We start from the raw sequence: 56079 nt of genomic DNA, 5'->3' as shown, positions 1-56079 counted from the left end.
TTAAAAATTATGCTGAAAACCGCTACGCGGGCCGGATTAAGATACGTTGCAAATGTAATAGCGATTTTTTGTCTGACCATTTTAATTGATTGGCAGTCAGTGAAAATAGACATTTGTAATGAATTTATCGTTGCTCCTCCTAATAAGCGGCTTTAACTGCCAAGTTTCTGTTTCTCTTCATACCATTTGCGAAGCTGATGAATATGAGCTTGATGATATCTATTATGGTCTGCCATATGCCATATTCCCCATTGAATGGTTGATGATTTGGTCCTTTATAATCAATCTCCTGCTGTGACATGTCTGACACAATGGATATTAAGCGGCTGTCATTTTCATTAACGGCAGAATACAGCGTTCCCACAAGATGATCCATGTGCGTTTCACCTTTTAAATCTAAAATCATTAACCCCACCTCATTAGCACAATTTTCATATCAGTTTGCCTTATTACTCATATTTGTCAAGCCATCCGGGGAATGGGCCGCTGTAAGACGAAGCTATGAAGCAGGCTCTCTTTGCCTGCTTTTTTTGTGTGTCGGCTTTACATCTGACATGTTGCGTTATCTGAAACTGTACCTTTTTAAATGTCAGACAGTGTTATATGATACTCTGCAGATATTCAAGAATATGTACTTGGAGGACATTCTCATGCGAAATTTTAATGTTGCTATCCCTACGCCTTTTCATGAAGATGAAAGTTTATATTTAGAAGGATTTGATGCTATTGTCGAACATTTGAAAAACAGCGGTATCCATTCGTTACTCATATGCGGCACGACTGGTGAACAGCATTCACTCAGCATAGATGAGCGTCTTCAGATCATTGAGTATGTTAATCAGCGAAAATTTGAAGATGTTGAACTGATGTTCGGTGTTTCAGCCGTAAGAACCAGTGATGCCGTCAAACTGATGAAACACATCGAGAAAACCAATATTGATTCTGTACTGATTGGTTTTCCTCCTTATATAAGACCGACACAGCAGCAAGCCGTTTATTACGTTGACGAACTTCTCAGTCATACCTCTAAAGAGGCTGTGCTTTATAATAACCCCGGCCGGACCGGTTTTAATCTGAGTGAGAAAGCGCTTAAAGACTTAATAAGCCGGCATCCCGGGATAAGGGGGCTGAAAGAAGGAGGAGACGTTCTGCGTCATAAACAAACAGAGTTCCCTGATCACTTTATTTTGTTTGCGGCAGGAGACGTTGAATTTCCGAAGATGCTGAGTAACGGGTGTAACGGCCTGTCAAGCATGGCCGGAAATGTCTATCCTGAAGAAATCAGAGAAAGCTTCAGCAGCTTATCAGAAAATAAACCGATTAATCTGGATCGAATAAACGATCTGATTGCTGAAGTGACAAATCATCATACTGTCATGAATATAAAAAATCACTATAAGAAGATTGGGATTCAAGCAGGCAGCTGCCGGTCACCCATTATATAAGAAATGTTCCGTCGCGGATAAGTGAAACATGTGATCAGCGCGCTTTCTGTACTTGGATTAGGCTTAATAAGCAAGTTTTATAATACTGTCATTAGCGGGGGCGTAAGCATTTGTTTAACTTTACATAAGGGAACCCTTATGATATGGTGATTATTGTTAATATTGACAAGAAAGAGGTGAAAGCGATGATAACGATTTATGGAATTTTGTATGGTGAAAATGCAAAAATTGGAAACATCTTGGCGGATAAAGGGAGCAGTCTGTCCTTTTTTAAGCCAAATCATCATACAAAAACAGTTATCGGTGCTTTTTCTCTATGTCAAATAAACGATAATCCAATGACATAATGTCCTTGTTTATTTGTGCATGATGTTATTTAAGCGTAACACCGATAATTGTGTCGGTGTTTTTTTGTGCCTGATTTTAAAAAAAGGTTAGATGATCACTCCCTTCTATTTACTCAAACAAACCAGAGTTTTATGGAAGGATGAGAAAACATGCAACAAAAAAACAAGTATATAAGAATTCAAGAGTTCCTTAAACAAAATAAGTTTCCTGATTTTAGAATGAATCAAATCAAAAATGCTGTGTTCAAAGGGAGAATAAATCATTTTAATGAAATAACGGTTCTTCCTAAATCCTTGAGAAAATTGTTAATGAATGAGTTTGGAGAGTCAATTTTAAATATTGCTGCTTTAAAAGTGCAGCATTCTGAGCAAGTAACAAAAGTCTTATTTGAAATTTCAGGAGACGAAAAAATAGAAACGGTCAATATGAAATATAAAGCTGGCTGGGAGTCATTTTGTATATCCTCGCAGTGCGGCTGTCATTTTGGCTGTGCATTTTGTGCAACAGGAGATATTGGTTTAAAACGCAGCTTAACATCAGATGAAATGACTGACCAAATTTTGTACTTTCACTTAAAAGGACATTCAATTGATAGTATTTCTTTTATGGGAATGGGAGAAGCATTAGCGAATGTACAAGTTTTTGATGCTTTACATGTGCTTACAAATCCGGAGTTGTTTGCTTTAAGCCCTCGTCGGTTATCTATTTCGACCATAGGTATTATTCCGGGCATTAAAAAAATCACTCAGGATTATCCGCAGGTCAACCTGACGTTTTCATTACATTCTCCTTTTAATGAACAGCGAAGCAAGTTAATGCCGATAAATGAACGCTTCCCGTTATTGGAGGTAATGGACACATTAGATGAGCATATACGTGTGACCTCAAGAAAAGTTTATATTGCTTATATTATGCTGCCGGGAGTTAATGATTCTATTGATCATGCGAATGAAGTAGTACGTCTTTTAAGAAGCAGATATAAGAGAGGGAACTTGTTCCATGTAAACATCATTAGATATAACCCGACTGTTAGTTCACCTATGAGATTTGAAGAAGTAAATGAGAAACAAGTTGTAAACTTCTATAAAAAATTAAAGTCAGCAGGAATTAACGTGACCGTCAGAAGTCAATTTGGCATTGATATAGATGCTGCTTGCGGACAATTATATGGAAATTATCAAAAAAATAAGAACCGATAAATCAGGTGCAGAACTCGGTTTGACTTCATATTATTTCATTTGATAACATAAAATGGTTATCGTGATAAAAAAAAAGATACCCGTTTTTATAAAAAAAGGAGTCATAACGTTGCTGAAAAGGTTTTTTCTTGTTTTTCTTACGCTGATAATGTCTATATTTGCTGTATTCGCGGCGGCTGAAGAGTCTCCCGGCGATCGTGTCATTTCTTTTGACGAGCCTATGATTTTATTGATCTCACTCGGGATCATCTTATGTTTGTTCATTCCGCCATTCGTCATGTCCTTTTTTGGCAGCTTGGTTGTGAGAATCATATCCGGAGTCTATCAATGTTTTATCGTCCTCACGTTTGCGGGGCTCATTCCGATTGGATTTCTGATTCCCAATGGCTTTTTGACAATTCTTGCTGCCGTCCTGGGGACTTTGGTCAGTTCAGCCAGTGTTGCGGTCACCTTATTCGTTGGCAGGATAGAGAACACAAGTAAACTTTCATAAGCGGTTTTGAAAACAATAACACGCGTTCCAAAAACACCAAGTGTCACAGACCCTTGGTGTTTTTTAATTCCGGCAGAAAAGAAGGTATAATGGGCGGGGAAGAGGTGTCAGCCAATGAAAATAACCAGAGAGACATTAGAAAAACAGCAAATTTGGATATATGGTGTGACTCTTGTGATCGGAGGAATAGCGGGGATCGCCGGGAAAGATTCAGGACTTCGCTGGGGATGGACGATATCACCGTTTATCGCTGTTCTCATGTATGCCATGTTTGCCCAAATCCCATTCTTGAAGCTGAGGGAAGCCATGTCAAACCTCAAGTTTATGGCGGCTTTACTGATCGGTAATTTCTTAGCTGTACCTGTCGTTGTATGGGTGTTAACCGCCATTTTTCCTCAATCTCCTCCTATATTATCAGGGGTTTGTTTGGTATTGCTTACACCTTGTATTGATTACGTCATCGTCTTTACTCAGCTCGGCAAAGGAAATGAGAGATTAATATTGGCTTCCACGCCGGTTTTGTTCGCCGTTCAGATGGTATTGCTTCCGTTATACCTGTGGCTGTTTATCGGGAAAGAAGTGATAGGGGCTGTTCATGCGGGACCGTTTCTGGAAGCATTCTCATTGTTAATAGCGGTGCCGCTGCTGGCGGCGGTGATGACTCAATTATGGGCTGATAAGAAACCGGCGGGAGAAAAGGTGTTGGAATGGACGGCGTGGCTGCCTGTTCCTTTTATGGCTCTGGTTTTATTGGCGGTCGTCGCCACACAAATCGGCAAAGTCATCAATGATGCTGACATCATTATACGTGTGATTCCGATCTATCTGCTATTCCTGCTCATTATGCCGTTTGTCTCCCGTTTTATCGCATATGCGTTCCGTCTGAATACAGGTGAAGGAAGAGCATTGATCTTCAGCACGGGCACAAGGAATTCTCTCGCAGTCCTTTCGTTAGCGCTGGCTCTGCCGGATGCTTGGGCCTCATTAGCCGCTGCTGTTATCGTCACACAGACGATTGTTGAGCTGATCGGTGAATTGGTTTATATCAAAGCGGTGCCCGGATGGCTGCTGAAATAAAAAATAATCTGCGCTGAAAAAAACATACCAATAGATATTGGTATGTTTTTTATGAGAATTATAAAGTTGCAATATCAATAACGAAACGGTAGCGGACATCGCTTTGGAGAACCCGTTCGTACGCTTCGTCGACTTGATCGGCCGGTATCACTTCAATTTTAGGAGCAATGCCGTGCTCGGCGGCGAAATCAAGCATCTCCTGAGTCTGCGGAATACCGCCGACGAGTGAACCCGCAATGCTGCGGCGGCCCGTGATTAAGGAGAACACACTGTATGAGTCCGGCTTAGCGGGCGCTCCCACATTTACCAATGTACCGTCAATGCGAAGCAGGGATAAGTAGGCATCTACGTCAAGGTTCGCGGATACTGTATTTAAAATAAGATCAAATCGTCCGGCCAGCTCAGTAAATGTATCCGGATCGCTTGTCGCAAAGTAATGATCGGCTCCAAATTCAAGCGCTTCGTCTTTTTTGTTCATTGAGCGGCTGAGGACGGTGACCTCTGCGCCTAAAGCGTGCGCGAATTGAACGGCTAAATGTCCGAGCCCGCCCATTCCGACAATCGCCACTTTTTTGCCGGGACCGGCATTCCAGTGTTTCAGCGGAGAATAGGTGGTAATGCCCGCGCACAATAGCGGACTGGCAGCATCCAAATCCAGCTGATCGGGAATACGGACAACGAATCTGTCAGTGACAACTATTTTCTGGCTGTAGCCTCCGTACGTAGGGTTTCCGTCGTAGTCCAGGTTATTATAGGTCTGAACAACGCCTTTTGTGCAATATTGTTCGTCTCCGTTCAGGCAGTATTCACATTCCCCGCAGGAGTCTACAAAACAGCCGACACCCACACGGTCGCCGGCGGCAAATGTGGTGACTTCTTCACCCACAGCTTCCACAACTCCGGCAATTTCGTGCCCGGGAACCATCGGAAAGATTCCGCCGCCCCATTCATCGAATGCACTGTGGATGTCTGAGTGACAAATCCCGCTGTACTTAATATCAATCAGGATATCGTGCGGCCGTAATGCTCTTCTCTCAATCGTCGTCCGCTCAAATTTAGCTTTGGCATGCGGAGCGCTTAATACACGAGTCGGATGATTATTGCACATGGTTATCTTCCTTTCCAAGATAAAGTGATGAATCCTCTGTCGGTTTTACTTTAAATGTTAAAGCGGACTTTAAGTCAAGGGGTTTGGTTTATTTTTTTATGAAATGATATTCTATAATGGCACGCTTATGAAAGGTATGAAGGACGGGTGGTAAGAATATGAAGATTGCGCAGGCTGCAAAGCAGGTTGAGTTATCAGCCGCGACGCTTAGGTATTATGAAAGTATAGGACTGATTCCTCCGGTAAAACGCGATGAAAGCGGCATCCGCGATTATGACGAAGGTGATGTGAATTGGATTCAATTTATAAAATGCATGAGAAGTGCCGGGCTGTCGATTGAGGCTCTGATTGAATATACCGCTTTATTTATTGAAGGAGCCGATCATACGATCGAACCCCGAAAAAACATCCTTATAAATGAAAGGAAAAGGCTGACGGAGAAACAGAGGGAAATTGATGAAACCATAAAACGATTAAACAGGAAGATTGAGGATTACGAAGATATCCTGGAAAATGAAGCGAAACTTAAAAACAGATTGAAAGCTGAATGTATTTCTGAATGAAGAGAAGGTGTCCCGGGCGCCGGGCCGCATGAAATGTACCAAGGGAAACGAGCCTTGGTTTTTTTATTTTCTAAAGAGAGGAAACAAAACAGCTTTTTCTATCTTATCAATCATTACTTATCCTTTTTTCAGCTTGACTTTTTTACTGCAGACTTTTAAAGTGTGAAATGTTGCTTAGACTGTGATTAGCGACTTTAATGCTGAAAAGAGGTGGTTTACCCAGATGAACAATCATAAGAATCCTTGGGCGTTATTGCCTTTAGTCTTATTCGTAGGGCTTTTTGTCGGCTCTGGTCTGGTGACCGGAGATTTTTATAAATTGCCGATCTTGATTGCCGCGATCATTGCGTCAGCTTTTGCGCTGTTATTTAACCGGAAGAAATCGCTCAATCAAAAAATAGAATGGTTCGCTTCCGGTGCGGGACATCCTGATATTATCATTATGGTTATGATTTTTATATTGGCAGGTGCCTTTGCTTCAGCGGCTGAGGCGATGGGAGCGGTGCATTCAACTGTCAATCTTGCTTTGAGCATTATTCCGCAGCAGTTTTTGCTGCCGGGGCTGTTTATCATTGCTTGTTTCATTTCTATATCGATGGGAACATCAATGGGCACGATTGCGGCGGTTGCGCCGATCAGCGCCGGTTTGAGCGGAGAGCTTGGCGTCTCCAGCGCGATACCGATTGCGGCTGTGGTCGGCGGAGCTATGTTCGGAGATAATCTTTCTTTTATTTCAGATACGACCATTGCGGCAGTCCGGACGCAAAAAACACAAATGAGGGATAAATTCAAAACGAACTTTCTGATTGTTTTGCCCGCTGCCATTGTGACTGTTATTATCTTATTTTTTATTCCGACAGGCCACGCCCTCCATACGGATGCTGCATCTTACAGCTGGATTAAGGTGCTTCCTTATGTCGCCGTGTTAGTTTTTGCGTTAATCGGTATTAATGTGATGGCTGTCATATTCGGCGGATTGGTTTTGACGGGAATCATCGGATTGGCGGGCGGGAGCCTGACGTTTGATTCTTATTTTAAAGCGATTACGGATGGAGTTGCCGGAATGAGCGACCTTATCATCCTGTCCATGCTGATCGGCGGAATGGTCGGTGTGATGAAACAAAACGGCGGGATCGACTTTTTACTGGAGTTCATCACGAAACGAATCCGTTCCAAAAAAGGCGCCGAAGCCGGCATTGCCGGATTGGTCAGCGTGACGAATCTGGCTGCGGCCAATAATACGATCTCGATTATCGCAGCCGGGCCGATTGCAAAGAATATTGCTGATAAATTCAACATCGACAACAGAAAATCGGCAAGTATTCTGGATATCTTTTCGTGTATGATACAAGGATTGATTCCTTACGGCGCGCAGCTGTTATCAGCCGGGAAATTCGGGAATATTTCACCCGTCAGCATCCTGCCATACTCTTTCTATCCCGTTTTAATCGGAATCTGCGGCATCGCCGCCATTATATTTGGACTGCCGAAATTCACAAGAAATACGAAATAAAAGATAAAAAAAGGCGCCGTTCGGCGCCTTTTTTCTTTCATGACAGCCAAGCATTTCTCAAAAGCTGTACGCCCTGTGTGATCTGATCCGTATCGAGATGGGCGAAACCTAACTTTATGATCGGCGGTTCGGGTTTTCCGGCAACGAAATAAACAGCGGTAGGATATACCTTCACTCCGTACTGAAAAGCGCGTTCGATTAATGTTTCTTCTGTATAGTTCAGGTGAACTCTCACCAATATATACAATCCCGACTGCTCGCCGATGATCGTCACTTGCTCGCCGAACTGCTGCTTAATATGTGAAGTCAAGTGCTGCATCTTACGCTTGTAGACAGTGCGCATGCGCTTAATATGGCGGGTCCATTCACCGGCCTTCATCAATTCAGCCATGGTCAGCTGGTTAAGCGAAGAAGCGGTGCTTTCGAAATGAATAAACCGTTTTTTATACCGGTGCAAAAGGCGCTGCGGCAAAACCATATAGCTTATGCGGATGCCCGGTAGAAAGGATTTTGAGAAATTCCCTAAATAAATCACCCGGTCTGATTGAATGGAAGCAAGAGCGGGAAACGGCTGCTGTGTATAACGGAATTCACTGTCATAATCATCTTCAAGAATATAACCCTCTCTATGATTCACCCAATTGATCAGTGTTTGGCGCTGCTGAATGGACATGCTTACGCCGTAAGGGCTGTGATGGGATGGGGTCACATAGATTAATTTTTCTTTCATTGCATGCAATTGAGAAAAATCAGCTCCGTTTTCATAGACAGGCATCGTTTCCAGAGATAGCCCGTGAAATTGAAATGCCGCTCTGGCCCCGTCAAACCCAGGGTCTTCAACGATAATTCCGGAAAAATCCTCTTTCAGAATCCGACTGAGATATATCAGCATCTGCTGGGTGCTGCTGCCGATGATAACCGAATCCGCATCTGTTTTCACTCCGCGTGATTCCAAGAGATAAGCGGCAATTTGTTCACGCAGGTTTCTCTCGCCGAACGGTTCACCGTACAGAAAGCTTTTCTCTGATGCCAAAACTTGATTGTATAATTTTCTCCATGTTTTCAGAGGAAAATGCTTTTGATCGACGGCTCCGGCGCGAAAATCAATCAGGGCCGGCTGAGTTGATTCGGTTTTCTCAGCGTAAACAACATCGTTTTCTTTTTGAAATAAAGAAGGTTCTACTTCATTTGCAAAATAACCTTTGCGTGTTTCTCCGCGAATGTATCCCTCCGCTAAAAGCAGATCATAGGCCATCAGCGTTGTATTGCGGCTTACCCGCAGGGAATCTGCCAGCTCCCGAATTGAAGGCAGCCGCTCATCTGCCTGAATATTTCCCTGCTCAATCAATGTTTTAAATTGCTCGTAAATTTGTTTGTATTTCGGGGTGCCGCTTCTGAAAGCGAAAATCAAATTTTTCATCAGATGTTCTCCTCTGACATGTGTATTTATTTGAAACTGTATCTTTTTAAATGTCAGTTGATATTTTATTATAGCGGAAAGCGCTTTATCAATCCATGTTCAGAGAGGAGAGTTTTTATGTATATTCCCGCTCCATTTCAGCTGAGTGAAGCTGAAGCGTGCGATGTAATCAAAGAGTATGGTTTCGCAGCATTGTTTTCAACGGCGGGGGGCATGCCGTATGCAACCCACCTGCCATTGATGATGAGTAAGAATAACGAATGCTTATACGGTCATTTTGCATTGCCGAATCCCCAATGGAAAGAGATTGATGGCCAAAACGTATTAGCCGTTTTTCAGGGGCCTCATTGTTATATCTCGCCTAAATGGTATGAGACGAATCAGGCTGTTCCCACATGGAATTATGTGGCGGTTCATGTTTACGGAGAGGCGGAGCTTTTGGATGAGGAAGAAACCGTGCAGTCGATGAGTGATCTCGTATTGAAATACGAAAGCCCCGACAGCCCGTACAAATTAGAGGATGTCGATGCGAAATTGCTGGCAGGCATGAACAAAGGGGTAAAAGGTTTTAAAATCAAAATCAGCAAAATAGAGGGACAGGCAAAGCTGAGTCAAAATCATTCAGCCGCAAGACAAGGGCTGGTCGTACAACAGCTCAAACAGATTCCTCATACAAACGAACAGCTCATTTCCGGCTTGATGGAAGAAAACATCAAACGAATCACCGCAAAAAACTGACAAGCATGTTAAAAACATACCGGCAGCATGCGGTATGTTTTTTTCTGATTATGAAGCTTTTCTCAGGATGAATAACGACTCGAACAGCACATAAATCAACGGCGCCATTAAAATGAAGAAAGAATGAAAAATAGCATACGGTATGAGTAAGTAAACGATAAGTTTCAATAGAATGGAAGACGTTTTATTCAATGTCCAGCGGTTTTTCAAGATATCAGTCATACAGGCTGAAACAAGGCCGACCGTCAAATATCCGGCTGCTATGTAAAGATAAATAAAAAGGTAAAACGGGTAAGAAGACAACGGGGGTGTGTCTTCCTGTGTCATTTTTAAACCCACATAAAAGACCAATAAAAAGCAAACGGACGAAACGAGAGCTAAAAAAAGGTGTTTATATAAATACTTCTTCATGTGTTTCACCTGCCTATGGACAATTATTTCTAAACATATTATGACATGGTTTTACCGCTGCTGAAAGAATCGGCAGCGGGCATGCGCCCGTCTATATGAGCGGGGCGTAAAGAATCAATATCATCTTTTCATGAATCCGGATGTTTTGTTCGGATGGATGTAAAGAAGAATACACCCCAAAAAAAGCTGTCAGCTTGGTCCTGACGGCTTATTTTTGGTGAAAGGCTTATTTCTCCGTGGTGAAATAAAGCAATGCTATGACCGGAAAAGCGATTCCAATCCATAATGTGATACTCCACCCGCCTGAGGCGTATGCCCATCCTCCGATTGATGATCCTATAGCGCCGCCCAGAAAGAAGATTGCCATAAATAATCCGTTTAATCGGCTGCGGAATTCAGGTGCCAACGAAAAAATGGCACGCTGACTGAGTACGAGATTGGCAGATACCCCCATATCCAACAGGATAGCTGCGGCCACCAGAACTGCTATTCCGACGGGAGAGCTGCTCTGAATCATGAGCGGGAGTAATAAAGAAACGATGACAACACCGAGAGCGATTCCGGTGGCAAGCCGGGTTAAGCCGCGATCAGCCAGACGGCCGCCTATCGGTGCAGCCGCTGCACCCGCAATGCCCGCTAATGCGTACAGCGCGATTGCCTTTTGAGAAAAATGAAAAGCAGGACCGGACAATAGTAAAGGTACAGTCGTCCAGAATAAGCTGAAAGCTCCAAATACAAACGCATGATAAATGGCACGGCGGCGTAAGACCGGAGTCGTGCGCAGCAGCTTCCACATTGAACCGAGTAAGACGGTGTAGCTTGTGTTTGCTGTTGGTTTTCTGGCAGGAAGCACTTTTGATAAGACGATTGCCAGGACAACACTTAACGCGGCGGATAAAGCAAATATGGCATTCCACCCCCATATATCAGCGACCAGACTGGATATCGGACGGGAAAGCATAATACCGAGAAGCAGGCCGCTCATCACATTGCCGACAACCCGGCCGCGTGCGGCATCTGGTGCAAGGTATGATGCGAACGGAACTAGCACTTGGGCCGCGATGGATCCCAGTCCGATGAAAAACGCAGCGGCTAAAAACAGTGTTCCATGCTTCACACATGCTGTCAGAGTTAGAGCGGCTGCGCTTAGTAGGAGCGATACCACGACAAGTTTTCTGTTTTCGATAATATCTCCCAAAGGGACGAGAAACAGTAGGCCGGCAACGTATCCGATTTGGGTCAGCGTGACAATCAATCCGGCACTGCTTGGAGAAAGCCCGATTGCCGCACTAATGAATCCTGCCAAGGGCTGTGCATAATAAAGATTAGCGACAATGATACCGCATGCCGTTGCGAGAAGAAGGGTTAAACCAGTTGAAATCCCCTGATCCGCTGTTTGTTTATTTTCTTTAGCCATATGAATGAACTCCTTTTTAATGATTTTATGAGGTTTGATACATATTTTGCTGATTCATCTCCTTTACGCAGAGGCTTTTGGAGTCTGCATTTCATCAAGACTTCCCTCAAGTTATTTTATAAACTAAACGTTCAGTTTTGTTTATAAGTGAATAATATACTAAACGTTCAGTTTTGTAAATAGGTTTCTATTTTCTTTTTTTATACAGGTTAAGTATACTGAACGTATCGTTTATAATTCGGGAAGGAATGATTCATGTGCAGAGTAAACGAGGACGGCCGCGTGATGAAGGAACACATAAGGCGATTCTTTCTGCTGCCTATGACCTATTGTTGGAAAATGGCTTTGACGCGGTGACAGTCGATAAAATTGCAGAGCGTGCCAAAGTGAGTAAGGCAACGATTTATAAATGGTGGTCAAACAAGGCTGCCGTTATCATGGACAGCTTTCTTTCGACCGCTACGGACAGACTGCCTGTGCCCGATACAGGATCAACAGTGCAAGATATATTGACCCACGCCGCGAATTTAGCAAGGTTTTTGACGAGCCGGGAAGGAACCGTTATTAAGGAATTAATCGGCGCGGGGCAGCTGGATGCAAAATTGGCGGAAGAATATCGCACGCGATTTTTCCAGCCCCGCCGCCTCCAAGCGAAAGGCCTTCTGGAAAAGGGAATTCAGAAAGGTGAATTAAGAGAGAATCTTGATATTGACGTAAGCATCGATCTCATTTACGGACCGATTTTCTATCGCCTGTTGATCACAGGTGATGAGGTGAATGATTCCTATGTGCATGATCTTGTGATGAGTGCGTTTAAGGGAGTTCAAGCTACGTGAATAACCGCTCGAATCGGGTGAAAAGTATTTGTGCCTATGGGGCAGAAAATAATGAAAAGGCAGAACAAATTGTTCTGCCTTCTTCGCTCTATTTGCGAACCGCCCGGCGGCCGCCACGCACGTAATCACCGCCGCAAGCCCCAATAACAGCCCGAAGAAAGGCTGGAGAAGCTGCAGAGCTGATTCGCGGGAGTTTCGTTGCCTGGGCGCTGTAAAGGCAGTTCTCAGTTTGACATACTGAAGCTTGAGCCAGAGGTGCTGTCTCAGCAGGAAAACATTTATAGGACGGGCAGGCGGAGCGCCGTATCAATATTTTGCAAATTAAACCGGACTTGTTCATCTGTGTTCCACGGATGATACCAGCCTTTTTCCATCATATAGCGTGAGATTTGCTCATGCATGTCGATGGCTTCTTCTAAGTGACGGGTGAGGATCGCTTTCACTTCAGGCGTTCCGGCTTCCGTCGCCGCCATCGCATAGTTTCTGACTCCGCTTTTTGCCGAATTCAATAAATCCATAGCGACAATTTGGTCTGTCAGTGCATCCATCCCCGTCAGGTATTCAATAATCGGATTCATTCGTCATTCATCTCCTATTCGTGCTTTGCATCAGATATAATCGAGGCAAATTCCTGCAATTGCCTTGTTGATGTATCCGCATCCTGCTGCATGATTTCTTTCAGCTGCGGATCGGATACGAGCGCTTTCATGGTTTTGGATTTCGTCAGGCAAAGTGACTTAAAAGAAGCCATCTCCTGAATTTCGAGTAATTCATGTAAGGCGCTGGCCATTTCTGTAGCCTCCGTTCTCTAAGGTTTGAGTACAACTTTAATACAATCATCTGTTTTCGTGTCAAACATCTCATAGCCGTGCTTCGCTTCACTGAGCGGAATGACATGGCTTACAACATCACCCGGATCAATTTTGCCGGTTGACACTAGTTCAAACATATACGGCATATAATGGATAACCGGAGCTTGTCCTGATCGGATATTGACGTTCCGCTGCATGATATCGCCAAGGGGAAATCCGTTGTATCTGCCGCCGTACACACCCGTAATCTGGATCGTTCCGCCTTTTCGCACCGCTTGGGACGCGATGACCAATGCGCTCATGGCCCCGCCTTGAAGTTTTAATCCGCTGGCGAGGAACTCAAGATCTGTCATTTTTCCGTCCATGCCGACGGCGTCAATGACAACGTCGGCGCCGCCTTTGGTGATTTCCTTCAGGTAGCTGCCCGTATTTTCGTGGTCTTCGAAGTTCACGATTTCCACTTTATTCGTCCGTTTCGCATGCTGGAGACGGTAGTTGACATAGTCTACGGCTATGACGCGTTTCGCACCCTTTAACCAGCAGAATTTTTGAGCGAAAAGGCCCACGGGCCCGCAGCCGAGAACGATGACCGTATCGCCTGCTTTTACGCCGGCATTGTCAACGCTCCAAAAACCGGTTGTCATCGCATCGGCAATAACACTCAATTTCTCATCCGGTTCTTCGCATGTTTCGGGGACTTTAAAATGGGTAAAGTTCGCAAAAGGGACGCGCAAATATTCGGCCTGGCCGCCCGGATAGCCGCCGGTACTCCCTGAATAGCCGAAATAAGCGCCCATATCGCCGTTTTCATTTGATTGATCACATTGGCTTTCCAGGTGATTTTTACAATAAGTGCATTCTCCGCAGGCGATATTAAAAGGAATAATGACGCGGTCGCCTTTTTTGACTTTCGTCACGCCGGGACCGGTTTCTTCCACAATGCCCATCGGTTCATGCCCGATAATATAGTCTTCCTGCAAGTTCGGAATGAGTCCGTGGATTAAATGTAAATCTGATCCGCAAATTGCCGTACTTGTGACTTTTATAATCATGTCATCGTGTTTTTCAATCTTCGGATCAGGCACGTCTTTGACGACGACGTTTTTCACTCCTTGATACGTTACGGCCTTCATGCTGTAATACCTCCAGTGTTAGTGTTCATCAGGTGTGCGGTCAAACATCCCTTTTCTGTTCGTTTCAACGGGAAACAGATTCATGTTTCCGACCATGAGGGTATTTTTCGCAGAGAGCTGGTCCAGTTTATACTGTTCGCTCAGATCATGCGGGTGAAACCACTTTTTGCTGACCATCAAGTCTGTAATTTCCTGATGCATCGCGATTCCTTGCATGAGCTGTTTGCGCAGCAAAGCTCTTACATCTGGCGAGGCGGTTTCTGTTAAAGCAACGGCGGTATTTCTGACGCCTTCTTTTGCGCGTATGAGAAAATCCATTGCGAATGTCATATCTGCGAGTTCAGGGACGTGTAATGAATTGATTGGATCTAAATGGTCATGGTTCAATGATGCTTACCTTCCTTTCAATTGATGATCGAAGTCGGCCGGTTTTGAGGAACAGGAGCCTGAAACGTTGCCCGTTCATAAACCGCCTGCAGATCAGCAAGGTTTTGCGAGGCTTGCTGAACGTCTTTTTCCATTAACGTTTTCAGATCCTGATCAAACACAAGCCCTTGCATGAGCTTGGATTTCGCTACACAAAGCGTCTTGAAGTTAATGATTTCATGTAAGTCCAGCGACTCGTGAGCCGCTAATTCACGCTTTTCCATAATCGTTTTTTAAACCTCCTCTTCTCAATTACATAATTAATTTCCCCTGAGAAAAGAGCTCTAGTCTTACAAATTTTGTTTATAAAAAAGAGAGAAGAAATCTGACGGTACATTAAAAAAGAGGAAGCACAATCGCTTCCTCTTGTTCACATGGAATGGCTGTCGGTGTCCTGAACGTTTTTCTGATGCGCGGGCGGTTTTGCCGCGCGGGAGACAGACCGCTGAAACCCGGGAAAGGTCATAAAAAAGATATGAACAAAAGCAGCCCGCGAACAATCCCGCAGGCTGTTTTTTCTTTCACCCGTCATGCAGGACAGAAGGGGAAGGTGAGAAGCAGGCGATTATGGTATGATGACAAATAGAATAAAACATCGTGAGGCCGGTCGGCTAAAAGGAAGTGGACAGAGATTGTTTGGTACAAAACATCAAGAAGACTATGTCTCCCGTGACAGACGCTCATTGCATATGCTTGCGCTTCGGGTGCCCGGTCTGGCGTTTATTTTTATGGTATATGCCGCATCAGTCTCTTTGCAGTACATTTATGAAAGCTGGACGGTTTTATTGCTGCTGTTATTCACGATATTGATCGTCATTTTTGCCGTGCTGCACTGGCATTCCTATCGCTGGGTCAAGAAAAAAACGTTTCTTTATTTCATCATACAGGGATTTATCATATATACATCGGCTAACTTGATGACCGGCGGCTATATCGCGGCGGTCATCGGTCTCTATGCCTTTTTAATCGGGCAGATTATCGGAATGGCGGATAAGGGCAAAACGCCGCTCATACTCTATCTTTTCATTTTAATGTCCATAGCAGCCCTGCACCAGGAGCATCCGCATCATCTGCTTCGTTTCATCGTTATCGCCGCTCCCATCATGATCGTGATTATCACATATGCGGCAACATTTTTCGCGCAAGTTGATGAAAAAATCAAAACACAGATGACGCTTGAAAAATTAGAGCTCGCTCACCGGCAAGTGAAACAGCTGACGCTTCAAAACGAAAGGCAGCGGATGGCGAGAGACTTGCACGATACACTTGCACAAGGGCTGGTCAGCTTGCATATGCAGCTTGAAGCGGTGCATGTTCATCTTTCAAAGGGTAACACTGACAGAGCGAAAGACATCATCAGCCAGTCAATGGACAGAGTGAAGGGCACATTGGCTGATGCGCGCTCGGCCATTGACAACCTTCGCAGAAAATCAGAAGAGATCGGGTTCTTAAAAGAAAGCATCACTGAACAAATCAACCATTTTACAGAAGCCTCCGGGCTGTCTTGTTTTTTAGATTACAGCGTGCATCATGTGCTTGACGTTCATACGGCGGAGAATTGCCATTACATGATCGGAGAAGGCCTGACAAACGCCGCCAAGCATGCAGAAGCAAAGAATGTCTGGGTGTCCGTTCAGGAAGAAGAGGGACAGATCTGCATAACCGTCAAAGATGACGGGAAAGGCTTTGATGCCGGAACAGAAATGAGAAAAAGCGGACATTACGGGCTGCTGGGGATACAAGAACGCGTCAATATGATGAACGGCACTTTCCGTATAACAAGCGCCAGATCAGCGGGAACTCAAATTGAGATCATCATACCAATTCAAGGAGAAGCGGAACATGTATAAAGTGTTAATAGCAGATGACCATCTTGTCGTCAGAGAAGGTCTGAAGCTTTTGATAGAAACAAATGACCATTACACCATAACGGGAGAGGCGGAAAACGGGAAAACCGCCGTCCGCCTCGCAGCGGAACTAAAGCCCGATGTCATTCTCATGGATCTGTACATGCCGGAAATGAGCGGGCTGGAAGCCATTAAACAGATAAAAGAGCATTCTGATGTGCCGATTATTATTTTGACGACCTATAATGAAGATCATCTGATGATAGAAGGCATTGAATCAGGCGCGAACGGTTATCTGCTGAAGGACACAAGCTCAGAAACCTTATTTCATACGATGGATGCGGCGGTCAGGGGAGAAGTGCTTCTGCAGCCGGACATCTTGCGGCGTTTCCGGGAAAAGAAAATGGAACGGGCAAATGCCAATGAAACACAGCTGACGGACAAGGAAATCATAGTTCTGCAAGCCGTTGCGAAAGGACATAAAAGCAAAGCGATCGCCTTCGATTTAGGAATCTCAGAGCGGACGGTAAAAGCGAGATTAACATCGATTTATAACAAATTAGGCGCTGATTCGCGGACGGAAGCCGTCACTATTGCCATGCAAAAAGGCATTCTGAAACTGAATATATAATGAAAAACTGCCCAAACGTACATGCCCCTATGTACGTTTTTTTTATGTGAATGTGAACTACAATTAGGCAGAAAGTAATGATTGGAGAGGAGTATTCGATGTCTGGTTTTTTATATAAATTAGGGGGATGGTCTGCCCGCAACCGATTCAAAATGATCAGTGCGTGGCTCGTGATACTGATCGCTTCGATTGTGATCGCCATCTCGTTAAAACCTGCTTTTTCTGAGGATATGTCAATTCCCGACACACCTTCTGAAAAGGCGATGGATGTGATTCAAAAAGAATTTTCAAAGGGGCCCGATAAAGGAAGCATACGGGTTATTTTCGGAGCTGAAGACGGGAAGAAATTGACGTCAAAACCGGAAAAACAAGCGATTGAAGAGACATTAAAGAAGATCAAAACAGATCATTCGGTCGCTTCGATTGCAAATCCTTTTGAAACAGGAACCATTTCTAAAGACGGGTCAGTGGCATATGCCGATATTACGTACAAAAAAGCGGCGGATGACATTACGGATGCGTCTGTTTCACATATTAAACACAGTCTGTCCGCCGCCGGAGACAAGGGCCTGCAGACGGAGCTCAGCGGCGATGTGCCGGGGGCCGGTGTTGAAGCCGGCGGTGTATCTGAAATTGTCGGCGTTGTGCTGGCTTTCGTCGTTCTGGCCATTACGTTTGGTTCATTAGTCATAGCGGGGCTGCCGATTGTCACGGCCCTGATCGGGTTAGGTGTAAGCGTCGCGCTGACGTTAATTGGGACACAGATCTTTACGATAGCCTCGGTCAGTCTCTCATTATCAGGAATGATCGGCCTGGCCGTCGGGATTGATTATGCGCTGTTTATCTTTACGAAGTATCGTCAGTTTTTGGGCGAAGGTGTACAAAAAAATGAATCGATCGCTAAAGCTGCGGGAACGGCTGGCAGCGCCGTCGTTTTTGCGGGACTGACCGTGATCGTCGCGCTTTGCGGATTGACCGTTGTCGGCATTCCGTTCATGTCTGCGATGGGATTGACTGCGGCACTCAGTGTGCTGATGGCTGTATTGGCATCAGTAACGCTGGTGCCTGCGGTGTTGTCAATCGCAGGAAAACGGATGATTCCGAAATCAAACAAGAAGAAAGAAAAGAAAAGCGCCGACACGAATGCCTGGGGGCGCTTCGTTACAAAGAAGCCTATTCTGTTAAGCATTTTCAGCATTATTCTTTTAGCTGTCATCAGTCTGCCGGCCATGCATTTAGAACTGGGGCTGCCTGATGCGGGAATGAAAGCGAAAGACAGCCCGGACCGCCGCGCCTATGATCTGTTGTCTAAAGGATTCGGCGAAGGCTTTAACGGCAAGCTGACAATTGTTGCCGATGCAAAAGGGGTCAAGGGAAACAAAAGTGAAGCATTTCAAGACGCCGTGAAAGAAATAAAGGACTTGCACAATGTGGCGAGCGTCACACCTGCCATGCCGAATCAAAAAGGGGATTATGCCATCATTACGGCAGTGCCTGAAACCGGGCCGAATGATAAGGCAACGAAAGAGTTAGTGCAGGATATACGGAAACGATCAGACAAAAACGGCATCCGCCTGCTCGTCACCGGGTCAACAGCGGTGAATATTGATATTTCAGACCGGTTAAACGATGCGATTCCGGAATTCGCCATTCTTATTGTCGGGTTTGCGTTTGTATTGCTGACCGTTGTTTTCCGCTCGCTTCTCGTGCCGCTTGCCGCCGTCGTCGGCTTTTTGCTGACGATGACCGCTACACTCGGGTTATCGGTATTCGTTCTGCAGGATGGGAATTTCACCGGCTTGCTCAGCATTCCGGAAAAAGGTCCGATTCTCGCCTTCCTGCCTATTTTAGCCATCGGTATTCTTTTCGGGCTGGCGATGGACTATCAAGTATTCCTTGTCAGCAGAATGAGAGAAGAATATGTCAAAACAAAAAATCCGGTACAAGCTATCCATGCCGGATTGAAACATAGCGGGCCTGTCGTAACAGCGGCGGGACTGATCATGATTTTCGTCTTTGCGGGATTCATCTTCGCGGGGGACTCTACGATCAAATCCATGGGGTTGGCAATGACCTTCGGTGTTCTTTTCGATGCGTTCATTGTAAGAATGACCATCATTCCGAGTGTCATGAAGCTGATGGGACATGCGGCCTGGTACTTGCCGAAGTGGCTGGATAAAATCATTCCGAACGTGGATATCGAAGGCCATAAGCTGACACAAGGCAAAACACCGGAGAAACCGGAAGAATAAAATGAAAAAGCAGATCGTTATGATCTGCTTTTTTTATGTGCTGACCGCATTCATGAACAGAGAAAAAAGCTTTTTCATGTCTTCATGTTTTTTTGTCAGCATTTCGGGATGCCATTGCACGCCGACGACAAATAATTCACCCGTTCGTTCAATCGCTTCAATGGCCCCGTCTTTCGCATAAGCCGCGGCTTTAAATGAAGGCGCCGTCTCTTTTATGATCTGGTGATGGAATGAATTCACCCGCGCTGAATCGCCAAACAAGGTATGGAGACGTGTCCCTTTTTCAAAAGAAACATGATGGGTTTTTAACGGCGGATCTTTTTCTTGGTCATGCTTAATGTCAGCAAACGAAGCGTGTGTCAGGTCTTGATATAAAGTTCCCCCGTAAGTGACGTTTAACATATGCATCCCCCGGCAGATGGCCAGTATCGGCTTTTCTAAAGCAACCGCCGTGAGAATCAGCTCCTTTTCGTAGGCGTCCCGATCAGGAAAGGTCTTTCTTAAAGCCTGTAAAGGTTCTTCGCCGTAAAACAGCGGATCTATATCCTGGCCGCCGGACAGAATGATGCCGTCAACATGAGAGACCTGTTCCTTTAAAAGCGCCGTCTCTTGAATCACCGGCAATATAAACGGCACACCGCCGGCCTCAGAAACAGACTGAATATAATCATTATTGACATATGCCCGATTATAACCCGGGAAAGGGCCGGATTGATCAGCCATAATGTTTCCCGTAATTCCGATGCGTTTGGCCATTCTGCGTTCACCTGAGCCTTTCTTTCTGAACCTTCTCGTATGAATCTGAACGTAGGTTGTACAAATCAGTTTGAAATTATTCTTCATCGGCTCGGTGCTGTAACGCAGCATGACGGTATCGGATACTTGATTTCCCCAATATGGCTCAAAGGCGGTAAGCTGCATTCCCTGAGTTAAGAAGGTCTCAGCTGTTTTTCACTATCTTGAAATGTCCTTATCAGCGTCTGTTGTTTTCAATATATTTCCACGCAGCACAATCAGTGATTTGCATTTTTTTCTGTCGCGGCATTGCCGTTATGAGCCGCCAGAAACAGCCATACAAGCAATGCGGCGAGGCTGTATGCCGCTCCCATCATCAAAAACGTAAATCCGGCACCGGCGTACCAAGTGGCGGACAGATGAATGATCACACCGGAAACCGCTACGCCGACCAAGGCTCCGATTTGCCGGTTTGCATTTAAAGCGGCACCGGCGATATTCGCATGCTGTTGTCCGGCAGCCTGCATGATCATAGTTGTCATAGCAGGAACTGTAATGCCGGTGCCAAGGTTCATAACAGACATCAAGACCGCCAGCTGCCAATAAGGAAAATCAGGAGAAACAAGCACAAACAACAGCAATGCAATGATACAGCTGGCCGCCATTGACATAAACATAAGCTGTCCGGCTTCAAACCGATTCGCCAGACGGGAAAACAGCATATTGCCGATCACGAAGACCGCCATCATCGGCAGCAGCTCTACACCGGCCATAAAGGAGCTTGCGCCTCTTACCTCCTGCAAAAAAAGGCTCAGCATAAACATGCCGCCAAAAAGGGCAAAATTCAGTAAAAACCCGACAATTTGAGCAGCTGAGAATCGGCCGTTTTTATATAAGGACGCCGGCAGAATCGACGTTTCCGCAGAGATTTCCCGCAGCAAAAACAGCACAAATGCCAAAAGCGCCGCCGCGAATGCGCCAAGAATTATGGGTGAGCGCCAGCCTGCTGAAGGTCCCTGTATCAAGGCAAAGGAAAGAAATCCGAGCGCCGCCACTCCAAGCAGATGCCCTGTAAGGTTCACACGGCTGCTTTTTCCCGGTACTCGGCCGAGTATTCGGTAAGCTGAAATGAGTGGTGCAGCCCCTAACGGCACATTGATCAGAAAAATACTCTGCCAGCCTGCCGTCTGTACCAGCACGCCACCGATAAAGGGCCCAAGGCCTGAAGCAGCGGAAACAAGGGCGGCCCATAGTCCAAATATTCTTGCCCGCACCCGCTCATCTGGGTAAGAGGCAGCCAAAAGGCTGAGTGAGCTCGGCATAAACAAAGCCGCGCCAATCCCTTGCATGAGACGTCCGGCAATCAGCATCTGGCCATTAATAGATACGGCGCATAGGCAAGAGGCCAGGACAAAAACGGCCAAGCCCAGTATGTATATCGCCTTTGAGCCAAAACGGTCTGCCAAGGCTCCGCCCGCCAGCAGAAGTGACGCAAACGTAAGGATGTATCCGTCCACAACCCACGTCACGCCTGAAAGTGACATTGAAAGGGTGTTTTTCATATCAGCCATCGCCACATTCACGACGGTTACATCAAGAGTTGCCATGAGGAAACCAAGTGCGAGCACGATCAGTACAGATAGGCCTGTTGATGATTTTGATTTTTGTGAAAACCCGCTGTTTGTCATTACAATTGCCCTTTCACTTGCTTGTTTACCCAATCATCTATTTTTTCAAGATCATACAGTTCCCCGACTCTGTTCATGACATGCTGCAAGGATTCTTCTCTCATGAGATTGGCCCATTTATCCTCGATTTCCCCCATGACTGTCTCCAGCACACAGTTGCTTTCATCCTCGAATACGGATTGCAGCAGGCCCTTCCCCTGATACATCGAACCTCTGCCTTCGACCGCCTGATAAACATCATAGAGCGTAATGTCTGTCAAAGGCTTCGTAAGGGTAAAGCCGCCTTTGGTCCCCGGTATGGATTCTGCCAAATCGGCCTGTACCAATGTTCTCATCAGCTTCTTCAAATAAGACGGAGACACGCGTAAACGCTGGCTGATTGCCTCTGACGTTAAAGAAGAATGTACGGGCAGCCGCGACAATAACAGCAGCACAGAAACCGCCTGCTCCATCCCTGATTTCATTTTCATCCTACTCACTCCTGATTCATTATAGATAACCATTATCCACAATAGATCCCTTAGCAGCTTTTGTCAATAAAAAAAGCAAAAGAAACGGATCATTTCTTTTGCTCGGTATGGTTAACAAATCTGCTTGTATTGAAGCGCTTTGTCATCATAAGTCATCTATTGAAACATTAGGAACAAAAACTCAAAAAACCCGTGACAATCACGGGTTTTTACATTCATTTCAACTTCTTGATTTCTTCCGTCAGCTCTTTGAACTTTTGATCAAGCTCACGATATTGTTTATCAGCCGGAGTCATGAAGCTGAGTTTTCCGAGGACTTCCTGCCGTTCGGTTTCAAGCTTTAATCGCAGTTCTTCAGCATCATCCCTGACGGAGGGAGATTCTTTCCATTGTTTTCGGACGCTGCCGTTTGAGATATCAAGCCGGATGTCCGTCGTCTTTTCGACAAAGTAACGATCATGCGATACGATGATGAGCGTTCCGTCGTATCGGGCCAAAGTGTCTTCAAGCTGCTCGCGTGACGGCAGATCAAGGTGGTTTGTCGGCTCATCCAGAATCAGCACATCTTTCTCCTCCAGAATAAACGCCATCAGCTTGCATTTGACCCGCTCTCCCATGCTCATCTTGCCGATGGGTTCCGTCCATTGCGCTGCGGTAAATCCTAAATGCTTCATGAGGGATTGAACATTTCCCCTTGCTTCGAACGTTTCTTTGTGAAAAAGCTGTTCGGGGGTTTTATCAAGCGGAAGGTCGAATACTTCCTGGGTTAAATAGCCGACGTTTGCAGACGGAGAAATCCATATGCCGCCCTGCGCTTTTTCCTGACCGAGGATGACCTTCAATAATGTTGTTTTCCCGCTGCCGTTCGGGCCTGTAATCGCGATCTTTTCACCGTGCATCACAGTGAAATTCACGTTTTTAAAAAGCGTTCGGCCTTCATATGACTTTGTGACATCACTTACTTCTAAAAAACGCTTTCCCGCTTTTTTGCGGTGCTCAATGGAAAAACGGACTTCATACTCCGCTTCAACCGGTTCTGCTTTCGCTTTTTCAAGCTCTTTTTCAAGACGCTTCTGCTTTGATTTAATCTGGGCGTCCGTGCGTTTTGCTTTTACGCGGTGATATTCTTTAAAGCCTTCTATTTTCGTTGATTGGGCGTGGGCTTTTTTTGACCAGGCGCTCAGCTCGTTCATTTGAGCTTCAATCCGTCTGATCATATGCTGCTGATTCTCATATTCCCGCTGCTGTGTCAGCCTTCTCTGTTTGCGGACCTCCATATAGCTTGAATAATTCCCTTTATGTTCAATGAGTTTCTTTCCTTCGATGGCCCAGATTTTTGTCGCCGCCGCATCTATAAAAGCACGATCATGTGAAACGAAAATAATGGTGCCTTTGTAATTCTTGATCTGATTCAGCAGTATTTCTAAACTGTGCTGATCGAGGTGGTTCGTCGGCTCATCTAATAACAAAAGGCCGCTTGAGGAGGAGAAACCTTTGGCAAGACGGGCTTTCAATTTTTCTCCGCCGCTTAATTGCGAAAAGGCGCGTGCGGGCACGTTCCACTTTTCTAACAAGGCTGCCTCCGCAGGCTCCGGATGGCCGGAATCATAAGCTTCCGTTTCTTGTTCCACCATATATATGTTCACATCTTGCATCATCTGGATCTGTCCTTGTGACGGCGCTTTTTTATTGCAGATCAATTGCAGCAATAAAGATTTGCCGGCGCCGTTTTTACCGATAACACCGATGATGTCGCCTTGCTGAACACTCGCGCTGATCTGTTCAAAAAGGGGAACGCTGTTGATTTCGTAACTGATGCCGCTTATTTTTAACATTTCTTTCATATGTCAATCCCTCGCTTTAAAGGGAGGACAAAAAAATCCTCCCAATTGATTTGGAAGGATTAGCCGTACCTGTGCGTGAACAAATAAGCTATTTTTACATAGCTTTCTCGTATCGTATAGAAAATGGGCAGACTAATCCTATTTTTTCTGATTTGAAATATTTGATTTCAAACGGTCAAAATAAGATTAGTTAATCATTGTCCACCCATCATCCCTTCGTATTTGTTACGAACAGTGTAGCACACACTTATCTGTAAAAGCAAAGGGTATAAGCCTTTTTATTCCAGATCGGAGGCTTCCCACTCTTCTTCTAAAACGGCATAATAATATTCATCCCACCATTCATTATCATGGGGGATGCATTTTTTAAACAAGCCTTCCCGCCTCATCCCGATCTTTTCCATCACCCGGTGCGAAGCCATGTTTTCCGGCTGACATGTCGCAATGATCCGGTGTAATTTCATCTTGTTAAACCCGAATGCCAGCACGGCGCGCGCCGCCTCTGAAGCATATCCTTTGCCCTGGTATTCCGGGTGAAACACCCAGCCGATTTCATACGTATGATCGCCAAAATACTGAAAAAAAACAATGTGGCCAATGACCGTTTTCTCATCCTTCAATAAAACGGGAAACTTCCCGGCATGTTCACCGCTGTTTTCAGTAACGAATTTCCTGGCATCTTCTGCGGTAAAGACACCCTCTGGTATATATTTCATGACACTCGGATTCGAGGTGTACGCATAGACATCCTGCCAATCTTCCGGTTCAAATGTCCGAATGACGAGCCTTTCAGTTTTGATATTCATTTTTTTATGTTCCTCCATCAAAAAAGGTTTCATTTACTACTTCGATTGAAAGATGCAAAAAACCTTTGAGCGGGGAAGAGCCGAATAAAAAAAGCCTGCAGCTATACACTGCAGGCGGTTATTTTTCATTTGCGGCGGCGGGCAGGTTTGTAAACCCGAATTGCCCTCCGACAGCTTCTTTTACTTCATGAATAACGATAAATGATTTCGGATCAATTTTTTGAACATGTTTTTTGATTTTCAGCAATTCGTTCTTTTTAATGACAACATAGATAATGCGCTTGTCTTTGCTGCCGTAATACCCGTATCCGTAAAATATCGTCGCCGCGTTGCCGTACTCGGAGGTGATGGCTTTGGCGATTTCTTCGTATTGGTCAGACATAATGGTGAGGGCTTTTTTATTATGGAAACCCTCAATGACAATATCGACGATTTTGGCGCACAGATAAACGAATATAAACGTATACAGCATATGATTGATTCCGATCGCTAAAACGGATGCGAAAATGATGACACAATCCATATAAAACATGCTTTTGGAGATGTTAAAGCCCTTTGTGTAATTCAATAAATACGCCAAAAGCGTGGTCCCGCCGGTAGATCCGTCAGCGATAAAGATCAATGCCAGCCCCGCTCCCATCAGCAGAGCGCCGAATACAATCCCGAGCACCATGTCGTGCACGCCGAACGGAATAAAGCTGACGATGCTGAGAAAAACAGAAGTCATTCCCGTACCGAGTATCGTGTATAAAATCGTTTTTTTCGTTAAAAATTTATAAGCCAGCCCGATAAAAATCAAATTTACAACCAGAGTCGTAATACTTGCAGGTATATGGAAAAGATAATATAAAACGAGAGCGATTCCCACGGTGCTGCCGTCCCCTAAATGATTCGGGATGACGAAAAATTCCACGGACGCCGCGATAAGAAAGGCTCCGGCCATAATCATCAGTATATCCTTGCAAATGTTTTTCATGTGCAAACCTCCTCCGCAGTCAAAAATATATATAAAACAAAAACGCCTCAAAAATTATCCAGCAGAACTAAATAATTTTTAAGACGAATCATTCACAATCTCGTTTGTTCATTCAGTAAAGAATGATCAGCTTCAATATCGAAGATTATATAGACACCTTCACATCTTGTCAATGCCGTGAAAATTGATTTTCTGCAGTGTATATGAGGTTTAAACCAAGTTAAAACGAGGAATTATATCAGAAGAGTTTTCATTTCTGCTCTATCAATAAGAGAAATGTAATGAGAGACAACGAAGAAGGGATGATGACATTGGAACGAATTTTTATCAGTCCGGCCAAATACGTGCAGGGAAAAAACGCCATTGAAACGATCGGCGGACATCTGGAGGGCGTTGGTGAAAAAGCCGTCGTCATCGCGGACAAAACCGTATGGGATATCGCGGGCCACAAGGTGACGGCTGAATTAAAGAAAAGCAATATCTCTTCTGAAGAGGCGGTTTTCAACGGCGAAGCCTCCCAGGAAGAAATGAAAAGAATTGCCGGTATCGCAGAAAAAGCAGGGGCGACTATTGTCATCGGAGTCGGCGGCGGTAAAACGCTTGATACGGCCAAAGCCGTATCAGATGAAATAAACGGCTACACCGTTATCGTGCCGACGGCCGCTTCAACGGATGCTCCGACAAGCGGGCTGTCTGTCGTGTATTCTGAACAAGGCGCGTTCGAAAACTATCGTTTTTATCATAAGAATCCTGACTTGGTTCTTGTCGATACGAAAATCGTCGCGGAAGCTCCGCCGCGCTTTTTAGCATCAGGGATTGCCGATGCGATGGCGACATGGATAGAGGCGCGCAGTGTCATTGCCAATGGCGGTAAAACGATGGCAGGCGGAATTCCGACAATCGCCGGAGAGGCTATCGCGGAAAAATGTGAAGCGGTATTATTCAAATACGGCCGTCTCGCTTATGAGTCTGTGAAAGCGAAAGCCGTTACGCCCGCATTGGAAGCGGTGGTTGAAGCCAATACACTTCTGAGCGGACTGGGATTTGAAAGCGGCGGCTTAGCTGCGGCACATGCCATTCATAACGGATTTACCGCGCTTGAAGGTGAAATCCATCACTTGACCCATGGTGAAAAAGTGGCATTCGGCACGCTCGTTCAATTGGCGCTGGAAAAACGTTCGCTTGAGGAAATTGAGCGGTATATCGCGTTTTATATCAGCTTGGGGCTGCCTGTCACACTTGAAGACATCAAATTGAAAGACGCATCTAAAGAGGACATTATGAAAGTGGCAGAAGCCGCGACGATTGAAGAAGAAACGATTCATGCCGCTTTTGACGTGACGGCTGACGACGTGGCGGATGCCATTATAGCGGCTGATCAATACGCAAAAGCATTTAAAGAAAAACACGCGTAAAACCTTTTACCGCGTGACCCGGAACCAAGGGCTGTTACAGCCCTTGGTTTTTTTATGCCCTTTGAAAACTTTTAAAAATAAAGAAAAAATTATGATACAATATACAAATGTTTTGAGAGATTGACAAAGGAAAGGTGGGAACGATATGCTGCATAATCCGACCGGTAAGGAGCGGCTTGCGCTGGCTTTTCTTCTCGGAATGCTTGCGATACTGGGGCCGCTCAATATAGATATGTATCTGCCGAGTTTCCCTGAAATCGCCGAAGATTTAAGCGCCCGCGCTTCGCTTGTCCAGCTCAGTTTAACCGCTTGTCTGATCGGACTGACAATCGGACAGGTTGTTGTCGGCCCGTTAAGTGACGCGAAGGGAAGAAGAAAACCGTTATTGCTATGTATTTTTTTATTTGCTTTGTTTTCTCTGTTTTGCGCGCTTGCACCGAACATTTCAACACTGGTGATTGCCCGTTTTCTTCAAGGATTCACCGCTTCGGCCGGACTCGTTTTATCCCGTGCAATCGTCAGAGATGTGTTTACGGGAAGAGAGCTTTCTAAATTTTTCTCGCTGCTGATGGTCATTACCGCCGTCGCGCCGATGGTGGCGCCGATGACGGGAGGCGCGATTTTATTGCTTCCGTTTGCATCATGGCATACGATTTTTCTGTTTTTAACCTTTATCGGGTTTTTGCTTGTTCTCATCATTGCGCTCAAGCTGACAGAAACCCTGCCGCCGGAAAAGCGGATTCCGAGCTCCATCGGAAATTCCGTGCGGACAATGGGAAGCCTGCTGAAGGATCGGTCATTTATCGGCTATGCGCTGACGGTCGGTTTTATTCACGGCGGGAGCTTTGCGTATGTCTCCGGAACGCCTTTCGTGTATCAGGATATTTACGGAGTATCGCCTCAGGTATTCAGTGTTTTATTCGGCATAAACGGTCTGGCGATCATTACCGGAAGCTTTATCATCGGCCGTTTCGGCGGGATCATTCACGAAAAAAGCCTGCTGAGAATCGGCGTGATTACAGCGATGACGGCGACTGCCGTTCTGCTCGTCATGACGATCATTCACGGACCGCTGGCGGCACTGGTGATTTCCATTTTTATTTATATGATTACGATCGGCATGACGCTGACAAGCACCTTTACATTGGCGATGGAAAAGCAGGGACACCGCGCGGGAAGCGCAAGCGCACTGCTCGGCATGCTTCCGCTTCTTCTCGGTTCCATCGTGTCGCCGCTTGTGGGGATGAATGAAGCGACGGCCGTGCCGATGGGGGCAATTATGTTCACGACATCCGTTATCGGTTCCATCGCTTTTTTCGCCTTAACAACAAAACCGGAGAAAGCAAAAAAGGAGTGAAATGATTCACTCCTTTTTTTGATGCCCGCTATTCATATTTCTTCAGCACGATCGCCGAATTATGTCCGCCAAAGCCGAATGAGTTGGAAAGGCCGATCGTTAACGATTGATGGCGGGGCCCGTCTGACACATAGTCCAAATCACATGCCGAATCAGGGTGCTGCAGATTGATCGTCGGCGGGATGATGCCGTGTCTCAGGCTTTCTGTCAGAGCGATGGCTTCAACGCCGCCTGCCGCGCCAAGCATGTGGCCGAGCATTGATTTGTTGGCCGTAACCGGAATGTCATACGCAAGCTCCCCGAATAATGTTTTGATTGCCAATGTTTCAGAAAGATCTCCGGCTTTTGTGCTTGTCGCGTGGGCGCTTACGACATCAATGTCTTCCGCTGAAACGTTCGCCTTTTTCAAAGCATTTTTCATCGCCAGGTATGCGCCCGTCCCTTCCGGATGGGAGGCCACCATATGATACGCGTCAGAGCTTGCGCCGTAGCCGAGCACCTCACAGAGGATCGGGGCGTTTCTGCCGATTGCGCTATCCAATGATTCCAATACTAAGATGCCCGCGCCTTCACTCATGACAAACCCATCGCGATCAGCGTCAAACGGCCGGCTTGCCGCGGCGGGTTCTTCGTTTCTCGCTGACAGCGCGTGGGCATTGCCGAAGCTGGCTAATGACAAATTCGTAATCGCCGCTTCCGCTCCCCCGGCAAACATAATATCTGCGTCATCATTCCGAATGGCGTTGAATGCTTCCCCGATCGACGTATTGCCGATGGAACACGCGGTGACGGGAGAAAGTGAGGGGCCGAGCGCGCCTAATCTGATGCTGATTTGAGCGGCGGCCGCGTTTGAGATCATCATGGGGACAAGGCTCGGGCTCACTTTTCGCGCTCCCCGTTCATTTAAAGTATGAACGTTATCAATCAAAGTCGTGATGCCGCCGATTCCCGAGCCGACGTACACGCCGAGGCGTTCACGGTCAATCTGATCGAGCTGAATCCCGGAGCTTTCAAGCGCCTGTTCCGCTGCCGCTAAAGCAAACTGACTGAAACGGTCAAGCCGTCTCGCTTCTTTTCTGCCCCATCTTTCTTCTGCGTCAAAATCACGGACGGTGCCGGCTATTTTTGTCTTGGAGCCGGAGACATCAAACGAATCGATGAGAGAGATTCCCGATGTTCCTTCCGTCAGGTGTTTCCAAAATGTATGCACATCATTGCCGAGAGGTGAAATCACTCCCATTCCGGTGATCACAACTCTTTTCATGGTCATTCCTCCTTCGGTATGTATTTATTGTAACTCGCAATTATCCTATTACAAGTTGTTGATTATCCTAGTATAATGAATACCAGGGTAAGAGAGGAGAGATTCGGTATGATACCAGAAGGAAGATTGCAGGCGCTCTCAGAGTTTTTAAAAACGCAGCGGGCCAAAATTTCTCCGCAGATGGCCGGGCTGCCGATGGGCACACGGAGAAGAACGCCCGGGCTCCGAAGAGAAGAGGTCGCGCAATTAGCAGGCGTAAGCACCACGTGGTATACGTGGCTGGAGCAGGGCAGAGACATTAAAGTGTCCGCAGCCGTATTGGACGCGGTTTCCGATGTGCTGCAGCTCAACAAAGATGAGAGAAATTATTTATACGCGCTTGCCATTGAGGAGGGCGTGAAGCAGCCGTTTGCCGCGGAGGAAGAAGCGGTTATCAGCCCGTCGCTTTCAAAAATCCTGCATGAGCTCCGTTATTGTCCCACCATTATCTCGGACAGGCGCTGTCATATCGTGGGATGGAATCAGGCCGCGGCTCACGTGTTTTTAGATTTTGAACAAATTCCTCCTGAAAAACGGAATCTCATAGAGCTATTGTTTTCCAGAAAAGAATTAAGAAGTTTAGCCGTGAACTGGGAGCACTTTGTGAAAGGATTCATCGCCATTTTCAGAACGTATTACGGCCAGTATGTAGCTGATACGTGGTATTCTCAGTTTATAGAAGAAATGGAGAAAACGTATTCGGAATTTCATACGCTGTGGAATGAGAGCGAAGTCAGCTCGGCACCCGAAGTATTAATTGAGTTCCGCCACGCGAAGGCGGGAAAAATGGTCTTTAACCTGACTTCATTTCAGGTTCAGGGCAACAGTGATCTGCGCTGCAGTGTGTATACGCCGGTAGATCATACCGAAACGGAAGCAAAGCTGAAAAAGCTCTTCGAAAACAGGTGAAGAACAGAAAAAACGGGAGGCGGCCGCCTCCCGTTTCAGTTTAAAATAAAAGCATGAGACCGGCGATGGCCGGTGTTAAAAAGATGGCTGATTTCAGAATGACTTTCGGCACGTGGTTGGTGAATTTCGCTCCGACATATGCGCCGCACATCGTGCCGATCAGCACTTTGACCAACAGTATATAATCGACAAATCCTTCCGTCACATAACCGAGTCCTCCGCCGACCGCAAGCGGGATAATGACAAGCATGGTGGTGCCGACCGACTGGCGGATGGATAAGCGCAAAAGAATCATTAAGCCGATCTGGATGAAAGGGGCAGAGCCGATCCCGAACGTTCCGGACAAGATTCCTGCGATGATACCGAGTACAACGGCTTTCACCCATATGTTCAGATTGCTTTGCCGTCCGGAATCTTCATGTGTTTCTTTTACAATAAATAACCGGACTAAAATAAGCAGAGCGGATAAAAACAGCATGCCCGCCGTCAAGTAATGCAGCAAATCTGCAGGGATAAGGGAAGTAAGCCTTGCCCCGAAAAACGAACCGAATGCCGCAAAAACGCCGACGATGAGGCCGATCTTCATCTGAATATTGCCTTCACGGTAGTGGCTGAAAGCCCCCGATAAACTTGTGAAAGCCATTCCGGCGAGGGAGGTGCCCAAAGCCGTATGAATCGGTACGTGAAACAGTATAGTTAAAAGTGCAATGACAAAACCGGCTCCCCCCGCGCCGATAAACCCGAGAATAATCCCGAGAAGAAACATAACGAGTATAATAAGCACAATCTTCTCCTCCATTTAGATGCCTGATCACCATGTTCAGATCCGCTTTATCAGGTTTTTAACAATCGACCGTAGTCCGTCGACCGTCGTCCATTATCTTTATGTTACCTCAAATTTGAGGGATTGGCAAGAAGCCGAATCGCTTTTATACAGAGGGTTTACAGCTCTTTCACCATCACTTTTTCCCCGTTTGAGTCCAGCTCTCCATTGAATAAGAAGCCGAATTTTTGATAAAGCCGCAATGCGTGCACGTTATCTTCAAACAGACTTAAATAAATCCGTCTGCACTCATATATTCGAACAAGATGGCGGATAAGAGCATCAAGCAACAGCCTGCCCAATCCACGTCCCTGATAACGTTCATCAATAAAAAAACGGTCAAGCCACACTCTGCCGTTTTCATTTTCCTCATCATATTCCGGAAACCATCCGTACATGGCAAAGCCGACCAATTCCCCGTTAACATAAAGGCCGGCCGGCTGATAATGCCGGCAATCCTCAGCATCTTGTAAGCACTCTTCCGCGGTTTCAATAAATGAAGTCTGGCTTTCCCTTACATGAAGCGCCAGTATATCGGCACGGTTTTCTTCCGTGACTGCTCTGATTTCAATCGTCATACTTGATACTCCTCTTCTGCTTTTTCTGAGACGGTAAAGCTTTCATTGCGTAAGCCATTTGTGAATCAGCCTTCTCTCGGATACAATGATCATCATAAAGGATATGGTTACCGTATAGTCAAGGAGGCATTATGAGCGAAGACGTCAGAAAATACTTCACAACGGGTGAATTTGCAAAACTGTGCCACGTAAAAAAACAAACCCTGTTCCATTATGACGAGATCGGCCTGCTTTCTCCGGAAATCAAAAAAGCGAACGGATACAGATACTATTCCTATCATCAATTCGAACTGTTCCAGGTTATCGGTCTGTTTAAGGAGGTCGGCGTGCCCTTGAAGCAGATCAAACCGCTCTTAACAGACAAAACCCCTGAGGGTATCATCACGCTTTTAAAAGAGAAATCATCAGAAATCGAAAGCAAAATCAAAAAGCTGGAGCACCTGCAAAGAATGATTCAGACAAAGGTGAAGCTGACCGAACAAGCTTTGGAGACAGACTTCTCCTCCGTCTCATTGCAGCGATTAGATGAAGAGACACTTATGATAGGACGACCCGTACTCCATTTGCCAGAACAGCAATACACTGCCGCCATTTCCGAATTGATCCGCTATATGCGGGTACATGAACTCGATCAGGGGCATCCGGTCGGCGGACTGTTTGCGCGGGAGCAGATTCTGAAAAAAGAATTCTACAACTACACCCATTTTTATATGAAGACAGAAGAAGGCATAGAGAATAATGACCTCCATATCAAGCCGAAAGGGCTTTATGCCGTCGGGTACCAAATAGGGGATGAAGCGGAAGCGGCTTACCGCAGCATCATGCAGTTTATTGAAGAGTATGGGCTGGAAATGGGCGATTATGCATATGAAGAATATTTGCTTGATGAGGTTGTGGCGGACGGGTTTGACAATCAGATCACAAGAATCCAGCTGCAAGTCCGCAATCGATAAAGCCGATGCCGCCGTTCGTTTACGTCTTCTGACAAACCTTGTATAATGAGAAAAATCAGATTGCAATTGAGGTGAAAAACGATATGTTTCTAGCGCCCTTATTTGAACATGATGTACCGGCAGCACTTCTCCGCCCTTAATGGAGGAAAGTGACTGCGCTTCTCTCCGTTAGGGCATATGACGTGACCTAATATGATAACGGAGGGTGCATCAAATTGAAAAATACATTGTTCGGTTCGATTTATTTGGCATTGGCCGCCAGTATCTGGGGCGGTATGTATGTCGTCGTTAAAGTAGTGGTAGCGGTCATTCCGCCGCTTGAACTGGTATGGCTGAGATATGCGGTGGCGCTTTTTTCGCTTTTGATTCTCAGTTTATTTACACGCCAATCCTGGAAAGTTCATAAACGTGATTTATTACTGATCGCTGCGATCGGATTGATCGGCAACACGATTTCGATCGTCACGCAGGAAATCGGCACGAAATTATCAACCGCGCAGATGGGTGCGATTATTACGGCATCCACTCCCGCATTTATGGTTGTATTTGCCCGGCTGATTTTGAAAGAACGGTTAACGCTGAAAAAAGGAATATCGACAGGGCTGGCGACGATCGGAGTATTGCTCATTGTGGGGAACGGAGATCTCAATATGTCGAGCCAGTTCGGCGGTCTCTCGCTTCTGGCTGCGGCGCTGACATGGGCTTTGATGTCCGTGCTGATGAAACGGGTTCCCGGCCATTACTCACCGCTTGTCGTCACAACGTATTCCATTTGCGTCGCATTTGTCATCCTGACCCCGTTTACAGCGGGCCCGCTTCGGGAGATTCCTTTGTCTCAGCTTGCCCGGCCTGAGATATGGGGCGGCCTTTTATATCTGGGTGTGATCTCAACCGCCTGCGCGTTCATGCTTTGGAATCGCGGATTGCAATTGCTGAATGCGGCAAGCGGCGGTCTGTTTTTCTTCTTTCAGCCGCTTTCCGGGACATTGCTCGGCTGGCTGCTGCTGGGAGAGACGATCGGAGGAACCTTCTGGATCGGGGCGGCCCTTATTGTTTCAGGCGTCGTTCTCGTCATGAAAGAAAAATAGAAAATGAAAAAAAGCCATTCAGCAAATGAATGGCTTTTTCTGATTTCCCGGCAGGATTCGCTCCGCCATAAACAGAAAACAAGGAGCAGAAACGGGGTACTCTCAAGGTGCAATTCGGGTTTCGTTTAATTAACATAACGGGCGGTGGAAAAAATGGAGCCAAAATGGCTTGAATGGGCAAAACAGCTTCAATCCGCGGCGCAAGCGGGGCTGGCTTATTCCAAAGACATATATGATATTGAGAGATTTGAAGAAATAAGAAAAATAAGTGTGGATATCATGACGCAATATACCGGGATCGACAAAAGGATCATCAAAGACGTATTCGCCGGTGACACGGGCTATCCCACTCCGAAAGTTGATATCAGAGCGGCAGTTTTTAAAGATCAGAGCATATTAATGGTAAGAGAGAAAAGCGACGGCAGATGGGCGCTGCCGGGCGGATGGGCTGATATCGGGATTTCACCGGGGGAGACCGCTGTCAAAGAAGTAAAAGAGGAGTCGGGAATCGACGTAAAGCCCGTTAAACTGTTAGCTGTAATGGATAAGAAATGCCATTCCCATCCGCCGTCCGCCGCCCACGTTTACAAAGTGTTTATCAGATGCGAGATCATCGGCGGCCGGCTCAGGGAGGGAACGGAAACAAGCGCGGCCGGCTTTTTTGCGGAAACGGAACTGCCGCCGCTATCTGAAGCCCGCAATACGGAAAGTCAGATTGAAAAGATGTTTGCATATCTCAAACATCCGGACGAACCCGTTTATTTTGATTAAGGCAGCAAGCAGAAAGAAAAGGGGGCCCAAGTATAATGGAGGATTCAATTAAACAGCAGGCGCAGCGGCAATTTGCTAAAAACGCCGCGAAATATGTGACTAGTCCCGGACACGCCGCAGGAGAGGATTTGGCATATCTCATTTCAGCTTCCGGTGCCGAAAAGCATATGGACGTGCTGGATATCGCGACGGGAGGCGGACATACGGCTAACGCTCTCGCTCCTCTCGTACGCTCTGTTATCGCATATGACCTCACAGAAGAAATGTTAGCAGCCGCTGAAGCATTTATAACCGGAAACGGATGGACGAACGTGTCATTCGAAAAAGGCGATGCTGAAAAGATGCCGTTTTCCGCTGCTGCTTTCGATATCGTCACATGCAGAATCGCGGCGCATCATTTTCCCGATGTCAGAGCCTTTGTTCATGAAGCGTTTCGGGTTGTCAAACCGGGCGGCAGACTGCTTCTCATTGACAATACCGCACCTGAAAAGGATGAATATGACCATTTTTATAATGACATTGAAAAGAAACGGGATCAGAGCCACTTTCGGGCGTGGAAAAAAACAGAATGGCTTCGTTTTCTGGAGACAGCCGGCTTCCGGATTGAATCCGCTGTCTGCTTTTTGAAACCATTTCAATTTACCGTCTGGTGTGAACGGGCAAGCCTGACTGAAGAGAAAGCCGCATTACTGGAAAAACAGATGCTGGATGCTCCTTGTGATATACAGCGGTTTTTTTCTGTAGAAAAGGATCAATCAGGCCGTATTGCGGGCTTCACAGGTGAATCGGCCTGTTTCTGCGCGCTCCGTCCCGTCTGAGACGAAAAAACCGCTGTGCAGTTTTCCTGCCCGCGGTTTTTTCGTATTATCTGTTCTTGATTTGAGAAATAATAGCGGAAGTGACATCTTCCGTTGAATGTTTTCCGCCGACATCAGGAGTCAGAATGCCGCTGTTTGTGACCGTTTCAATAGATTGTAAGAGGAGATAGCCCAGTTCCTCTTCTCCGAATGAATCGAGCATTAATTTCGCCGTCCATATTTGGCCGATAGGATTGGCTATTCCTTTTCCGACAATATCCGGGGCGGAGCCGTGAACAGGCTCAAACATGGAAGGATATTTGCCGTTTACATTGATGTTGGCTGCGGGAGCGATTCCGACGCTTCCCATAATCGCCGCGCCGATATCTGTCAGCACATCTCCGAACAGATTCGAAGCGACAATGACATCAAAGCGTTCGGGCTGCGTGACAAAGAAGGCCGCCAGTGCATCGATGTGCTGGGAATCCGTCTCGATCCCGGCGTACTCCCGGATGACCTCTTTAAAGATGTCATCCCAGAACGGCATCGAGTGAACAATACCGTTTGATTTCGTCGCGCTTGTGACGTGTTTCCGCCGACTTGCCGCCAGTTCGAAAGCATACCGCATCACTCTTTCTGTACCCCGGCGGGAAAAGACCGCGTTTTGTATGGCGATTTCGTCCTCACCCTGATAAATTCTGCCGCCGACAGAGCTGTACTCGCCCTCACTGTTTTCGCGGACGACTATCAGATCAAAATCTTTCGGGTTTACGAGGGGGGAAGTGATTCCCGGCAGGAGCTTCGCCGGCCGTACATTAATCACCTGTTCAAATTCCCGGCGTATCTTGATGAGCAGCCCCCACAGCGAAACATGATCGGGGACGAGTTTTTGATTCCCCACCGCTCCCAAAAACAAAGCATCAAAGTGCTGTAACGTTTCTAATCCATCATCCGGCATCATAGTCCCGTGCTCCAAGTAATACTCGCAGCTCCACGGGAATGAAGTGAAATCAAAGGCAATGCCTCCATGTAATTCGGCGATCGCGTTCAACACCCGCTCCGCTTGCGGAACGACTTCTTTCCCCACACCGTCCCCCGGTATGCTGGCAATCTTGTATGTTTTCATGTTTCCGTCACCTCTGAATGAATTGTTTTCGGTTTACGGCAGACCGTCGACCGTCGTTCGCTATACTTCCATATTACGGCACCTCCGTTATGCTGACAAGCTCTGGAATGTTGCTTCCATAGATAAACTGTTATATGATCTTGGTAACAATAAGGCCTAAATTGTATGAAGAGGTAGGAAAGATGGATAATTTTAAATTAGATAAGCCAATCCCGTATTATCTGCAGTTTTATTCCCAATTGAAAAAAATGATATTTGACGGGATTTTTAAACCGGGTGAACGGCTGAATGAGACTCAGCTGGCGAAGGATTTCGGAGTCAGCCGGTCGCCGGTCAGAGAAGCCATGCGGCTCCTTGAAAAGGACGGGCTTCTGACGGCAGACGATCGAAACGGCTTTGTCATTTATTCTTTGTCCGTTAAGGATGTTGAAGAGATTTATCAAATCAGAATGTCACTTGAATCATTGGCGGTCGAACTGGTTATTGATGAAGCGGCTGAGAGTGAAATTGACCTCATTGAAAAACAGCTGCGGGAGACGGAAGAAGCCATCAATAAAGGCGTCAAAGAGACTGAGATTATTTCCTTAAACGAGTCGTTTCATCGGCTCCTTGTGGATTTCAGCCGCAACAGCCGGCTGGCCATGCTGCTTGAGCATGTCAATGTGCTGATTCATTTTTGCAGAGTTCTTAATTTTAAAGGAGATGACCGTGCGGAGGTTATCCTGCATGAGCACCGGAAAGTCTTTGAAGAAATAAAAAAGGGCGATAAAACAAAAGCCGTGCAATACATGACGGAGCATCTCAAGCATGATGAAGAACATCTGAAAGGCGTGCTCAAAGCGGGAGAAACAGACGCATCATCACGATAGACAAGGTGAAAAGCCTTGTCTTTTTTTGCCGATGTCATCGAACCGTCATAAAGACCTGACGAATGTTCCTTGCATGATTTTTTCCGCGTCATTTATGATGGATATGGAAGAGACGCAAAAAAGGCAAAGGAGTTTGAAAAATGGCGAAACATATTCTGATGATCAATTTTCCCGCAGAAGGACACGTAAACCCGACTTTGGGTATGACAAAGGCCTTCAGCGAACGGGGCGATCACGTTCATTATATCTCAACGGAAAAATACAAAAGCAGACTGGAAGGAGTAGGAGCGAAAGTTCATCTTCACAGCGATCTGCTCAGAATGACACCCATTGATCCCGGCAGTCCGTCCGGCATACTTGCATTTTTAAAGGTTCATATCAAAACGTCACTGGAGATTTTACATATTGTGCAGCGGCTGGCAGAGGACATTCAATTCGACGCCGTCTATTATGATAAATTCGGTGCGGGAGAGCTGGTGCGGGATTATCTCAACATTCCCGGCATCTCTTCTTCAGCATCCTTCCTGTTCAATGAAGACCGTCTGAAAATACTGCCGCTCCATCCGGAATCGGGCGTGCCGTTTCAGCCGGACAGGGAATGTGAAGAGCTGTTGGCCGAGATGAAAGACAAATACGGTGTCGCCCCTGACAGCATGGTTCAATTTATGAACAACACAGGTGAATTGAACGTCGTCTATACAAGCAGATATTTTCAGCCCGAAAGTGAGACATTCGGAGATGAGTATTTATTTATCGGTCCGAGTTTTCCGAAGAGAAAAGGGCGCGTCGACTTCCCGATTGACTCATTAAAGAATGAAAAAGTCATTTATATCTCAATGGGAACGGTGCTCGGGGACACGGAAGCGTTTTTCAATCTGTGCATAGACGCGTTCTCAGATTTTGAAGGAAAAGTAGTCATTGCCGCCGGGGAAAAAGCCGATCTGTCGAAAATCAAACAGGCGCCGGAAAACTTTATCATCGCCCCGTACGTGCCGCAGCTTGAAGTGCTGGAGCAGGCCGACGTGTTTGTCACGCATGGCGGAATGAACAGTGTAAATGAAGGCATTCATTATCAAGTGCCGCTGGTCGTTATTCCGCATGATAAAGACCAGCCGATGGTTGCGCGCCGCCTGACTGAATTGGATGCAGGCTGTACAGTGCAAAAAGATGAAGTGAGCGCTGAAAAGGTAAAGCTTGCCGCGGAAGAAGTGCTGCATAACGGAAAATACAAACAAGGCATTCAAGCCATTAATGAAAGCTTTAAAGAATGTATGGACATGAAGGATGTTTTGGCCCGGATCGACCGGTTTATTGAACAAAAACATGCTCAATAATACATGGAAAAAGCCTGTTTCCTCTGCCAAAGGGAAACAGGCTTTTTATAATGGCTTTTAGATGATGTGATGTTCTTCATTTGCAAGTTTCACAAGAGTCAGAAGAGATCCTGCCTCATGTGCGTTGAGTGTTTTTGCCAGACGGTCTTTTTCAAAGATCTGCTGGCCGAAGACATTCACTGACGCCTGGTCAACCGCCGTGTGCCAGTTCTTTTGTGAATGATTCTCGGAAAAAGAGAAAACAAACACGGCAAAGACCGCTATAAGCATCGCCATGACCCAAAATTTTTGCCGATTTCCTGCTGCTGACATAGGCCGCCTCCTAACGTTCATTTTAATGGTATTAGATCATATATGAGCTGTTTTTCATAGAGTAAAGAAGTCATTATTTCAGGTAGTCCAAATGAAACGGAGCACAGCCGGAAGCCCGCCGGTCAGGCCGATGAGCCAATTCATATTTTGTTCATATTTTATTAAAAGTTTATCCAAGCCTGTCCTTTACAGTGGATATAACCACAAAACGCTGCTGAAAGGGGCCTTGAAAAATGCATATTCATATGATCAACAAAAACCAGTTTGAGAGTGACTTGGAGGCGGCCGGCTTCATCCGTCAGGCAGATGATATTATCGGCAAAATGAAAGAATACGTAACGGAATACGCCGCTTCATCCGAACGGTTTCTGATTGAAATTCAAACCGTCATGAACGAATACAAAGCCGTCGTCTGTGCGATGTTTTCGACTATGGAAATTGCCGGCGCAAAAAAAGACGAGAAGCATGTTGAGTTCGAAGCCTGCACAGTGTTGTGCGAATAAAAGACCTTCATTAAACCTCCGCGGCTGCCTGAACGGCAGTTTACTGACTGGTGTTCCGGGAAGGGAAAATATTGAAACTTCTAAAGCGGCTGTTCGTATAAAAGAGTAAATCAGCTTGTATATGGAGGTTCGTGAAATGAACGATAAGAAAAAACAAGCTTTTGAACAGCTTTTCAGCACTTTAGACGAAAGACATGAAATAAACGGAGCTGTATTGGCAGCGGAAAACGGCCGCATCTTATATCAGGGTTCATTCGGCGCTGCGGAACTGAAAACAAAGAGGATGCTGAATGACCAATCAGTCTTTGAATTGGCCTCAGTATCGAAGCCGTTTACAGCTTTAGGCGTTATCATTTTAGAGCAGCGAGGGAAGCTGCGTTATGACGATATGATAGAGCGGTGGCTTCCTGATTTTCCTTATCCGGGCATTACCATTCGGCATTTACTCCATCATACGTCAGGATTGCCGGACTATATGGAGTTATTTTTAACACATTGGGACCGGGACAGAATTGCCGTTAATCAAGATGTGATCGATATGCTTAAGCAGCATAAACCGGATGCTTATTTCCCGCCGGGCAAGGAGTGGCTATACAGTAATACGGGGTATGCGGTGTTAGCGGTTATTATAGAAATTGTATCAGGCATGAGTTTTGCTGAATTTATGAAACAAGCCGTATTTCATCCGCTTCGTATGCACGATACGCGGATTTATAACAGAAGGCTGAGTAAAGAAAACATTCCGAACTATGCATATGGCTATGTGTATGATGTTCATTCCGGAGAATATGTGCTGCCGGATGAACTTGAGGAAACCGATTATGTCGTCTTTCTTGACGGGATTCAAGGTGACGGAACCGTTAACTCCACTATTAGAGATTTATATCTGTTTGATCAGGCTCTTTATACGGAAGAAATCATCGGCAAAGAGTCTAAAGATCAAGCGTTTACACCGGGCTATTGGAATGAAGAAGAGCAATTCGGATACGGATTTGGCTGGATGATTCAAAACAGCGCCCAAAAAGGGAAGGTTATCAGTCACGACGGAGGCTGGCCGGGCTATTCAACTCTGATGATCCGGTATATTGACCAGAACAAAACACTGATTTATCTCAGCAATATGGAACAATCGTATCAATTTGAACAAGCTGTGATTGCCGCGGCCGTAAACATCTTATTTGATCAGCCGTACGTGATTCCGAAACGTCCGGCGGATCAGAAAAAAGCAGATATCGATCCTGCGATTTACAGCAGATTTACCGGCAATTACTCATTTCAGGATGACACACATGCATCGGTGACGGTAAAAGAAAACCGATTGTATCTTGCAATAGACGGGCAGACACCATTCGAATTATTCCCAATGACGGAAACCCGTTATTTTGTCAGGGCGCTGCCGCTTGAAATTGAATTTACAGGTGATAAAGCACAAACTGCCCCGCATTTCGTTTTATATCAGGACGGCACAGAAGAAACGGCTTTGCGGATAGACTGACTGACATGCAAAACAAAACCGCCGTCCTGAGAAGACGGCGGTAATAGAAAAGTCAAACCCCTTTAATGACGCGAAATTTTCTTTTCGGCTCTGACATAAATATAGAAGAAAAAATCATAGCTCCGACCATTGTGATGTATTCCATATAAAGCGAAACTTCTGCCAAAACCAACCCCGCAATCATTAAAACAGCGCCCAATACCACCGCAAAAACCTTCGTTTTCATGATGAGTTCCCCCTATTATCTGATAATTAAATTATACTGCATCTCTATTAATGTGTACATTTTGTGAACAATTTCACCTGATAAAAGGCAATAAAGAGAGAGTTGAAGAATTAGGAGAAATGACAGGCCATCTTTTTGTTTTACCGAAGAAACGAAAGGGAAAATGAAAAATCAAAAAGGCAAAGGAGTTCTTGAAATGAAAGCGAGACTATTTTTATTCAGCATGTTTCTCCTGATCCCCGTTCTGGCGCTTGCCGGATGCAACGGTCAATCTTCAGGAGGAAGCGAAAAAGCGAAAGACAAAGAAACGCACTCTCACGAAGACATGAATCACTCAGGTTCATCCGAGGTGCCGAAAGGTTTAAAGAAGGCCGAAAATCCGACTTATAAAGTCGGCAGTGACGTCATGATTTTAGCTTCTCATATGAAAGGCATGAAAAATGCGCAAGGAACCGTAAAAGGTGCTTATGATACAACGGTTTACAGTGTATCTTACACTCCGGAAACGGGAGGAAAGCGCGTCGAAGATCACAAATGGGTCATTCAGGAAGAGCTGAAGGGCGCCGGTGATAAAACGTTAAAACCGGGTGACAAGGCCGTGATCGAGGCATCCCATATGAAAGGCATGAAGGGTGCCGAAGCCGTTATTGATTCAGCCAAAAAGACAACCGTTTATATGGTCGACTATACACCGACTGACGGCGGCCAAAAAGTAACCAATCATAAATGGGTGACAGAAGACGAGCTTGCTGCCGCAAAATAAAAAGACCGCCAAAGCCGAAGGAACTCCTTTGGCTTTTTTGCGGTCTCACATTTATGCGGATTTTCTTTTCAAGGCAGGTCTCGTTAAAGAGAATACAGCTAACGCGACAGCGATAATGACAATCAAACCGCCGCACCAGGCTGTTGCTGTGACAGAACCGGTTTGTCCGATCACGCCGCCGCCGATGGCTGACCCGAGCGCGATGCCGATCTGCAAAGCGGACGTGTTGAAGCTTTGCTGAATATCGGAAGACTCAGGCGCAATTTTGATTAAATAGCTTTGCTGCGCCGGCGCAAGGCTCCAGCTGAGCAATCCCCAGATCACCATCGCAGGCAGGAAAATGATTAAAGAAACCGTTGTCAGCGGAAGAATAAACAGGATCAGAGCGAAAGAAACGGTCACAAGCATGATGCTTTTAAATGCTCCTAAACGGTCATACAGCCAGCCTCCGAACGGGCCGCCGCATACCGCTGACAGACCGAACAAAAAGTAGCATACACTGACCCAAACGGAACTCAAATGAAGCGTTCTTTCCAAAAAAGGCGCAAAGTAGGCATAGAGTGTGTAATGCCCCGCCAATGTAAACAAGGTGACAAGGTGTGCGCTGGCAATTTTGGCGGTCCCGATCGTCTTGATCTGCTCACGAAACGGAATCATTTTTTCAGCAGGTATTTTTTCGAAAAAGACGCTGATAATCAGCATGGAAATGAGAGATAATACGCCGATTCCCAAGAACAGAACACGCCATCCGAAGGCATTGCTGATGATAATGCCGACAGGCACGCCTAAAGCGATTGCGGAGCTGAACCCCATGAAAATGATGCCGATCGCCCGCGCTCTGTATTCAGGCGCCACGATTTTAGGAGCAATCGTTAAAGAAAGGACGACAATCAGCCCTGTGCTCATGGAAGCGAGCACCCGTGACACCATAAGAACGGCGAAATTGGGACTGAAATAAGCGACCAGATTACTTAGGAAGAAAATAAACAGTGCGATTAAATAAAGCCGCTTTCGTTCAGCCTTTGCCGTCACTGCCAAAAGCAGCGGGCCGGATACCGCGTAACCGAGCGCAAACACGCTGATCAGCTGCCCCGCGCTGACAATGGATATATCTAAGTCGGAAGCGATTTGCGGAAGAATACCGCCCACAATTAATTCAACCAATCCGACTGCGATGGTAGATGCTGCAAGCAGAAATACTTTGAAATTCATGTACAGATACTCCTTTTTTTATTTTTTAGAAAATAAAAAATCCTGATTACAAAAAGTGTACGGGACAATTTTTGTAATCAGGATTTTACGGTTCCTGGTAGACACCCTCAAACCATATCATTGAGGTTATACAATATATTGCAATATTCGGTTGTGTCCGTTTCTGCAAAAAATTCTACCATAATAGTGAGGGAGATTCCATAGAAAATTCGAGGAAATCCTTTCAATTTCAATATCGGCGGCTGTAACGTCATTGATGAAGCAGGGAAAAAAATTTATGATAACCGTAAGGAGTCTATACAGATCAAACATTACACAGCCGGAGGAAACCGATGAATAAGTACGAAAAAATCGCCAACGAAATGAGAAAGAGGATTAAAAGCAGTGTATATGACATAGATCAGCCGATCCCGGATGAAAAGACGCTCGCTGCGGAGTTCGGGTGCAGCCGGATGACGATGAAGCGGGCGCTTGATACACTTGCGGCTGAAGGGATGCTTTTCAGAAAAAGAGGGCACGGCACATTTATCATTCAATCAGCCATGCAGGATGAGCACGTTCACGTAGTCAGCAACGAAATTCTCGGCTTGAGCAATTTGTTAAAAGGCAAAAATATCAAGAGCAAGGTCATCCGGTTTGAAGTGCAGTTTCCGTCTCAAGATGTCGCCGCACATTTGGCTATCGATGAAAAGACTCCCGTCTATTATGTAGTGAGGCTCAGAATCGTTGAAGGCGAACCGTACGTTCTTGAAAAAACGTACATGCCGGCGAGCCTTATACCCGGCATTAATGACGAGGTGCTCAACCATTCCATCTACGATCATATTACGCGGGGATTGCAGCTCAAAATCGCGGGCACACACAGAAAAATCAGAGCGTGCAAGTCGGATGATATGGATCAGCAATATCTCGGCTGCCGGCCGGATGACCCGATACTTGAAGTCGAGCATGTAGGCTTTTTGGACAACGGCACTCCCTTTGAATATTCATTTTCCCGCCACCGTCATGACAAGTTTGTCGTGACCTCAGTCAATATAAAACGTTCATAAAAGCGCCGAAGAGTGAGAGAAAAACTCACTCTTTTTTTGTTGCCGCTGATTTACATCGTCGCTTCTTTTATGTTATATTACCCAATGATAGAATCATCCTACAAATTTCAGAGGTGTTTTGATGGAGATATCCAAAACAAGCAGACTGTCGCTCGTAGAACAAGTGGTGGCGCAAATTGAATCGTTAATTCAATCGGATAAATGGCCGGTCGGGACGCGCATTCCCCCTGAGCTGGATTTAATGAAGCAATTTGATGTGAGCCGAAACACGTTGCGTGAGGCCATTCGGGCGCTCGTACATGCCGGCCTGCTTCAGACAAGGCAGGGGAGCGGTACGTATGTCAGCTCATCCAGTGTTCTCGGCGCGGCATTTTACCGCCATATTAAAAAATCAAATTTGCTTGAAACATTAGAAGTCAGATACGCACTCGAAAGAGAAGCTGCACGATTGGCGGCGGAAAGGCGTAATGACGAAGACCTGAAAGCACTGAAGGCATGCCTGGATGAATGTGAAGCGGCTTTGCAAAATGAAGATCGAAAACGGTATGCCGAAGCCGACATTAAGCTGCACAAAACAATTGTACAGGCGGCCCATAACAATATGCTTTCTGATCTATACGAGCATATGACGGAGGCGCTTTGTGCGTCAGTCCATAACCTGTTGGAAATCACCCCTGCTATCCGGATCCACACCCAGCTTGCCGCCGCGATTATCGGACAGAAACCGGATCAGGCCATGGAGGCCGTCAACCAATACATCACAGTATTTAAAGATACAATACACATGGAGGATGAACATGAAAATTAAAGACGAACATCAAGTTCTGCAAGCAAGTCAGCGTAAAAAACTGATATTGCTGGTCATCGGAGTCATATTGATAGGGGCCAACCTCAGAGCGCCTCTGACATCGGTCGGACCGCTCGTTTCCTCAATTCGGGACAGCCTCGGCATGACCAATGCGGCTGCCGGCACCATTACGACAGTGCCGCTTTTGGCCTTTGCATGTCTGTCGCCGTTTGTTCCTTTATTGTCCCGGCGCTTCGGGACCGAGATTGTCTTACTGTCATCATTAATTGTCCTGACAGCCGGAACTCTGCTGCGCTCCATCGCCGGAATCGGCACTCTCTTTTTCGGAACGATCCTGTTGGGATTGTCGATCGCCGTATGCAACGTCCTGCTGCCGAGTCTCATTAAACATAAGTTTCCCGGAAATTTAGGCATCATGACCGGCGTCTACTCGGTTTCTATGAATCTGTGCGGCGCGATTGCATCCGGCATCAGCGTGCCGATCGCCTCTTCAGCGGGGGTAGGCTGGAAAGGCGCGCTCGGCTGCTGGGCTATCCTTTCTTTTATTGCGTTCGTCATGTGGATTCCGCAAATGCGAGGACGCGAACTGCCCGTCCGCACGACTGGGACAAACGGAGAGAAAAAAAACAGTCTGATGCGGTCTCCGCTGGCTTGGAAGGTAACGATGTTCATGGGGCTGCAATCCCTTATTTTTTACACCGTCATCGCTTGGCTGCCGGAAATTCTTCAGCAGAATGGACTCAGCTCAAGTAAGGCGGGATGGATGCTTTCATTAATGCAATTCTCAGTCCTGCCGATTACTTTTATCGTGCCGATCGCTGCCGCTAAAATGAAAAATCAGCGCGCACTCGCCGGACTGACGGCTTTATTTTTCCTTATCGGCATTGCCGGCGTTCTTTTCGGAAGCCCGGCTCTCACTCCGCTATGGGTCATTTTGATCGGAATTGCGGGAGGCTGTGCGTTCAGTCTGGCGATGATGTTCTTCAGCCTGCGGACCCGGCATGTTCATGAAGCCGCGGCGCTTTCCGGCATGGCCCAGTCATTCGGATACCTGCTTGCCGCGTTCGGGCCGCTTGTATTCGGTTTGCTGCATGACATCACGCACGGCTGGACGGTTCCGTTATTCATGCTGATCGCAGTCTCTGTTCTGATTTTCATTTTCGGAGTCGGAGCGGGAAAAGCGGAACAGATCAAAACAGCATAAAAAAACAAAGGACCCGTTTAGGGTCCTTTGTTTTTTATTTAAAAAGCTGTCTCAGGCCGTTACGCTGTCAGTTTTAAGCCGATGACACCGATGAGGATAAGCCCCAGAGACACCAATTGTGACAGATTGAATTTTTCTTTAAACCAAAGTATGCCTACGGCTGAAACGCCGATGCTTCCCATGCCGGTCCAAGCCGCATACGCGACACCTGTGGGAAGAACCTGCATCGCTCCGGAAAGGCAAAAGAATGAAAGCATAAAGCCTGTTACCATGACAATCAGCGGCCACTTTTTTTTAAAACCGTCAATATGTTTCATGGCAACGGCCGCTACAACTTCCTCCGCTCCGGCAATAAATAACAGCAGCCATGCCATTAATGTTCACCCCTTGTTTCAGTTTCTTTCGTAAATACCTTCATTCCTAAAATGCCGGACAACAGCAAAGCCAAAAAGAATATTTGTCCGATTGAAAACGATTCGCCTAAAATGACGCCCGTTACATATGTGCCGACGGTGCCTATTCCGACAAAAACGGTATATGCGGCAGCCATCGGAATTTTTTTATAAGAGCGGATCAGCATCAGAAAGCTGACGGCAATCAAAAGGAAAATACCAATCCAATCAAAGAGCGAATCCGCATGCTTCAGGGCGGACGCCCAAACTACTTCTAACAATCCGGCTATCAATACAAGCAGCCAATACATGATACAGTCACCTCAGTTATGAATGAATGTCAGTCATTTTTACGGCGGTCAAAAATGATCGGTCTCCGCCAATCATTTCTGCAAGCTTCTTTTGAGAAAGCTGAATATTTCTTTTTTATATACTTCGAGATCGACATCCTGTTCACAGCCGATATAAAACCGTTCAGCCGCGTTCTCGACAACGTTGATAATCGTTCTGGCCGTCCATCTGACATGAATGCCGCTGATGACCTCACCCTGTTCAATGGCCGTATTAATCATGCCTTCCAGCCAGGAATAATAAGGCTGATAAATGGCTTCCCATTTCTCCATTGAATGATCGATGGCAAGACCGGAATAACAGAGAACGATAATATCTTTATGAAGCCGGGTGATGTGAAATGTCTCATCTACCAAAATGTCCAGCAACGTCCAAAAATCTTCAGAACCGTCCGTTTTCCCTTTTATTCTGTCCAGCGAAGTGTCGAGCAGGTTTTCTGCAATCGCGGATATCAGTGCGTTTTTAGAAGAAAAATATAAGTAAAACGTACCTTGGGCCGTTCCGGCTTTTTTGACGATTTCTGAAATGGATGCTTTGTCTAATCCTTTTTCAGAAATGACTTCAATCGCGGCTTGCAGGATCTTTTCGTATTTTCCCGAGCTTTGTTTTGCCAATAGAGGGGTTCCTCCTTTTATGAATGACTGTCATTCATTTTATCGCATGTTCGCTTTTTTGTCATCCCTTAACATAAAAATACCGGAAAGAAGACCATACTTCTTTCCGGCATTCGTCATTTATCACTGTCGATCATAGCCTTCGGCAGACCTGTATATTTTGCCCAGTAATAAATACCGAGCGAACCGATGGCGATCAGAATCAGGTCAAGCGGATTGCTGATAATGCCCAATCCGTGGCCGAACGAGCCGAGATAGGAGAAAATCAGCATCATGACATAAAAGCCGACGATCCACCATGCTGATTTCAGCTGCTGGCGTATGCTGACATCATCTTTGGGAGCATATTTACTGAAACAGAGATAGATCAGAAACATGACAATTTGAGAACCGAGAAGCCAGGATACGGTGCGCCATCCGGACCAATATACAATATAAGAGGTAAAAATAAACGACAGCGGCCCGATGATGCTCATCCCTTTTAAATAAAACGGTCTGTTAATGTTCTTCGCGTTGACTCTCAGCGCCGCAGAAGAAATCGGCGCAATCGCATAAGACAGAATCAATGCGACGGAGCATACGTTAACAAGAGCGTTCCAAGAAGGGAACGGAAGCGTCCAAAAAACAGCCAGGCCGAACGAAAGCCAAAGGGAGGCGCGCGGTGTCCCGGTTTCTTTATTGACTTTAGAAAAAATGCTGAATAATGTTCCGTTTCTGGCCCAGGCATAGACGAGACGTGAAGTCGTATTCATAAAGATATTTCCGTTACCGCCCGGTGATAAAATCGCATCTAAAATAACCAATGTCGCCAGCCACCCCAAACCGAGCAAGACGGCGATATCTTTGAACGGAAGGGAGAATTCAGTCCCGATAGCCGGCCATCCGTGCTTCAGCGTATCCCCCGGGATCGCCCCGATAAAAGTGAGCTGCAGCACGGTATAAATAATAGTAGAAACGATAATACAAACAATCAATGCAATCGGAATGTTCCGCTTCGGATTCTGCACTTCACTCGCGACAGCCACAATCGGATGCAGCCCAAGGTATGCAAACATGACGCCGCCTGTGGAAATCGCGGCCTGAATTCCGGTGAAACCAAAAGGCGCGAATCCGTGAACGGTCATATTGCCCGGGTGAAAATGAAAAATCAGTACAACAATTACCGTAATCGGTACGACATATTTAAAAATCGAAATAATGAAGTTTGCTTTCGCAAAGGTTTTGACACTCCAGTAATTGAGGAGGAAGAACAGGCAGAGCAGCGCAAATTGCAATATCCATCCGGCAATTGTCGGAGAATCTGAGCCTTTTACGGTTAAACCGGGAAACCAATACGCCACGTATTGGCGGACCGCCGTGACTTCTATAGAAATAAGACTCGTGTATGCCACAATGGTGACAAAGGAAATTAAATATCCGACCAGGTGTCCGTGTGAATATACGGGATACCGGATAATTCCCCCGGTCCGCGGCAGCGCGGCGCCCAGTTCCGCATAAACCAAGCCGATCAATAAGATGATTCCCCCGCCGATCAGCCAGGAAAAAACGCCTGACGGGCCCGCTTTAGAGGCGACGTTACTGACGGCAAACAGCCATGCCGAACCGAATATGGCTCCCATGCCGATTAAAATAAGATCAAAAAGTGACATAGTTTTCTGGAAGTTTCCTTGCTTAGACATTCGCTGCCTCCTTAAAAAAGACATTGTTCTCTTTACATAATTCCCATTATCATTCAAACATACCCAGCCGGCCGGCTGGAAAATTAGGACAACTTTTGAAACGAAGTATGTACAGAAATGTGCTGTCATCAAAATCACGGCCGTATGGGAAGATCTCCCGGCTTATATTCCCCGTTTTGAACACATTCAAACCTCATATTCAGAAAAACAAAAAACGCCCGAAACAGGCGTTTTTTGTTACAAGTTCATATCTTTCAGTCCGGGGCTGTGCTCATTCGGAAGCTCGGGAAGTTCCGGGACGGGGAAACCTTTAGGAGGCTCTGACACACTTAATTCGCCGCCGTTTCGGCTCGGCGTCGTTCCCTGCAGAATTTCTCCGATCCGTGTCGGATCCAGTCTGAAATTAAATTGGGTATTATGATAACCCATTTCAACGAATTTCCGGCATTCCGGGTATTTTTCAATATCATAATTCGGCACGGGAAATAATTTGCCCCATTCGACACCCAGTGTTTCCAGCGCTTTTGTAAATGCATTTTGATGGGCGTTGTCACGGACGATCAGAAAACCGAGTGTTTCTCTGAACGTCTGGTTTGAGCTCATTTCATAAATGCGCGTCTTTTGCAGCACGCCGGTTGATTCCAGCACGACATTGTCCAATAGATCGGAAATCAGATTCCCGTGGTTGTATACCCAAGACCCGTTCCATGGATTGCCGCTTGCATCGGCAGGAATAGAACTTTGCGCCCCGATAATATAATGGTGCGGATTGGCGTGTTTAACCGCTTCGTCAAGCGGCGCCTGATCTGCTGCCTGATTTCCGGCGCCCTCAGCGCCGCTTTCATCCAGCAGCGCATTAATCGTATGCTGGACGAGCTCAACGTGTGCAATTTCTTCTAAAAATACGCCGCGAAGCAGGTCGCGGAACTGTTTTTCTTTTCCTCTGAAATTAGAGCTTTGGAAAAAGTATTGCATCATCGTCCGCATTTCCCCGTAATGCCCGCCTAAAATTTCCTGAAGCACCTTGGCCGCGGCCGGGTCCGGCTTGTCCGGTTTAATGATATTGATCAGCTCTTCTTTGTAATAATACATAAACAGCGCCCCCTGAAAGAAGTTTTCGGTTCTTCTGTTAGTGTCTTTGCAAAGTCAGTTTTTATGTATCGGCATCAAAAAAAGGACGGAAAGCGTGTCCGTCCTTTTGTGTTAAGCCTCAACCGCCCCGCGAAGTTTCGTGTTGACAAGCCCGTTCCATCCTTGATCCATCGTACTGTGAATCTCGGAGCTTTTCCGATTGACTTTATTGATGACGGCTTCCGGCTCTTTCCATCCGCCGTGAATGAGAGTGAATTCCGTATCTCCGCTTTCCGTTTCCTTTAAGACAAAAGAAACGATCCAGCCTTCCGTATCCCATGAAAAAGAAAGGCGGTACGGCGCTTCAATATCCAGCAGCTTGCACGGAGACGGACCGAACGGAGATTCCAGCTGAAACTCACTGTCTTCTTGAGGTGTGAAATCATTCGGCATAAACCAGAGAGACAAGCCGTCCGCCGTAGAGACCGTATCCCAGACAACTTGTATCGGCGCCTTGAAAACGGCGGTATGAATAATGTCCGGTAATGGCTGATTGCTGTTGTTGTTTTTGTTATCTTTGTTTTGTTTATCAGACATGATGCGTAACCACTCTTTCGCTGTTTTTACTTTTGATCATACTACACAGGGCAGGACATTTGAAAACAAATCAAACTTATTTTATGCTTTTCCAAAGCCATTCAATTCATTTTAAGGAGACGTAGTGATGACAGATCAATTTAAAGCGTTAGTAGTCGATCAGCGTGAAGACCGGTTTTCAGTCAGCGTACGGGAGCTGGCGGTTCAGGACCTTCCCGAGGGTGAAGTGCTGATTAAGGTTTGCTACTCAGGGGTGAATTATAAAGATAGCTTGGCTGCCATTCCTGACGGCAAGATCGTAACCTCGTATCCTTTCGTGCCGGGAATTGATTTAGCGGGAATCGTCGTTTCTTCAGATGACGCCCGTTTTAAAGAAGGGGACAAAGTCATTGCGACAAGCTACGGCATAGGCGTTTCCCATTTTGGCGGCTATAGCGGGATGGCCCGCATTCCGGCAGATTGGATCGTGCCGCTGCCTGAAGGTCTGACACTTAAAGAAGCCATGACGATCGGAACCGCCGGCTTCACTGCCGCATTGTCCGTCCAGCGTCTTGAAGAAAACCATGCCGCTCCTGAAAAAGGGAAGGTGCTGGTGACGGGAGCGACGGGCGGCGTCGGAAGCTTTGCCGTCTCCATTCTTTCAACCTTAGGTTATGAGGTCGAGGCCAGTACGGGAAAAGAAGAAGAAAGCGGGTATTTGAAGAGCCTCGGAGCAAAGACGGTCATTCACCGTGACGAAGTGTATAACGGCACGTTAAAACAAATGCAAAAACAAAAATGGGCAGCGGCCGTCGATCCGGTCGGAGGTGAGCCGCTTGCTTCAGTTCTCAGTCAGATTCAGTACGGCGGATCAGTTGCTGTGAGCGGACTGACAGCGGGAACGAAACTCCCGGCTACAGTCTTTCCGTTTATATTGCGCGGCGTCAGTCTCTTGGGAATTGATTCCGTATTCTGTCCGATGGAGACAAGAAAGAAAACATGGCAGCGTTTAGCTGATGACTTCAAGCCTGCAGATCTGGAGGCCTTTATTCAAAAGGAAATTACACTTGAAGAGCTGCCGGATACGCTTCCTGCCCTTTTAAAAGGAGAAGCGAGAGGGAGAACGATTGTTACAATAAACGAAGAATAAAACAAAAACCCCCAATCAGCAGTTGGGGGTTTTCAATATGTAATCAATTATTGATTATAATAGGGGCAATTCATTGAGTATGTTATGGGGATAAATTGATATAAAACGAAAATTGATTATATATAGGTAATATAAAGGTGAGTTATAAAATTTTCTGAAATATTCATTGACTGAAAGCGCTTTTAAAATTATGATATTAACATAAGTACCAATAATATCATTATAACTTCACTACAAAGTAACTATAAAATAACAATATGACGAGAGGGGGAGAGTGAATAATCACTATAAATGATAACGCTTTCGGAACATTTTCTTCTTATATAACTGTTTTGGACGGTCAGACCTTGTATGCAGACGTTAGAGGTGTAAATATTGATAACTGAATATTCCGATATTATTTCTGTGTAAAAACTAGGAGGATTTGAAGATGAATAAAAATAGCAGCCAGCATTCATTTTTGAGAACCATTATTTTAGTATCGACATTCGGGGGGCTTCTTTTCGGCTACGATACCGGTGTGATTAATGGGGCGCTGCCGTTTATGGCGGAAGCTGACCAGCTTAATCTTACCGCTTTGACTGAAGGGATGGTGGCGAGCTCCCTGCTCTTGGGGGCTGCGATCGGCGCGGTTTTCGGAGGGAGATTGTCGGACTATAACGGCAGACGTAAAAATATCCTTATTCTTGCCGTTTTGTTCTTTGCAGCGACGCTTGGATGTACACTGGCGCCTAACGTATCGGTTATGATCATCTCCCGTTTTCTGCTGGGGCTTGCCGTCGGGGGAGCATCCGTAACCGTTCCGGCATATTTGGCTGAAATGTCGCCGGCGGAAAGCCGAGGGAGAATGGTTACCCAAAATGAATTGATGATTGTAACGGGCCAGCTGCTTGCCTTCACGTGTAATGCTATCATCGGCAATGTGCTTGGTGATACCTCTCACGCTTGGCGCTATATGCTCGTTATCGCGGCCCTTCCGGCGGTATTCTTGTTTTTCGGTATGCTGAAAGTGCCTGAAAGTCCGCGCTGGCTGGTTTCTAAAGGAAGAAAAGAAGATGCTTTGCACGTTCTCCGGCGAATAAGGAATGAAGAGAAAGCGAAGTCTGAGCTCGCTGAGATTGAATCTGCCTTTCATAAGGAAGCTCAGATGGAGCAGGCGACCTTTAAGGATCTTGCCGTTCCGTGGGTGCGCCGCATTGTGTTTATCGGGATCGGAATTGCGGTAGTGCAGCAGCTCACCGGTGTGAATTCAATTATGTATTATGGAACTCAAATTTTAAAAGATGCCGGTTTCGAGACAAAAGCCGCATTAATCGGCAATATCGCTAACGGTGTGATTTCAGTGCTCGCGACTTTTGTGGGAATATGGCTTCTCGGCAAAGTCGGCCGCCGCCCGATGCTGATGACGGGGCTGATCGGAACGACTGCGGTGCTGCTTTTGATCGGAGTTCTGTCTGTCGTGCTGAAAGGATCGCCTGCTCTTCCTTATGTGGTTCTTTCATTAACAGTCACTTTCCTTGCGTTTCAGCAGGGGGCTGTCTCTCCGGTGACCTGGCTGATGCTGTCGGAGATATTCCCGCTGCGATTGCGGGGGCTTGGTATGGGGGTGACTGTCTTCTGCCTCTGGATCGTGAACTTCATTGTTGGTTTAACTTTTCCGGTCATGCTCGCAAACATCGGATTGTCTGCAACCTTCTTCATTTTTGTCCTGTTAGGGATAGCGTCCGTTATATTTGTGAAAAGGTTCCTTCCGGAAACGAAAGGTCTTTCGCTCGAACAGCTTGAACAAAACTTCCGTACCTATGAAAAAACAGATCGTAATAGCGCAGAAGCCGAGGTGAGCGGGTAATCTGAATAGACGCGGGGTTCCTGGGAATCCTGCTTTTTATTTATTATATAGAAGGGAATAATAAGCGAAAAAAAAGTTTCGTAAAAGTGTTGACCTAATTTAAAGTGCGTGGTATATTATTAAACGTCGCTGATGAACAAAGCGATAACGACAAATGAGAAAATGATCTTTTTAAAAAAAGACTTTACAAATTCTCGAAAGCGTGTATAATAAATGAGGTCGAGAAAAAAGACTTCGAAAAGAAATAAAATAACACTTGACATCATAACTGATTGGTAGTATGATAGTTAAGTCGCCTGATAAGCGCCCGTAGCTCAATTGGATAGAGCGTTTGACTACGGATCAAAAGGTTAGGGGTTCGACTCCTCTCGGGCGCGCCAATTCAAATGCGGGTGTAGTTTAGTGGTAAAACCTCAGCCTTCCAAGCTGATGTCGTGAGTTCGATTCTCATCACCCGCTCCATTATAATGATCTTTGAAAACTAAACAAGACAAAACGTACCTGTTAATTCAAAGTTTTAAATAAATCGCACAGCGATGTGCGTAGTCAGTCAAACTAAGGTCTGCACGATGCAGATCACACAGACGTTACTGCAGGATGCAGTGAACTTAGTCTGTGATCCATTTATCGGAGAGTTTGATCCTGGCTCAGGACGAACGCTGGCGGCGTGCCTAATACATGCAAGTCGAGCGGACAGATGGGAGCTTGCTCCCTGATGTTAGCGGCGGACGGGTGAGTAACACGTGGGTAACCTGCCTGTAAGACTGGGATAACTCCGGGAAACCGGGGCTAATACCGGATGGTTGTTTGAACCGCATGGTTCAGACATAAAAGGTGGCTTCGGCTACCACTTACAGATGGACCCGCGGCGCATTAGCTAGTTGGTGAGGTAACGGCTCACCAAGGCGACGATGCGTAGCCGACCTGAGAGGGTGATCGGCCACACTGGGACTGAGACACGGCCCAGACTCCTACGGGAGGCAGCAGTAGGGAATCTTCCGCAATGGACGAAAGTCTGACGGAGCAACGCCGCGTGAGTGATGAAGGTTTTCGGATCGTAAAGCTCTGTTGTTAGGGAAGAACAAGTGCCGTTCAAATAGGGCGGCACCTTGACGGTACCTAACCAGAAAGCCACGGCTAACTACGTGCCAGCAGCCGCGGTAATACGTAGGTGGCAAGCGTTGTCCGGAATTATTGGGCGTAAAGGGCTCGCAGGCGGTTTCTTAAGTCTGATGTGAAAGCCCCCGGCTCAACCGGGGAGGGTCATTGGAAACTGGGGAACTTGAGTGCAGAAGAGGAGAGTGGAATTCCACG

57 protein-coding genes, 2 tRNA genes, 1 rRNA gene, 4 pseudogenes and 1 riboswitch (2 of these 65 running past the window's edge) are annotated in these 56079 nt (G+C 46.2%); of the genes and pseudogenes, 33 read left to right on the top strand and 31 right to left on the bottom strand.

The window, feature by feature from the left end:
• Window positions 1-59, top strand: a pseudogene (locus C5I45_RS16790) (GNAT family N-acetyltransferase) (its annotated part extends 199 nt beyond the left edge of the window); the annotation flags it as partial.
• A 93-nt stretch (window positions 60-152) separates the two neighbouring features.
• Here the strand turns inward: C5I45_RS16790 and C5I45_RS16785 are convergent.
• Window positions 153-406: pseudogene (locus C5I45_RS16785) on the bottom strand (hypothetical protein).
• Window positions 407-650: 244 nt separating this feature from the next.
• On the opposite strand from C5I45_RS16785, the gene C5I45_RS16780 reads away from it, so the two are divergent.
• From C5I45_RS16780 to C5I45_RS16760, 5 genes are all read left to right on the top strand, one after another.
• Window positions 651-1445 carry a dihydrodipicolinate synthase family protein gene (locus C5I45_RS16780; protein ID WP_003156098.1) on the top strand — a complete coding sequence of 265 codons (795 nt, stop codon included), beginning with the start codon at window positions 651-653 and terminating at the stop codon, window positions 1443-1445.
• A gap of 143 nt (window positions 1446-1588) precedes the next feature.
• Window positions 1589-1792 carry a hypothetical protein gene (locus C5I45_RS16775; protein ID WP_003156096.1) on the top strand — a complete coding sequence of 68 codons (204 nt, stop codon included), beginning with the start codon at window positions 1589-1591 and terminating at the stop codon, window positions 1790-1792.
• 150 nt (window positions 1793-1942) lie between these two features.
• On the top strand, window positions 1943-2992 hold the full coding sequence (locus tag C5I45_RS16770; protein WP_003156095.1) for a Cfr family 23S rRNA (adenine(2503)-C(8))-methyltransferase: 1050 nt from the start codon (window positions 1943-1945) through the stop codon (window positions 2990-2992).
• Window positions 2993-3101: 109 nt separating this feature from the next.
• Window positions 3102-3485 carry a hypothetical protein gene (locus C5I45_RS16765; RefSeq protein ID WP_107994528.1) on the top strand — a complete coding sequence of 128 codons (384 nt, stop codon included), beginning with the start codon at window positions 3102-3104 and terminating at the stop codon, window positions 3483-3485.
• Window positions 3486-3599: 114 nt separating this feature from the next.
• Entirely contained in the window at window positions 3600-4562 is a 963-nt protein-coding gene (locus tag C5I45_RS16760) for an arsenic resistance protein (RefSeq protein WP_107994527.1), read from the top strand.
• A gap of 58 nt (window positions 4563-4620) precedes the next feature.
• Here C5I45_RS16760 and C5I45_RS16755 read toward each other — a convergent pair whose 3' ends face one another.
• The gene (locus C5I45_RS16755) at window positions 4621-5670 is read right to left on the bottom strand and encodes an NAD(P)-dependent alcohol dehydrogenase (RefSeq protein WP_003156089.1); all 1050 of its coding nucleotides are present in this window, start codon (window positions 5668-5670) and stop codon (window positions 4621-4623) included.
• Between the two features lie 158 nt (window positions 5671-5828).
• Here C5I45_RS16755 and C5I45_RS16750 point away from each other — a divergent pair, with 158 nt between their 5' ends.
• Entirely contained in the window at window positions 5829-6233 is a 405-nt protein-coding gene (locus C5I45_RS16750; RefSeq protein ID WP_015388639.1) for a MerR family transcriptional regulator, read from the top strand.
• Window positions 6234-6456: 223 nt separating this feature from the next.
• The gene (locus C5I45_RS16745; RefSeq protein WP_107994526.1) at window positions 6457-7746 is read left to right on the top strand and encodes a Na+/H+ antiporter NhaC family protein; all 1290 of its coding nucleotides are present in this window, start codon (window positions 6457-6459) and stop codon (window positions 7744-7746) included.
• Window positions 7747-7783: 37 nt separating this feature from the next.
• On the opposite strand, the gene pdxR is transcribed toward C5I45_RS16745, so the two are convergent.
• On the bottom strand, window positions 7784-9166 hold the full coding sequence (gene pdxR, locus C5I45_RS16740) for a MocR-like pyridoxine biosynthesis transcription factor PdxR (protein WP_063174880.1): 1383 nt from the start codon (window positions 9164-9166) through the stop codon (window positions 7784-7786).
• A 117-nt stretch (window positions 9167-9283) separates the two neighbouring features.
• Between pdxR and C5I45_RS16735 the strand changes: the two genes are divergently transcribed.
• Window positions 9284-9904 (top strand): FMN-binding negative transcriptional regulator, encoded by a 621-nt coding sequence (locus tag C5I45_RS16735; RefSeq protein WP_014304435.1) that lies wholly within the window; start codon window positions 9284-9286, stop codon window positions 9902-9904.
• A gap of 48 nt (window positions 9905-9952) precedes the next feature.
• On the opposite strand, the gene C5I45_RS20170 is transcribed toward C5I45_RS16735, so the two are convergent.
• Window positions 9953-10315 carry a hypothetical protein gene (locus C5I45_RS20170; RefSeq protein ID WP_015388637.1) on the bottom strand — a complete coding sequence of 121 codons (363 nt, stop codon included), beginning with the start codon at window positions 10313-10315 and terminating at the stop codon, window positions 9953-9955.
• Window positions 10316-10541: 226 nt separating this feature from the next.
• Window positions 10542-11732, bottom strand: coding sequence for an MFS transporter (locus C5I45_RS16725; RefSeq protein WP_014304437.1), 1191 nt, complete (start codon window positions 11730-11732; stop codon window positions 10542-10544).
• A gap of 257 nt (window positions 11733-11989) precedes the next feature.
• On the opposite strand from C5I45_RS16725, the gene C5I45_RS16720 reads away from it, so the two are divergent.
• On the top strand, window positions 11990-12568 hold the full coding sequence (locus C5I45_RS16720) for a TetR/AcrR family transcriptional regulator (protein WP_003156075.1): 579 nt from the start codon (window positions 11990-11992) through the stop codon (window positions 12566-12568).
• A gap of 90 nt (window positions 12569-12658) precedes the next feature.
• Here C5I45_RS16720 and C5I45_RS20275 read toward each other — a convergent pair.
• The 6 genes and pseudogenes from C5I45_RS20275 to C5I45_RS16690 all read right to left on the bottom strand — a co-directional run.
• Window positions 12659-12745, bottom strand: a pseudogene (locus C5I45_RS20275) (hypothetical protein); the annotation flags it as partial.
• Window positions 12746-12846: 101 nt separating this feature from the next.
• On the bottom strand, window positions 12847-13146 hold the full coding sequence (locus C5I45_RS16710) for a spore coat protein (RefSeq protein ID WP_003156074.1): 300 nt from the start codon (window positions 13144-13146) through the stop codon (window positions 12847-12849).
• Between the two features lie 14 nt (window positions 13147-13160).
• Window positions 13161-13358 carry a hypothetical protein gene (locus C5I45_RS16705; protein WP_015388634.1) on the bottom strand — a complete coding sequence of 66 codons (198 nt, stop codon included), beginning with the start codon at window positions 13356-13358 and terminating at the stop codon, window positions 13161-13163.
• A gap of 18 nt (window positions 13359-13376) precedes the next feature.
• Entirely contained in the window at window positions 13377-14513 is a 1137-nt protein-coding gene (locus C5I45_RS16700; protein WP_003156072.1) for a zinc-dependent alcohol dehydrogenase, read from the bottom strand.
• An 18-nt stretch (window positions 14514-14531) separates the two neighbouring features.
• Window positions 14532-14900, bottom strand: coding sequence for a spore coat protein (locus C5I45_RS16695; RefSeq protein WP_003156070.1), 369 nt, complete (start codon window positions 14898-14900; stop codon window positions 14532-14534).
• A gap of 17 nt (window positions 14901-14917) precedes the next feature.
• A complete protein-coding gene (locus tag C5I45_RS16690; RefSeq protein ID WP_003156068.1) occupies window positions 14918-15163 on the bottom strand; it encodes a hypothetical protein in 246 nt (81 codons plus the stop codon).
• 465 nt (window positions 15164-15628) lie between these two features.
• On the opposite strand from C5I45_RS16690, the gene C5I45_RS16685 reads away from it, so the two are divergent.
• From C5I45_RS16685 to C5I45_RS16675, 3 genes are all read left to right on the top strand, one after another.
• Window positions 15629-16789, top strand: a complete 1161-nt coding sequence (locus C5I45_RS16685; protein ID WP_046341467.1) for a sensor histidine kinase — start codon at window positions 15629-15631, stop codon at window positions 16787-16789.
• On the top strand, window positions 16782-17417 hold the full coding sequence (locus C5I45_RS16680) for a two-component system response regulator YdfI (RefSeq protein ID WP_015388630.1): 636 nt from the start codon (window positions 16782-16784) through the stop codon (window positions 17415-17417). The genes C5I45_RS16685 and C5I45_RS16680 overlap by 8 nt, the downstream gene beginning before the upstream one ends.
• 98 nt (window positions 17418-17515) lie before the next feature.
• Window positions 17516-19669: an MMPL family transporter gene (locus tag C5I45_RS16675; protein WP_107994525.1), complete on the top strand. Its 2154-nt coding sequence runs from the start codon at window positions 17516-17518 to the stop codon at window positions 19667-19669.
• Window positions 19670-19702: 33 nt separating this feature from the next.
• On the opposite strand, the gene C5I45_RS16670 is transcribed toward C5I45_RS16675, so the two are convergent.
• The 7 genes and pseudogenes from C5I45_RS16670 to C5I45_RS16645 form a co-directional block, all read right to left on the bottom strand.
• Window positions 19703-20425: a gamma-glutamyl-gamma-aminobutyrate hydrolase family protein gene (locus C5I45_RS16670; RefSeq protein WP_003156060.1), complete on the bottom strand. Its 723-nt coding sequence runs from the start codon at window positions 20423-20425 to the stop codon at window positions 19703-19705.
• Window positions 20426-20521: 96 nt separating this feature from the next.
• Window positions 20522-20620 (bottom strand): annotated as a pseudogene (locus C5I45_RS19815) (hypothetical protein); the annotation flags it as partial.
• Window positions 20621-20682: 62 nt separating this feature from the next.
• Complete coding sequence (locus C5I45_RS16665) at window positions 20683-22092, bottom strand: MFS transporter (RefSeq protein WP_107994524.1); 1410 nt, start codon at window positions 22090-22092, stop codon at window positions 20683-20685.
• Complete coding sequence (locus C5I45_RS16660; protein WP_107994523.1) at window positions 22092-22562, bottom strand: Rrf2 family transcriptional regulator; 471 nt, start codon at window positions 22560-22562, stop codon at window positions 22092-22094. Before C5I45_RS16660 ends, C5I45_RS16665 begins: the two co-directional genes overlap by 1 nt.
• A gap of 215 nt (window positions 22563-22777) precedes the next feature.
• Complete coding sequence (gene abc-f / locus C5I45_RS16655; protein ID WP_107994522.1) at window positions 22778-24406, bottom strand: ribosomal protection-like ABC-F family protein; 1629 nt, start codon at window positions 24404-24406, stop codon at window positions 22778-22780.
• Window positions 24407-24684: 278 nt separating this feature from the next.
• Window positions 24685-25212, bottom strand: coding sequence for a GNAT family N-acetyltransferase (locus C5I45_RS16650; protein ID WP_046560189.1), 528 nt, complete (start codon window positions 25210-25212; stop codon window positions 24685-24687).
• 118 nt (window positions 25213-25330) lie between these two features.
• Window positions 25331-26188, bottom strand: coding sequence for a YitT family protein (locus C5I45_RS16645; protein ID WP_003156057.1), 858 nt, complete (start codon window positions 26186-26188; stop codon window positions 25331-25333).
• Window positions 26189-26469: 281 nt separating this feature from the next.
• Here C5I45_RS16645 and C5I45_RS16640 point away from each other — a divergent pair, with 281 nt between their 5' ends.
• Window positions 26470-27603, top strand: a complete 1134-nt coding sequence (locus C5I45_RS16640) for a glycerol dehydrogenase (RefSeq protein WP_014304447.1) — start codon at window positions 26470-26472, stop codon at window positions 27601-27603.
• A 145-nt stretch (window positions 27604-27748) separates the two neighbouring features.
• Window positions 27749-28960: a Bcr/CflA family efflux MFS transporter gene (locus C5I45_RS16635; protein WP_025853711.1), complete on the top strand. Its 1212-nt coding sequence runs from the start codon at window positions 27749-27751 to the stop codon at window positions 28958-28960.
• A gap of 28 nt (window positions 28961-28988) precedes the next feature.
• On the opposite strand, the gene fabF is transcribed toward C5I45_RS16635, so the two are convergent.
• Window positions 28989-30224, bottom strand: coding sequence for a beta-ketoacyl-ACP synthase II (fabF, locus tag C5I45_RS16630; RefSeq protein WP_015388627.1), 1236 nt, complete (start codon window positions 30222-30224; stop codon window positions 28989-28991).
• Window positions 30225-30332: 108 nt separating this feature from the next.
• On the opposite strand from fabF, the gene C5I45_RS16625 reads away from it, so the two are divergent.
• Window positions 30333-31172 carry a helix-turn-helix transcriptional regulator gene (locus C5I45_RS16625; RefSeq protein WP_107994521.1) on the top strand — a complete coding sequence of 280 codons (840 nt, stop codon included), beginning with the start codon at window positions 30333-30335 and terminating at the stop codon, window positions 31170-31172.
• A 40-nt stretch (window positions 31173-31212) separates the two neighbouring features.
• Here the strand turns inward: C5I45_RS16625 and C5I45_RS16620 are convergent, their stop codons facing one another.
• A complete protein-coding gene (locus C5I45_RS16620) occupies window positions 31213-31956 on the bottom strand; it encodes a sulfite exporter TauE/SafE family protein (protein WP_003156052.1) in 744 nt (247 codons plus the stop codon).
• Between the two features lie 158 nt (window positions 31957-32114).
• On the bottom strand, window positions 32115-32573 hold the full coding sequence (locus tag C5I45_RS16615) for a GNAT family N-acetyltransferase (protein WP_003156050.1): 459 nt from the start codon (window positions 32571-32573) through the stop codon (window positions 32115-32117).
• Window positions 32574-32704: 131 nt separating this feature from the next.
• On the opposite strand from C5I45_RS16615, the gene C5I45_RS16610 reads away from it, so the two are divergent.
• The 4 genes from C5I45_RS16610 (at window position 32705) to C5I45_RS16595 (ending at window position 36203) form a co-directional block, all read left to right on the top strand.
• On the top strand, window positions 32705-33526 hold the full coding sequence (locus tag C5I45_RS16610) for a MerR family transcriptional regulator (RefSeq protein ID WP_025853709.1): 822 nt from the start codon (window positions 32705-32707) through the stop codon (window positions 33524-33526).
• Between the two features lie 215 nt (window positions 33527-33741).
• Complete coding sequence (locus tag C5I45_RS16605; RefSeq protein WP_025853708.1) at window positions 33742-34614, top strand: DMT family transporter; 873 nt, start codon at window positions 33742-33744, stop codon at window positions 34612-34614.
• Window positions 34615-34767: 153 nt separating this feature from the next.
• A complete protein-coding gene (locus C5I45_RS16600; RefSeq protein WP_025853707.1) occupies window positions 34768-35385 on the top strand; it encodes an NUDIX hydrolase in 618 nt (205 codons plus the stop codon).
• Between the two features lie 35 nt (window positions 35386-35420).
• Window positions 35421-36203 carry a class I SAM-dependent methyltransferase gene (locus C5I45_RS16595; protein WP_025853706.1) on the top strand — a complete coding sequence of 261 codons (783 nt, stop codon included), beginning with the start codon at window positions 35421-35423 and terminating at the stop codon, window positions 36201-36203.
• A gap of 46 nt (window positions 36204-36249) precedes the next feature.
• Here the strand turns inward: C5I45_RS16595 and C5I45_RS16590 are convergent, their stop codons facing one another.
• Window positions 36250-37308 (bottom strand): tartrate dehydrogenase, encoded by a 1059-nt coding sequence (locus tag C5I45_RS16590; RefSeq protein ID WP_025853705.1) that lies wholly within the window; start codon window positions 37306-37308, stop codon window positions 36250-36252.
• Window positions 37309-37490: 182 nt separating this feature from the next.
• Here C5I45_RS16590 and C5I45_RS16585 point away from each other — a divergent pair, with 182 nt between their 5' ends.
• Both C5I45_RS16585 and C5I45_RS16580 read left to right on the top strand, forming a co-directional pair.
• On the top strand, window positions 37491-38177 hold the full coding sequence (locus C5I45_RS16585) for a GntR family transcriptional regulator (protein ID WP_003156038.1): 687 nt from the start codon (window positions 37491-37493) through the stop codon (window positions 38175-38177).
• Between the two features lie 140 nt (window positions 38178-38317).
• On the top strand, window positions 38318-39511 hold the full coding sequence (locus C5I45_RS16580; RefSeq protein WP_025853703.1) for a macrolide family glycosyltransferase: 1194 nt from the start codon (window positions 38318-38320) through the stop codon (window positions 39509-39511).
• A gap of 57 nt (window positions 39512-39568) precedes the next feature.
• Here the strand turns inward: C5I45_RS16580 and C5I45_RS16575 are convergent, their stop codons facing one another.
• Entirely contained in the window at window positions 39569-39823 is a 255-nt protein-coding gene (locus tag C5I45_RS16575; RefSeq protein WP_025853702.1) for a hypothetical protein, read from the bottom strand.
• Between the two features lie 233 nt (window positions 39824-40056).
• On the opposite strand from C5I45_RS16575, the gene C5I45_RS16570 reads away from it, so the two are divergent.
• Together C5I45_RS16570 and C5I45_RS16565 are read left to right on the top strand one after the other, a co-directional pair.
• Complete coding sequence (locus C5I45_RS16570; protein ID WP_015388621.1) at window positions 40057-40326, top strand: hypothetical protein; 270 nt, start codon at window positions 40057-40059, stop codon at window positions 40324-40326.
• Between the two features lie 136 nt (window positions 40327-40462).
• Complete coding sequence (locus C5I45_RS16565; RefSeq protein ID WP_025853701.1) at window positions 40463-41821, top strand: serine hydrolase; 1359 nt, start codon at window positions 40463-40465, stop codon at window positions 41819-41821.
• 52 nt (window positions 41822-41873) lie between these two features.
• On the opposite strand, the gene C5I45_RS19810 is transcribed toward C5I45_RS16565, so the two are convergent.
• Window positions 41874-42047 carry a hypothetical protein gene (locus C5I45_RS19810; protein WP_003156030.1) on the bottom strand — a complete coding sequence of 58 codons (174 nt, stop codon included), beginning with the start codon at window positions 42045-42047 and terminating at the stop codon, window positions 41874-41876.
• 196 nt (window positions 42048-42243) lie between these two features.
• On the opposite strand from C5I45_RS19810, the gene C5I45_RS16560 reads away from it, so the two are divergent.
• Window positions 42244-42810 carry a YdhK family protein gene (locus C5I45_RS16560; protein ID WP_024084955.1) on the top strand — a complete coding sequence of 189 codons (567 nt, stop codon included), beginning with the start codon at window positions 42244-42246 and terminating at the stop codon, window positions 42808-42810.
• 51 nt (window positions 42811-42861) lie between these two features.
• Here the strand turns inward: C5I45_RS16560 and C5I45_RS16555 are convergent, their stop codons facing one another.
• Window positions 42862-44022 (bottom strand): MFS transporter, encoded by a 1161-nt coding sequence (locus C5I45_RS16555; RefSeq protein WP_015388619.1) that lies wholly within the window; start codon window positions 44020-44022, stop codon window positions 42862-42864.
• Window positions 44023-44076: 54 nt separating this feature from the next.
• Window positions 44077-44176, bottom strand: a riboswitch (purine riboswitch).
• Between the two features lie 178 nt (window positions 44177-44354).
• Between C5I45_RS16555 and C5I45_RS16550 the strand changes: the two genes are divergently transcribed.
• The 3 genes from C5I45_RS16550 to C5I45_RS16540 all read left to right on the top strand — a co-directional run bounded on the left by C5I45_RS16550 (window position 44355) and on the right by C5I45_RS16540 (window position 47083).
• On the top strand, window positions 44355-45071 hold the full coding sequence (locus C5I45_RS16550) for a GntR family transcriptional regulator (RefSeq protein WP_014304459.1): 717 nt from the start codon (window positions 44355-44357) through the stop codon (window positions 45069-45071).
• A 121-nt stretch (window positions 45072-45192) separates the two neighbouring features.
• On the top strand, window positions 45193-45879 hold the full coding sequence (locus tag C5I45_RS16545) for a FadR/GntR family transcriptional regulator (protein ID WP_003156026.1): 687 nt from the start codon (window positions 45193-45195) through the stop codon (window positions 45877-45879).
• Window positions 45869-47083, top strand: a complete 1215-nt coding sequence (locus C5I45_RS16540) for a CynX/NimT family MFS transporter (RefSeq protein WP_014304460.1) — start codon at window positions 45869-45871, stop codon at window positions 47081-47083. The genes C5I45_RS16545 and C5I45_RS16540 overlap by 11 nt, the downstream gene beginning before the upstream one ends.
• Window positions 47084-47142: 59 nt before the next feature.
• Here the strand turns inward: C5I45_RS16540 and C5I45_RS16535 are convergent, their stop codons facing one another.
• From C5I45_RS16535 to C5I45_RS16510, 6 genes are all read right to left on the bottom strand, one after another.
• A complete protein-coding gene (locus C5I45_RS16535) occupies window positions 47143-47457 on the bottom strand; it encodes a DMT family transporter (protein WP_003156024.1) in 315 nt (104 codons plus the stop codon).
• The gene (locus C5I45_RS16530; RefSeq protein WP_003156023.1) at window positions 47457-47786 is read right to left on the bottom strand and encodes a DMT family transporter; all 330 of its coding nucleotides are present in this window, start codon (window positions 47784-47786) and stop codon (window positions 47457-47459) included. The genes C5I45_RS16535 and C5I45_RS16530 overlap by 1 nt, the downstream gene beginning before the upstream one ends.
• A 72-nt stretch (window positions 47787-47858) precedes the next feature.
• Complete coding sequence (locus tag C5I45_RS16525) at window positions 47859-48440, bottom strand: TetR/AcrR family transcriptional regulator (RefSeq protein ID WP_025853700.1); 582 nt, start codon at window positions 48438-48440, stop codon at window positions 47859-47861.
• A gap of 116 nt (window positions 48441-48556) precedes the next feature.
• Complete coding sequence (locus C5I45_RS16520; RefSeq protein WP_003156021.1) at window positions 48557-50119, bottom strand: APC family permease; 1563 nt, start codon at window positions 50117-50119, stop codon at window positions 48557-48559.
• A gap of 237 nt (window positions 50120-50356) precedes the next feature.
• Window positions 50357-51211: a manganese catalase family protein gene (locus C5I45_RS16515; RefSeq protein WP_025853699.1), complete on the bottom strand. Its 855-nt coding sequence runs from the start codon at window positions 51209-51211 to the stop codon at window positions 50357-50359.
• Window positions 51212-51322: 111 nt separating this feature from the next.
• A complete protein-coding gene (locus tag C5I45_RS16510; protein ID WP_003156017.1) occupies window positions 51323-51787 on the bottom strand; it encodes an SRPBCC family protein in 465 nt (154 codons plus the stop codon).
• Window positions 51788-51914: 127 nt separating this feature from the next.
• Between C5I45_RS16510 and C5I45_RS16505 the strand changes: the two genes are divergently transcribed.
• The 5 genes from C5I45_RS16505 to C5I45_RS16485 all read left to right on the top strand — a co-directional run.
• Window positions 51915-52916, top strand: a complete 1002-nt coding sequence (locus C5I45_RS16505; protein WP_025853698.1) for an NADPH:quinone oxidoreductase family protein — start codon at window positions 51915-51917, stop codon at window positions 52914-52916.
• Between the two features lie 430 nt (window positions 52917-53346).
• Window positions 53347-54765 (top strand): sugar porter family MFS transporter, encoded by a 1419-nt coding sequence (locus tag C5I45_RS16500; RefSeq protein WP_014304464.1) that lies wholly within the window; start codon window positions 53347-53349, stop codon window positions 54763-54765.
• Window positions 54766-55068: 303 nt separating this feature from the next.
• Window positions 55069-55145 (top strand) — tRNA-Arg (locus tag C5I45_RS16495).
• Window positions 55146-55153: 8 nt separating this feature from the next.
• Window positions 55154-55227, top strand: a tRNA-Gly gene (locus C5I45_RS16490).
• Window positions 55228-55389: 162 nt separating this feature from the next.
• Window positions 55390-56079 (top strand): 16S ribosomal RNA (locus tag C5I45_RS16485); it runs 860 nt beyond the window's last position.

Source organism: Bacillus sp. ZY-1-1 (assembly GCF_003047165.1).
GTDB lineage: Bacteria > Bacillota > Bacilli > Bacillales > Bacillaceae > Bacillus > Bacillus velezensis.
Note: the sequence above shows the minus strand (reverse complement) of the source record. Positions and strands in the feature narration are given on the sequence as shown.

Excerpts from the sequence above, each read along its gene's own strand:
- C5I45_RS16770 (WP_003156095.1), top strand. The coding sequence starts at position 1,943 with ATGCAACAAAAAAACAAGTATATAAGAATTCAAGAGTTCCTTAAACAA.
- C5I45_RS16780 (WP_003156098.1), top strand. The coding sequence starts at position 651 with ATGCGAAATTTTAATGTTGCTATCCCTACGCCTTTTCATGAAGATGAA.
- C5I45_RS16615 (WP_003156050.1), bottom strand. The coding sequence starts at position 32,573 with ATGACGATTGAAATCAGAGCAGTCACGGAAGAAAACCGTGCCGATATA.
- C5I45_RS16555 (WP_015388619.1), bottom strand. The coding sequence starts at position 44,022 with ATGAATTTCAAAGTATTTCTGCTTGCAGCATCTACCATCGCAGTCGGA.
- C5I45_RS16755 (WP_003156089.1), bottom strand. The coding sequence starts at position 5,670 with ATGTGCAATAATCATCCGACTCGTGTATTAAGCGCTCCGCATGCCAAA.
- C5I45_RS16735 (WP_014304435.1), top strand. The coding sequence starts at position 9,284 with ATGTATATTCCCGCTCCATTTCAGCTGAGTGAAGCTGAAGCGTGCGAT.
- C5I45_RS16580 (WP_025853703.1), top strand. The coding sequence starts at position 38,318 with ATGGCGAAACATATTCTGATGATCAATTTTCCCGCAGAAGGACACGTA.
- C5I45_RS16705 (WP_015388634.1), bottom strand. The coding sequence starts at position 13,358 with ATGGCCAGCGCCTTACATGAATTACTCGAAATTCAGGAGATGGCTTCT.
- C5I45_RS20170 (WP_015388637.1), bottom strand. The coding sequence starts at position 10,315 with ATGAAGAAGTATTTATATAAACACCTTTTTTTAGCTCTCGTTTCGTCC.
- C5I45_RS16575 (WP_025853702.1), bottom strand. The coding sequence starts at position 39,823 with ATGTCAGCAGCAGGAAATCGGCAAAAATTTTGGGTCATGGCGATGCTT.
- pdxR (WP_063174880.1), bottom strand. The coding sequence starts at position 9,166 with ATGAAAAATTTGATTTTCGCTTTCAGAAGCGGCACCCCGAAATACAAA.
- C5I45_RS16775 (WP_003156096.1), top strand. The coding sequence starts at position 1,589 with ATGGTGATTATTGTTAATATTGACAAGAAAGAGGTGAAAGCGATGATA.
- abc-f (WP_107994522.1), bottom strand. The coding sequence starts at position 24,406 with ATGAAAGAAATGTTAAAAATAAGCGGCATCAGTTACGAAATCAACAGC.
- C5I45_RS16535 (WP_003156024.1), bottom strand. The coding sequence starts at position 47,457 with ATGGCATGGCTGCTGTTATTTATTGCCGGAGCGGAGGAAGTTGTAGCG.
- C5I45_RS16515 (WP_025853699.1), bottom strand. The coding sequence starts at position 51,211 with ATGTATTATTACAAAGAAGAGCTGATCAATATCATTAAACCGGACAAG.
- C5I45_RS16745 (WP_107994526.1), top strand. The coding sequence starts at position 6,457 with ATGAACAATCATAAGAATCCTTGGGCGTTATTGCCTTTAGTCTTATTC.
- C5I45_RS19810 (WP_003156030.1), bottom strand. The coding sequence starts at position 42,047 with ATGAAAACGAAGGTTTTTGCGGTGGTATTGGGCGCTGTTTTAATGATT.
- C5I45_RS16530 (WP_003156023.1), bottom strand. The coding sequence starts at position 47,786 with ATGTATTGGCTGCTTGTATTGATAGCCGGATTGTTAGAAGTAGTTTGG.
- C5I45_RS16570 (WP_015388621.1), top strand. The coding sequence starts at position 40,057 with ATGCATATTCATATGATCAACAAAAACCAGTTTGAGAGTGACTTGGAG.
- C5I45_RS16760 (WP_107994527.1), top strand. The coding sequence starts at position 3,600 with ATGAAAATAACCAGAGAGACATTAGAAAAACAGCAAATTTGGATATAT.
- C5I45_RS16675 (WP_107994525.1), top strand. The coding sequence starts at position 17,516 with ATGTCTGGTTTTTTATATAAATTAGGGGGATGGTCTGCCCGCAACCGA.
- C5I45_RS16690 (WP_003156068.1), bottom strand. The coding sequence starts at position 15,163 with ATGGAAAAGCGTGAATTAGCGGCTCACGAGTCGCTGGACTTACATGAA.
- C5I45_RS16650 (WP_046560189.1), bottom strand. The coding sequence starts at position 25,212 with ATGAATATCAAAACTGAAAGGCTCGTCATTCGGACATTTGAACCGGAA.
- C5I45_RS16670 (WP_003156060.1), bottom strand. The coding sequence starts at position 20,425 with ATGGCCAAACGCATCGGAATTACGGGAAACATTATGGCTGATCAATCC.
- C5I45_RS16625 (WP_107994521.1), top strand. The coding sequence starts at position 30,333 with ATGATACCAGAAGGAAGATTGCAGGCGCTCTCAGAGTTTTTAAAAACG.
- C5I45_RS16660 (WP_107994523.1), bottom strand. The coding sequence starts at position 22,562 with ATGAAAATGAAATCAGGGATGGAGCAGGCGGTTTCTGTGCTGCTGTTA.
- C5I45_RS16510 (WP_003156017.1), bottom strand. The coding sequence starts at position 51,787 with ATGTCTGATAAACAAAACAAAGATAACAAAAACAACAACAGCAATCAG.
- C5I45_RS16645 (WP_003156057.1), bottom strand. The coding sequence starts at position 26,188 with ATGAAAAACATTTGCAAGGATATACTGATGATTATGGCCGGAGCCTTT.
- C5I45_RS16700 (WP_003156072.1), bottom strand. The coding sequence starts at position 14,513 with ATGAAGGCCGTAACGTATCAAGGAGTGAAAAACGTCGTCGTCAAAGAC.
- C5I45_RS16595 (WP_025853706.1), top strand. The coding sequence starts at position 35,421 with ATGGAGGATTCAATTAAACAGCAGGCGCAGCGGCAATTTGCTAAAAAC.
- fabF (WP_015388627.1), bottom strand. The coding sequence starts at position 30,224 with ATGAAAAGAGTTGTGATCACCGGAATGGGAGTGATTTCACCTCTCGGC.
- C5I45_RS16565 (WP_025853701.1), top strand. The coding sequence starts at position 40,463 with ATGAACGATAAGAAAAAACAAGCTTTTGAACAGCTTTTCAGCACTTTA.
- C5I45_RS16550 (WP_014304459.1), top strand. The coding sequence starts at position 44,355 with ATGAATAAGTACGAAAAAATCGCCAACGAAATGAGAAAGAGGATTAAA.
- C5I45_RS16610 (WP_025853709.1), top strand. The coding sequence starts at position 32,705 with ATGAGCGAAGACGTCAGAAAATACTTCACAACGGGTGAATTTGCAAAA.
- C5I45_RS16725 (WP_014304437.1), bottom strand. The coding sequence starts at position 11,732 with ATGGCTAAAGAAAATAAACAAACAGCGGATCAGGGGATTTCAACTGGT.
- C5I45_RS16585 (WP_003156038.1), top strand. The coding sequence starts at position 37,491 with ATGGATAATTTTAAATTAGATAAGCCAATCCCGTATTATCTGCAGTTT.
- C5I45_RS16635 (WP_025853711.1), top strand. The coding sequence starts at position 27,749 with ATGCTGCATAATCCGACCGGTAAGGAGCGGCTTGCGCTGGCTTTTCTT.
- C5I45_RS16710 (WP_003156074.1), bottom strand. The coding sequence starts at position 13,146 with ATGAATCCGATTATTGAATACCTGACGGGGATGGATGCACTGACAGAC.
- C5I45_RS16750 (WP_015388639.1), top strand. The coding sequence starts at position 5,829 with ATGAAGATTGCGCAGGCTGCAAAGCAGGTTGAGTTATCAGCCGCGACG.
- C5I45_RS16545 (WP_003156026.1), top strand. The coding sequence starts at position 45,193 with ATGGAGATATCCAAAACAAGCAGACTGTCGCTCGTAGAACAAGTGGTG.
- C5I45_RS16500 (WP_014304464.1), top strand. The coding sequence starts at position 53,347 with ATGAATAAAAATAGCAGCCAGCATTCATTTTTGAGAACCATTATTTTA.
- C5I45_RS16540 (WP_014304460.1), top strand. The coding sequence starts at position 45,869 with ATGAAAATTAAAGACGAACATCAAGTTCTGCAAGCAAGTCAGCGTAAA.
- C5I45_RS16505 (WP_025853698.1), top strand. The coding sequence starts at position 51,915 with ATGACAGATCAATTTAAAGCGTTAGTAGTCGATCAGCGTGAAGACCGG.
- C5I45_RS16600 (WP_025853707.1), top strand. The coding sequence starts at position 34,768 with ATGGAGCCAAAATGGCTTGAATGGGCAAAACAGCTTCAATCCGCGGCG.
- C5I45_RS16680 (WP_015388630.1), top strand. The coding sequence starts at position 16,782 with ATGTATAAAGTGTTAATAGCAGATGACCATCTTGTCGTCAGAGAAGGT.
- C5I45_RS16685 (WP_046341467.1), top strand. The coding sequence starts at position 15,629 with ATGCTTGCGCTTCGGGTGCCCGGTCTGGCGTTTATTTTTATGGTATAT.
- C5I45_RS16560 (WP_024084955.1), top strand. The coding sequence starts at position 42,244 with ATGAAAGCGAGACTATTTTTATTCAGCATGTTTCTCCTGATCCCCGTT.
- C5I45_RS16665 (WP_107994524.1), bottom strand. The coding sequence starts at position 22,092 with ATGACAAACAGCGGGTTTTCACAAAAATCAAAATCATCAACAGGCCTA.
- C5I45_RS16520 (WP_003156021.1), bottom strand. The coding sequence starts at position 50,119 with ATGTCTAAGCAAGGAAACTTCCAGAAAACTATGTCACTTTTTGATCTT.
- C5I45_RS16640 (WP_014304447.1), top strand. The coding sequence starts at position 26,470 with ATGAGAGACAACGAAGAAGGGATGATGACATTGGAACGAATTTTTATC.
- C5I45_RS16590 (WP_025853705.1), bottom strand. The coding sequence starts at position 37,308 with ATGAAAACATACAAGATTGCCAGCATACCGGGGGACGGTGTGGGGAAA.